At 40.5% G+C, this 57671-nt stretch carries 42 protein-coding genes (2 of these 42 only partly in view); 18 read left to right on the top strand and 24 right to left on the bottom strand.

What is annotated here, in order from left to right; all coding sequences use genetic code 11:
- The 9 genes from ACO05G_RS04815 to ACO05G_RS04775 form a co-directional block, all read right to left on the bottom strand.
- Positions 1-2195 carry the 5' portion of a hypothetical protein gene (locus ACO05G_RS04815; protein ID WP_421764937.1) on the bottom strand. 1249 nt of this gene lie to the left of the window's left edge, so the window shows 2195 of its 3444 coding nt (coding positions 1-2195); it begins with the start codon at positions 2193-2195; the stop codon falls past the left edge of the window.
- Between the two features lie 19 nt (positions 2196-2214).
- Complete coding sequence (locus ACO05G_RS04810) at positions 2215-3696, bottom strand: glycoside hydrolase family 30 protein (RefSeq protein ID WP_348283985.1); 1482 nt, start codon at positions 3694-3696, stop codon at positions 2215-2217.
- A gap of 2 nt (positions 3697-3698) precedes the next feature.
- Positions 3699-4994 carry a glycoside hydrolase family 2 TIM barrel-domain containing protein gene (locus ACO05G_RS04805; protein WP_421764936.1) on the bottom strand — a complete coding sequence of 432 codons (1296 nt, stop codon included), beginning with the start codon at positions 4992-4994 and terminating at the stop codon, positions 3699-3701.
- Between the two features lie 6 nt (positions 4995-5000).
- The gene (locus ACO05G_RS04800; protein ID WP_421764935.1) at positions 5001-6188 is read right to left on the bottom strand and encodes a glycosyl hydrolase family 17 protein; all 1188 of its coding nucleotides are present in this window, start codon (positions 6186-6188) and stop codon (positions 5001-5003) included.
- Positions 6189-6268: 80 nt separating this feature from the next.
- Positions 6269-7693 carry an MFS transporter gene (locus tag ACO05G_RS04795; protein WP_421764934.1) on the bottom strand — a complete coding sequence of 475 codons (1425 nt, stop codon included), beginning with the start codon at positions 7691-7693 and terminating at the stop codon, positions 6269-6271.
- A gap of 61 nt (positions 7694-7754) precedes the next feature.
- Positions 7755-9335 carry a RagB/SusD family nutrient uptake outer membrane protein gene (locus ACO05G_RS04790; protein WP_421764933.1) on the bottom strand — a complete coding sequence of 527 codons (1581 nt, stop codon included), beginning with the start codon at positions 9333-9335 and terminating at the stop codon, positions 7755-7757.
- 20 nt (positions 9336-9355) lie between these two features.
- On the bottom strand, positions 9356-12448 hold the full coding sequence (locus ACO05G_RS04785) for a SusC/RagA family TonB-linked outer membrane protein (RefSeq protein WP_421764932.1): 3093 nt from the start codon (positions 12446-12448) through the stop codon (positions 9356-9358).
- 57 nt (positions 12449-12505) lie between these two features.
- Positions 12506-13612: a glycoside hydrolase family 16 protein gene (locus tag ACO05G_RS04780; protein ID WP_421764931.1), complete on the bottom strand. Its 1107-nt coding sequence runs from the start codon at positions 13610-13612 to the stop codon at positions 12506-12508.
- 102 nt (positions 13613-13714) lie between these two features.
- Positions 13715-15178: a PKD domain-containing protein gene (locus tag ACO05G_RS04775; protein WP_421764930.1), complete on the bottom strand. Its 1464-nt coding sequence runs from the start codon at positions 15176-15178 to the stop codon at positions 13715-13717.
- A gap of 230 nt (positions 15179-15408) precedes the next feature.
- Between ACO05G_RS04775 and ACO05G_RS04770 the strand changes: the two genes are divergently transcribed.
- The 7 genes from ACO05G_RS04770 to ACO05G_RS04740 all read left to right on the top strand — a co-directional run bounded on the left by ACO05G_RS04770 (position 15409) and on the right by ACO05G_RS04740 (position 29892).
- Positions 15409-18249: a triple tyrosine motif-containing protein gene (locus tag ACO05G_RS04770; protein ID WP_421764929.1), complete on the top strand. Its 2841-nt coding sequence runs from the start codon at positions 15409-15411 to the stop codon at positions 18247-18249.
- 176 nt (positions 18250-18425) lie between these two features.
- Positions 18426-19862: an alpha-amylase gene (locus ACO05G_RS04765; protein WP_421764928.1), complete on the top strand. Its 1437-nt coding sequence runs from the start codon at positions 18426-18428 to the stop codon at positions 19860-19862.
- 140 nt (positions 19863-20002) lie between these two features.
- Positions 20003-23464, top strand: a complete 3462-nt coding sequence (locus tag ACO05G_RS04760) for an amidohydrolase family protein (RefSeq protein WP_421764927.1) — start codon at positions 20003-20005, stop codon at positions 23462-23464.
- A gap of 82 nt (positions 23465-23546) precedes the next feature.
- Positions 23547-24836 carry a M20/M25/M40 family metallo-hydrolase gene (locus ACO05G_RS04755; RefSeq protein ID WP_421764926.1) on the top strand — a complete coding sequence of 430 codons (1290 nt, stop codon included), beginning with the start codon at positions 23547-23549 and terminating at the stop codon, positions 24834-24836.
- A 261-nt stretch (positions 24837-25097) separates the two neighbouring features.
- Positions 25098-26435: a hypothetical protein gene (locus ACO05G_RS04750; protein WP_421764925.1), complete on the top strand. Its 1338-nt coding sequence runs from the start codon at positions 25098-25100 to the stop codon at positions 26433-26435.
- 134 nt (positions 26436-26569) lie between these two features.
- On the top strand, positions 26570-27667 hold the full coding sequence (locus ACO05G_RS04745) for a ligand-binding sensor domain-containing protein (protein WP_421764924.1): 1098 nt from the start codon (positions 26570-26572) through the stop codon (positions 27665-27667).
- Between the two features lie 215 nt (positions 27668-27882).
- The gene (locus ACO05G_RS04740) at positions 27883-29892 is read left to right on the top strand and encodes an SGNH/GDSL hydrolase family protein (protein WP_421764923.1); all 2010 of its coding nucleotides are present in this window, start codon (positions 27883-27885) and stop codon (positions 29890-29892) included.
- A gap of 8 nt (positions 29893-29900) precedes the next feature.
- On the opposite strand, the gene ACO05G_RS04735 is transcribed toward ACO05G_RS04740, so the two are convergent.
- The 7 genes from ACO05G_RS04735 to ACO05G_RS04705 all read right to left on the bottom strand — a co-directional run bounded on the left by ACO05G_RS04735 (position 29901) and on the right by ACO05G_RS04705 (position 39029).
- Positions 29901-30257: an SxtJ family membrane protein gene (locus ACO05G_RS04735; protein WP_421764922.1), complete on the bottom strand. Its 357-nt coding sequence runs from the start codon at positions 30255-30257 to the stop codon at positions 29901-29903.
- A gap of 2 nt (positions 30258-30259) precedes the next feature.
- Positions 30260-30409 carry a DUF5989 family protein gene (locus ACO05G_RS04730; protein WP_348283968.1) on the bottom strand — a complete coding sequence of 50 codons (150 nt, stop codon included), beginning with the start codon at positions 30407-30409 and terminating at the stop codon, positions 30260-30262.
- A 17-nt stretch (positions 30410-30426) separates the two neighbouring features.
- The gene (locus ACO05G_RS04725) at positions 30427-32286 is read right to left on the bottom strand and encodes a carbamoyltransferase (protein ID WP_421764921.1); all 1860 of its coding nucleotides are present in this window, start codon (positions 32284-32286) and stop codon (positions 30427-30429) included.
- Between the two features lie 121 nt (positions 32287-32407).
- Positions 32408-33280, bottom strand: coding sequence for a hypothetical protein (locus ACO05G_RS04720; protein WP_421764920.1), 873 nt, complete (start codon positions 33278-33280; stop codon positions 32408-32410).
- Positions 33281-33377: 97 nt separating this feature from the next.
- On the bottom strand, positions 33378-33830 hold the full coding sequence (locus tag ACO05G_RS04715; protein WP_421764919.1) for a methyltransferase family protein: 453 nt from the start codon (positions 33828-33830) through the stop codon (positions 33378-33380).
- Between the two features lie 10 nt (positions 33831-33840).
- Positions 33841-35082: an amidohydrolase family protein gene (locus ACO05G_RS04710; RefSeq protein ID WP_421764918.1), complete on the bottom strand. Its 1242-nt coding sequence runs from the start codon at positions 35080-35082 to the stop codon at positions 33841-33843.
- A 101-nt stretch (positions 35083-35183) separates the two neighbouring features.
- The gene (locus ACO05G_RS04705; protein WP_421764917.1) at positions 35184-39029 is read right to left on the bottom strand and encodes a S8 family serine peptidase; all 3846 of its coding nucleotides are present in this window, start codon (positions 39027-39029) and stop codon (positions 35184-35186) included.
- 301 nt (positions 39030-39330) lie between these two features.
- Between ACO05G_RS04705 and ACO05G_RS04700 the strand changes: the two genes are divergently transcribed.
- Positions 39331-39753, top strand: coding sequence for a hypothetical protein (locus ACO05G_RS04700; protein WP_421764916.1), 423 nt, complete (start codon positions 39331-39333; stop codon positions 39751-39753).
- Here ACO05G_RS04700 and ACO05G_RS04695 read toward each other — a convergent pair whose 3' ends face one another.
- Complete coding sequence (locus ACO05G_RS04695) at positions 39754-39993, bottom strand: CDGSH iron-sulfur domain-containing protein (protein WP_348283960.1); 240 nt, start codon at positions 39991-39993, stop codon at positions 39754-39756. It lies immediately after the preceding gene.
- A gap of 73 nt (positions 39994-40066) precedes the next feature.
- Complete coding sequence (locus ACO05G_RS04690) at positions 40067-40432, bottom strand: hypothetical protein (protein ID WP_421764915.1); 366 nt, start codon at positions 40430-40432, stop codon at positions 40067-40069.
- Positions 40433-40614: 182 nt separating this feature from the next.
- Here ACO05G_RS04690 and ACO05G_RS04685 point away from each other — a divergent pair, with 182 nt between their 5' ends.
- Positions 40615-40950: a single-stranded DNA-binding protein gene (locus ACO05G_RS04685; protein WP_348283958.1), complete on the top strand. Its 336-nt coding sequence runs from the start codon at positions 40615-40617 to the stop codon at positions 40948-40950.
- A 65-nt stretch (positions 40951-41015) separates the two neighbouring features.
- Here the strand turns inward: ACO05G_RS04685 and ACO05G_RS04680 are convergent, their stop codons facing one another.
- From ACO05G_RS04680 to ACO05G_RS04665, 4 genes are all read right to left on the bottom strand, one after another.
- Positions 41016-42143 carry a hypothetical protein gene (locus ACO05G_RS04680; RefSeq protein WP_421764914.1) on the bottom strand — a complete coding sequence of 376 codons (1128 nt, stop codon included), beginning with the start codon at positions 42141-42143 and terminating at the stop codon, positions 41016-41018.
- Positions 42144-42166: 23 nt separating this feature from the next.
- Positions 42167-42955 (bottom strand): anti-sigma factor family protein, encoded by a 789-nt coding sequence (locus ACO05G_RS04675; RefSeq protein ID WP_421764913.1) that lies wholly within the window; start codon positions 42953-42955, stop codon positions 42167-42169.
- A complete protein-coding gene (locus ACO05G_RS04670) occupies positions 42945-43574 on the bottom strand; it encodes an RNA polymerase sigma factor (RefSeq protein ID WP_348283955.1) in 630 nt (209 codons plus the stop codon). Before ACO05G_RS04670 ends, ACO05G_RS04675 begins: the two co-directional genes overlap by 11 nt.
- 142 nt (positions 43575-43716) lie before the next feature.
- Entirely contained in the window at positions 43717-46500 is a 2784-nt protein-coding gene (locus ACO05G_RS04665; RefSeq protein WP_421764912.1) for a S8 family peptidase, read from the bottom strand.
- Positions 46501-46749: 249 nt separating this feature from the next.
- Between ACO05G_RS04665 and ACO05G_RS04660 the strand changes: the two genes are divergently transcribed.
- Positions 46750-47586 (top strand): M57 family metalloprotease, encoded by an 837-nt coding sequence (locus tag ACO05G_RS04660; RefSeq protein ID WP_348283953.1) that lies wholly within the window; start codon positions 46750-46752, stop codon positions 47584-47586.
- 54 nt (positions 47587-47640) lie between these two features.
- Here the strand turns inward: ACO05G_RS04660 and ACO05G_RS04655 are convergent, their stop codons facing one another.
- A complete protein-coding gene (locus ACO05G_RS04655; RefSeq protein WP_421764911.1) occupies positions 47641-48090 on the bottom strand; it encodes a hypothetical protein in 450 nt (149 codons plus the stop codon).
- A 108-nt stretch (positions 48091-48198) separates the two neighbouring features.
- Here ACO05G_RS04655 and ACO05G_RS04650 point away from each other — a divergent pair, with 108 nt between their 5' ends.
- From ACO05G_RS04650 to ACO05G_RS04635, 4 genes are all read left to right on the top strand, one after another.
- Entirely contained in the window at positions 48199-48717 is a 519-nt protein-coding gene (locus tag ACO05G_RS04650) for an RNA polymerase sigma factor (protein WP_421764910.1), read from the top strand.
- Complete coding sequence (locus ACO05G_RS04645; RefSeq protein ID WP_421764909.1) at positions 48717-49598, top strand: FecR family protein; 882 nt, start codon at positions 48717-48719, stop codon at positions 49596-49598. The genes ACO05G_RS04650 and ACO05G_RS04645 overlap by 1 nt, the downstream gene beginning before the upstream one ends.
- A gap of 6 nt (positions 49599-49604) precedes the next feature.
- The gene (locus tag ACO05G_RS04640) at positions 49605-52253 is read left to right on the top strand and encodes a TonB-dependent receptor (RefSeq protein ID WP_421764908.1); all 2649 of its coding nucleotides are present in this window, start codon (positions 49605-49607) and stop codon (positions 52251-52253) included.
- An 85-nt stretch (positions 52254-52338) separates the two neighbouring features.
- Positions 52339-53349, top strand: coding sequence for a hypothetical protein (locus tag ACO05G_RS04635; protein ID WP_421764907.1), 1011 nt, complete (start codon positions 52339-52341; stop codon positions 53347-53349).
- Positions 53350-53413: 64 nt separating this feature from the next.
- On the opposite strand, the gene ACO05G_RS04630 is transcribed toward ACO05G_RS04635, so the two are convergent.
- On the bottom strand, positions 53414-53815 hold the full coding sequence (locus ACO05G_RS04630) for a hypothetical protein (RefSeq protein WP_421764906.1): 402 nt from the start codon (positions 53813-53815) through the stop codon (positions 53414-53416).
- Positions 53816-54077: 262 nt separating this feature from the next.
- Between ACO05G_RS04630 and ACO05G_RS04625 the strand changes: the two genes are divergently transcribed.
- From ACO05G_RS04625 to ACO05G_RS04610, 4 genes are all read left to right on the top strand, one after another.
- On the top strand, positions 54078-54236 hold the full coding sequence (locus tag ACO05G_RS04625) for a DUF1328 domain-containing protein (RefSeq protein WP_348283946.1): 159 nt from the start codon (positions 54078-54080) through the stop codon (positions 54234-54236).
- A gap of 161 nt (positions 54237-54397) precedes the next feature.
- Positions 54398-57013 (top strand): ABC transporter permease, encoded by a 2616-nt coding sequence (locus ACO05G_RS04620; protein WP_421764905.1) that lies wholly within the window; start codon positions 54398-54400, stop codon positions 57011-57013.
- A gap of 12 nt (positions 57014-57025) precedes the next feature.
- On the top strand, positions 57026-57355 hold the full coding sequence (locus tag ACO05G_RS04615) for a PadR family transcriptional regulator (RefSeq protein ID WP_421764904.1): 330 nt from the start codon (positions 57026-57028) through the stop codon (positions 57353-57355).
- Positions 57356-57671 carry the 5' portion of a hypothetical protein gene (locus tag ACO05G_RS04610; RefSeq protein WP_421764903.1) on the top strand. It continues 68 nt past the right edge of the window, so 316 of the gene's 384 nt are visible here — the first part of the coding sequence; its start codon is at positions 57356-57358; its stop codon lies off the right edge, out of view.

Below are 57671 nucleotides of genomic sequence, written 5' to 3'. Positions count from 1 at the left end.
AATTTGCCCAGGCTATCGATCACCTCTCTTCGTTCTTTATCATCAAAGGCTCCATTCAGTAAGCTAAGCTTTGATTCGAGCAAATTATGGATGCCGTTAAAAAGACTGGCTACTGAATGATTGATAGAAATCTCTTCATCAACCCCTTCGAACAGTTCGATCATTGAGGAAGCAAATCTTCGCATGTAGTAAAGCGTCACCATACTCACACCATTACCTACCAATGCGTTATTGGCATCATTCCATTCAGGTCGTTGGGTGTTCAACCAAATACCTCCTTCCGGAACATAGTTGGTCATTTTAGCCAAAAAGGATACCAGTAGTTTTTCTGTTAAGTTGGCTTTTAGCAGCTCGTCATTTTTGAACACCAACTTACCATCAGATCCTATCTCCTCTACTCGTTTCTCAATGATGCTTTCTGTCTCATGGTCATAGTCGATGGTGTTTTGAGGATCCTGAGCAATCTCATCATAGCCTTTGATTCGATAGGGTACATTGGCATATACGAACTGTGGATTTGTCAATAACTGCTTCAAATCCTCTGATTGATGTGAGGTGGCAATCTCAAGAAGTTTTTGGAGGTAAATAATCTGATGGTCTCCCCAATACCCAATATAAGACCATGGATTATCCGGCTCAATCGTTTCCCAGTCAATGCCTTCCCGTGTGATACGATACGGATTGTATCCATCAATCGTGGATGCATTTACGAATTTGGTAATCATGGAAAGGATGTAATTCGGAAATGAGATAGCTAAAGCTTCCCAGTTCTGAAAAATATCCCGCCAGTTACCCTCATACTCTCTAAGCTTATTTCCCTCCTCGTCTTTTGTTGCGATTGTGAATCTATTCCATGGACGACTCGGGTCACCATGCCTTCTGCTGAACGTAAGTGGCAAGTATTCATGACAGATTCGTATGAGGTCAGCTTCATTTACTTTTTTAGCCTTTGCAACTAATTCATTGTAGTTGAACGTATCATCCAAGTCATTAAAGAATTTGGCTTGTGATTCAAATACCGTACGATTGATGACTTGAGCATACTTCAGAAAATCGCGCTTTTCCACTTGGTAATCTTCATCAAAGATTCCTCCACGCATGATATTGAAAAGTACATTTGAATAATGCCTTCCTACGCTCAGTTTATCGTCGGTTAATTGCAAGCCATCTGCTTTGGCTACCAGGTGTAATAACTTACTTGTCGCCCGTGATTGATCCGCTTTTAACTCTTCCGCTAACTTTTGCTCATCAGAAAGCTTTTCAATAAGCTCCACCACATCTGCATGGTCTTGATTGACTTCTGCAACGATGACCCATGACTTGACTTCTTTGGATTTTAAAGCAACTTCTGTATTTATGAAATATGCACCCCGTTCGGCTCTGACATCCGCCTCTGTTTCAAGTACCTCTCCTTTCCGAAATCTATCCAGTTGAAGGCTTGACAATAGGACACGATCTTTTTTAAGTCCAGTACTCCAAACTGTGGTGGTCTTGAGTGCTTCACTTGGTTCAGCCTTATCAACGATGATGGCACTAAGCATGTATAGACCAAGACCGGTTTGTTCATGCAATTCGTTCTTTTTGTACGCATTTACGAGATTGCTTGCACTTGCTTGTAAAGCCGAGCCCACACCATGGGGAAGGATGTTTTGAATACCATCAAGCACTTCAACATTAGCTTCTGAAGCTCCTACATTCGTCAACTTTGATTCCCGTATAAATCCATATGCTTCCGAAAATGACCATGAGTACTGAAAGGATAATTGAAGGTCTTCATTTAACTCCTCGAAAATGATTTTATTTCCGACACGGTTTTTAAAGAAATTTCTCCGCGATTTATAACCTCCCTCATACCGTACAGAAAATGGCTCCCATATCAGCTCTCTATCTTCCTTCTTTACCCGAAAAATGGTCTTACTACCAGTAGATTCAAAGTTATCCCGTACCCGATCATCAGTGTAGTAAGGAAATAATGCTGATTCCGAATTTTTTCTACCTGTGGTCAAGCCACCTGTGGTAGAGATAAACATCCAATGATCGGAGTGGCTGACCAAACTCATAAAGAATGGTCGCATACGATCATAGTTGTCAATCTTATAGTATTCTTCTCCACCAATTTGGACAAATTCACCATGGGTTGTTGACGGTGAATCTGCGAGCAGAAGCTCCTTTAAATAGGTAGGTTTTTTATTCATTAGCTAGTTATATAGAGTATTAAGGTTCGATTATAATGGTCTGTAAAGCTCTTGCCTGTATTTGAATGTTAGTTCTACTACCTTCCATTTCCACAGAGAAGCCTTTGGAATCAAGGCCCATGTTTAAGACAACTAAGGCAATACTTCCATCCGGATTTTTAACTGCAGTTGCCATCAAGTATGGATCTGATACTTCGATACCCAGCTTTATTGCTCCCGGCCTGATGTATCTACTAAAGTGAAGCATGGTATAATAGAGTGGAGTGAAATAGACTTCATCCTGATCCGGGTCAACAATCACCGGAGCGACACACCAGTTCTTAAACCAATTAGGTCCACCTTGTCTATCCAACACCATGTTCCAGTCGACCCAGCCATCAACCCAATTATTAAGTGAGCCAATCATGTCGCGTGCATAGCGATATACCGGAACATATTTAGGATGGTCCTTTTTCTTTTCCTCAGGAGCCCAGTCCCATCCCCAATCGGTAGCCTCTTTGGACCAATACCATTCATCATCTTGCCACTTAGGTACCTCGGCATCCACACATCCTTCTGTTTGAATCAGGTACTTGTCAGGCGCCATGTTATGGACCTTGGTTAACGATTCACCATACCACTTGAAAGTACTGGCGTACCAATGCACTGCAGTTCCATCAAAATATTTGGAGGTAGCTTCAGTGGCATACATTGCTTCTGCCCAATGGATAAGTTCTTCGTCACGGTTTTGGTCATAGCCGAAAATTTTGACGTCATGACCATCGGTTTCTAACTGTGGTCCCAGGTGATTTTGAACAAAATCTACCATTTCATCTGCAGAGTAATGCATACTTTCCCAGTTGCTGCCGTTACCCAATGGCTCGTTTTCAAATGTTACTCCCCAAATGTCAATACCTTCCTTGTTATACGCATCAATGTATTTAGAGAAGTACTGAGCCCAGGTAGGATAATGCTCCTTTAATAGCTTACCTCCTACCCAACTGTTATTATCCTTCATCCAGGGAGGAGCTGTCCATGGTGATGAGATGATTTTGAACCCATCGCTGGATACTTGCATGGCATCTTTGATCATCGGAATAATATCATCCCGATCCTCATCAATGGAAAAGCTACTCAGCGAGGTGTCACCTTCGTCTACATAAGCGTAATTGGATAATGAGAAATCACATGAATTGATATGTGTTCTGGTCAATGAATACTTCGCTCCACTATCTCCGAAATAAGCATCAATTACTTTTTCCCTGTTTTCAGTACTCAGCTGATTTAAAAGATAAGCGGAGGATTCAGTGAACGAACCCCCAAATCCTGTAATAACCTGAAATGTTTGGTCAGGGTTGATGACAATTTGCGCAGATGGATTTTCTGAAGAAAACTGCGTTAATTTCTGGTGGTTATTTCCACTTGCAGAAGTTTCGAATACCTCAACTTTCATTTCATTTTCTCCCATACATCCAATAAATAGAGCCGTCAAAAAAACAATGTATTTCAATGTAGCCTTCATTTCTATTGGTTTACGTAAAAAGGGATATTGGCATGAGCCGCATGATTGTTCCCATCATACACATACACAAAAAGACGATAAGCCCCTTCCTCCTCGGGTGCTGTAATTACAATCGATGATTGGTCAGCGCTTTCAATAACACCGAGCTTTTCCGGCACCTCTTCCTTGTCACCGCCTTCTTTTGTTTCTGTGCTTTCTTTCATAATCACCCACTTGAAACTCAAGGGATCCTCATCGTAATCCTCTGTGGCAACAGAAGCGGAATATTCGTAACCAGCATTCAGATAAACGTTCTCATCTGCTTTTTTCCCATTCAAATACATTGCGCTTAGCCGAGGCGTACGGTTTTGAGGCCATTCGTCATTCCATATGTAATGGATTACATCTATAACTTCTGTTTCCTCACCCTCCTTCAAAAAAAGCCCGTACCAGGTAGGTGTTCGTTCTTGTTTTTGACCCCAAAGAAAAACGTAGTTACCAATACATTGATCACCAAATGGCCCTATAGACTTATTATATCCTTTTAGATAAGTGGCTGCCTTCTCTGTGCTATTTTGTTCAAGAGGTGCACCCCAAGCTGTAGATTTCATTTCCCAATGACCAATGGCTCCCCACTCGGTTACCATATAAGGCTTGGTCCAGTTTGATTTTTGCAGCAAATCCTGAAGAACAAAAAGATCACCGTATACCTGAACACTTAAGAAATCAAGACTTGGTGCTCTTTCTTTAATGTCTTTTACTACCTCTGGATTTACAGAGGAAATAGTTGTAGTTGTAGGATGGTTCGGATCTACTTCATGGATCCATTTCGAAATTCGATTGACCTCATCATACACGCTTGGGTCCGTGTAATTAAGGTTCAATTCATTGCCAATACACCAGGCAAGCAAGGCCGGGTGATCTTTATTCGCTAATACAAATTTTTTAACCCGCTCAAACTGTTTATTTACTTGTTCTTTGTCACCATAATCCATGTCATGCCGTTCCGGTTGGATATAAAAACACATAAAAACGGTAACACCATGTTCATGAGCTATATCTAGTATTTCACTATTTTCTGCCCATGTTCTAATGGAGTTTCCACCATGCTCAACAAACTTTTTAATATCCCCGCTAAGTCCTGCCCCATTGAACAAATAAGGCTGTCCTCCTCTGTATAGTTGGTAAGCCTTTCCTTCTTTTCTTATTTCAACTTTAATGGGTCCATCATTTATAATTTCCTGGCCATCACCATTTTGATTGCACGAGATGATTAAAAAAAATGCAATGATTATTAATGAATAGTTGCCAACTCGCATAATATTTTAGTTTTCAGATAGCTGTAAACTTCTTGGAGGCACAACGGTCTCCATCAAAGCATCTTTATTTCCATCAAATGTTTTGGTAATTGCATAACCATTTCTGGTTATCCCCTCGAATACTCCCTGATCTGCCAGGTCCCAAAGTGCGTACTTCGCCTCGCCCTTGAGAGTGATCAGTCCAAAGTGATTTTCAGACCCTAGTGGGTTAGAAGCATCTTTCCATTGTTCATTGAATATTTCAAAGTAGAAGCAGGTAAGACCGGCACCATTTGTCCATTCCCGAATATGATCGTAATACAACTTTTGTTTGTATTCGTCTGAAGCTCTGGAACCTTCATTACCGTAGAGTTCATTGGTTTTACTGGCCCATCCGGTTTCACCTATGTGAATCTCCTTTTCGATCCCTAGGCTTTTGATATAGTCTTTGGTACTTTGGTATTGGGAAATGGCATAATCCCTGGCTCTAAGCATCGCATTATCCACCTTCTCGATTTCTGAGAGTGTATCGGAATCTTCAACCTGCCAATAATGGGGATTATAATGTGTATCATGATACGGATAAGTATGCATTGAAACATAATCCACTGCTTTTATTAATGCTTCCAATTCGGGCTTATGATAGCTCGAATCTCCACCACCCCATGATGCGAAATTATCTGAGCTGGTTACCCATAAATCCTGAGCTAATTCTCCTGATTTTTTTAAGTCTTGAAGATGGTTTACCCATTTCAATATTATTGCAGGACTCACAAAATAAGCTTCCGCCCAATGCACCATTGCCTCATTTCCTACAGCGATGATTTTTACAATGTCAGGATATTTCTGAGCCAATCGAACCGCCTCATCAATCTCTGCTTGATTATTTTTAAGGTCTTCAGCTTCATGATTTCGATAATCCGTCCAGGCCCCTTCACAATCAATCCACGCGCCCAACATAACATACATCTCAAACCCATCATTTTCCTGCTTCATCTGATGTATAGCTTCAAGGAGATTAGCAGCATGTGCGTACTGTTGTGTATTGTACGTTCTTAGAAGTTTGATATCCATCGCCGACAGGATGCGTAAGCCTTCTTTCAGCTGATTAACGCTCGGAACACTATCCCTGCTTAATCCTCGATACCCTCCAAACGAAAATGCCTGATGGTCAGGATTCCCTAATATTTCTGAAGCTGATTTTGATTGGTTCATGCGTTTATTTTTAGAACAACTGGTTGTAATAATTGAAGAGGTTATTAAGAGCAAAAAAAGGAATATGCTTTTCATTCGCTTTACAATTCACCTCTACGTTTAATTAAAGTCTCTTTTATCTCTTCCACTTTCTCTTCAGTCAAATCGTAATCCCACATTACCCAAATGGCAAGAGCAGCCGTAAATGCGGGAATAACTATATCAGCAAGTCTAAGATTAGTCATTGCCTCCATAGACTGTGTGGCAGCTCCTGACTCAAAGCCAACTACCTTAAGTACAAGTCCAGCTAGGATCAAAGCAAGCGCCTGACCGATTTTAACCATCAGCCAATAGATAGCACCAAATGTGCCCTCTTTTCGTGGCATCCCATTTCGCAATTCATCCAGATCGCACACGTCGGCAGTCATACTCATCATCAGTGTAAACAAACCGCCTATTCCAAAAGACATCAATGGGATAGGCATGAAAATCAACCACGGATTTGCCGGGTTAAAACCCCACCACTTTAAGGTGTATCCTACAATTGAAATAAGTGTAGCAATAATGAATGCGTTTCGTTTTCCTAGCTTGTCCGACATATAGGATATGATTGGTATTACCAGAAAAGCAGTTGCCACTGCGCTCATCGTTGCAAACCATGCGGGCCATGAGCCTGTGAGGCCGTAATCACCATTAAACATATAAAAGACGATAATGAAGTAGGCAAAACCGGCTATTAATTGAAATCCGTTGAAAACGAGAAAAGTTGCTCCGCATAATCTTAAAAAAGGCCCATTGTTAGAGATCTCCTTCATATTCTTCCAAAGACTTGCCAGGTTTTTGAAAATGCTAGCAAAGTTCAATTGAGCCCGATTTTTCATCTCGCTGGCGTCCAGCCCGTTACAAAACAAACCTGGTAAAATACCAAGCACGATACAGACAGCTCCGACAATAATTGCCATTTTTCTTACTCCTTCATCTTGAGAAGCAAAAAGACTAGGATCCGCTACAAGGACCCAAAACCAGGGCACCACCATCCAGGCAATTTGTCCCATTGTTTGGGCAAAGGCCATTAATCTGGTACGCTCATTGTAATCGGTTGTCATCTCATAACCAAGACCCACAAATGGGGTAGCATACATGGTATTACCAAGTGTGAACAAAAGCGAAAAGATTAGGAAGTACCAAAAATTATAGTCCTGAGAGTTGGCAACATTAAGCTGCCAAAGCAGTGCGAAAATGACACCACTCAATATGGCTCCAATAACGATATAAGGTCTTCTTCTTCCCCATTTTGATTTTGTATTGTCTGTGATAAATCCCATGATAGGATCCGTGACCGCATCAAATAGGCGGGGAAGTCCTCCTAGCAGGCCTGCAAGGAAAGGATCCATGCCAAAGGCCGTTACAAGGAAGAACATGAAAATATTTAAGGAAGCAGGTAAAAGGTTTAAAACCAGATTACCTGTTCCATAGGCCATTTTCTGTCCTATTGGGACTAAGTCTTTACTTATGTTTTTGCTCACAATGGTTTTATTAAACCCGCGCTATCTGAGTTCTTGATTTATCAAGACCCTAGACAGCTAATTAATAGCCGTCATTTTGCGTGAGTACCCCGTTTGAAAGGTCAATTTCGGTTTGAGGTATCGGAATAAATCCGCGAGTAGCTGAATTGAAACTGGTTTCATAAACTTCATTTGGACCTGAATAATTTGGACCAATAACCCCTGAAATTGTCAATTCTTGAGCTGCTACCGTTTGTCCCCTTCTCAGAAGATCCCAGTATCTCAGTCCTTCACCCGATAGCTCCATTCTTCGCTCATTGAATAGTGCATCTTCTGTGTAAGCAGGCAGGTCAGCTAATCCAACTCGCTGGCGTACTCTGTTTATGTATGCAACATTATTACCTATCTCTGCTGCCATCAGCAATACATCCGCAAACCGTATCGCTCGATAGTTACTCATATTATGAAGCTCAGGAGTACCCACTGTACCTCGGTCTGCTAAACGTGTAGTGTATTTGGCGTTATAGTATCCTGTATATTGGTAGGATCCAGTATTTAAAGTAATACCCGGTTCTGCCTGAAGTTGAGCTTGCTGAAGAATTGTTGCATCCCTTCTTGGATCACCGTTCATGTCTAGGAAAAGCTTATGTGTTGGAATAGCAAACGCCCAACCTCTATAATAGGTGGATGAATTTGTAATCCTTGGACCCATCATTTGCGCTGCAAGATTTCCTTCCACATATTGCTCAGTACCCCAATCTCCACCTACTGGTAGTCCTGCATAGGAAATTTCAAATACACTTTCAATTCCAAACTCTGCAGATGAAAGAAAGATATCTGCGAAATTGGCTTCCAAATCGTGACCGCTGTTATTAATCACATCCTCCAATTGGGTTAGAACATAGGAATCTGTAATTGCTGTGCCATCTGCACTCATTCCTACGCCATAAACACCTTGTTCAAACAAATGAACCCTTCCCAGTAATGCCTTTGCAGCCCAGCGAGTGGCCCTTCCAGTTTCAGAAGAAGGATAAGAATCAGGTAAGTTTTCGATTGCATCGACCAGGTCAGATGCGATAAAGTTGTACACTTCTCCAGGACCAGATTGAGGTATTTTAACATCATCAGCACTGGTTGGAGTAAAATCCAACAATACGATATTCTCAAAAAATCGAACTAACTCAAAATTGAAATAGGCTCGAAGGAACTTAGCCTCTGCTATAAGTTGAGCTCTTACCTCATCAGTTACATTTTCTAATGCCTCTGCTTTTTCAATGGTAAAATTGGCTCTGTAAAGGCCTGTATAATTTCTTGTCCATATTGAATGAACAATTCCATTTGCAGTACCAAGCTGAAACCTGTTAAATTCATCTTCATCTGCACCATCTCCCGCATCTTGACCACCGGCGTAAGCATCATCTGATAGGACTTCAGAAATTACCAAATAGGGAGACCATGCAAGGTCTCTACCCTTTTGATGGCCTAAAACATCATAAGTTGAATACAAAGACTCTTCAACTCTGTCGGCTGTTACAAAATAGTTACTCGCAAAAACAGAACCTTGTGGTTCTACGTCAAGGATATCGCTGCTACAGGCAGTTATGATTACTGCAAGTATTAAAAAAGCTACTTTTTTAATCGATGTGATATTGAGATTATTCATAGTCTTTCTTTTAAAATTTCTTAAAATGATATACTGGTTCCTAGTCTGAATGTCCGTGGCTGTGGATAGATACCTCTATCAATCCCAGTATCGACGACACTTGGCCCTCCAACTTCAGGATCGGATCCTTCATACCCGGTGAATGTATAGATGTTCTCTACTGAGAAGTACACCCTCCAATTAGTAGCACCAATTTTTTCTACAGTACTTTTAGAAACGGTATAACCTAATTGAACATTACGGACTCTTACGAAGGCTCCATTACGGATATTCAACATATCAGTCACACGTGTATAATTTCGGTTTGGATCAATAACTGCCAGCCGCGGTACACTGTTAGATGGATTTTCCTGTGTCCATCTATCCAGGATATACGTCTGTCTGTTTGAGGTCGGGATATCAGGTCTCCCCATTCCATTAAATACCTCCAATCCGAAAGAACCGGATAAAAGTGCACTGAAATCAAAGTTTTTGTAAGAAGCAGATAGGTTAGTCCCTAAAATCCAGTCAGGTAGCGGACTTCCTAGAACGGTCCGATCATCATCGGTGATCTGACCATCTCCATTTACATCTACATATCGAATGTCACCTGGCTGAGCATTTGGCTGAATGGGGTTTCCATCACTCCCGATGTAAGAGAATACATCCGCTGGAGTTTGGAATATGCCATTGGTCTTATACCCAAAGAAACTAGTCACAGGCTGTCCCTCAATGATTCGGGTAACTTCACCTGCCAGCGCCCATGATGCGCCAGGGATGAACCCGGACTCATCGGCTATTTTGGTCATGGTATTTTTGTTGTAGGTCGCATTTAGTCCGATTGAATAGCTCAAACCTCCAGAGGTATTTCTCCAACCTAATTCAATCTCAAACCCTTCATTTTGCATCTCACCTACATTGTTGAAGGTTCCAGGAATACCCAAAGTACCAGGCAATCGCTCAAACTGTAAAAGTCCTTCTGTTACTCTTTTGTAGTAATCCAGAGTTGCCGTTAATCTATTATCAAACATTCCGGTTTCAATTGCAATATCTAACTGATTGGAAGACTCCCATCTAATGTCTTGATTCGCAAAAAATGCAGGGGTAGCTCCCTGGAATGGTGCTCCCTGGAAATTATAGGCGATGTTGAAATCTACCGGAGATTCAAAAGCAAATCCCGGAATACGGTCATTTCCGTTTTGTCCCCATGATGCTCTAAGTTTTAAGAAGCTTAGATTCTTCAGGTCTGGAAAAAATGGTTCTTCATTGATTACCCAACTGGCACCAAACGACCAGAAATTACCGAATTGATTATTTGTACCGAAGTTAGATGACCCGTCTCTCCTATAGGTAGCTGATAGAGAAATTCGATCTTTGTAGTCATAAAGTAATCGACCAAAGTAGGAAAGCAGGGAACTATTAAAAGCTCCACTTCCGGTAGCCATCGTTGAGTCTACGGCTAACCCCAAATATCTTAGGTTAGGGTTTTCTACTGGAGCACCCTGCGCGGTTCCAAATAAATCTTCAAATTTTCTTTCAACTGCAGTAGTTCCTACCAAGGCATTTAACCTATGATCACCTACTTCCTTTTGATACATCAAGGTGTTTTCCCATTGCAGCGTTACATTCCTTGCAAAGCTTTTAAATAAGCCAGTAAACTCACGGGCATTTGTTGCTGATAAAAAGTATGCCTCATTGAAATTATTATTTTCTAAGAAACTTAAATCTATTCCTGCGTCCGTTTTAAAGGTCAATCCTTCGATCGGGTATGCCTCTGCATAAAATCTTCCTAAAATCTGGTCTTTACTGAATGTCCCATTTTGTATTTGCAATTGCGCTAGCGGATTGACTACCTCTTGCCCAACATTATTAGAAATGCCAAACACATTGCCATTTTCATCAGTCACTACTGGATTATTTGCATAAAACCTTGTCGGGTCTGTAAGGACATCCGGGTCGGTCTCATACACGGCTGTTAAAGGATCTATGTTCAATGCACTTCCGAGTTCACTATTAAAGGATCCATTACTAGTTACTCCGCGCGCTTTTAAGTGTGTGTAATTAACACTTGCTCCTGTTTTTAAGTATTTGTTCAGGTTGACAGATCCTTTAACTCTACCGATATACCTCTCAAGCTTAGATTTATCACCACCGATGATCCCTTCCTGATTGAAATAAGAAATGCTTGATGCGAAACTTGATTTTTCATTTCCTCCTGACATGGAGATTTCATGAGATTCTATTGGTACATTTTTGCTGTAAAGTTGGTCTTGCCAGTTTGTATTATTCTGAGGAATTTCATTTGGATCAAAAGGATTACCGTTTAGGTCCGATGCTCCAGCGTCAGCCATAAGTTGTTGATATTGTTCTGCATTTAGTAGATCTACTTTTTTAGCCACATTCTGAACTCCGACATATCCTGAATAGGTAATGGAGAATCGTCCATCACCTCCAGATTTAGTTGTTATGAGAATGACCCCATTAGCGGCTCTTGCTCCATAAATAGAGGAAGATGCTGCGTCTTTTAGTACCTCTACAGATTGAACATCACCAGCATTTATATTATCTATACTGGCTACAGCAATTCCATCTACCAAAATCAATGGACTATTGTCACCATTAGTGCCAATACCTCTAATTCGAATCTGAGGAGCCTCACCAGGCTGACCGGATTGATTCAAGATTTGAACACCAGCTACCCTTCCCTGGATTGCCTGATCAATTCGGGCAACCGGCTGTTTATTTAATTCTTCTGAAGAAACGCTGCTAATTGCACCCGTTAAGACTTTCTTTTTTCTGGTTCCATAACCGATCACTACTACTTCCTCCAACTCACCCAGGTCCTCTTCCATAACTACATCGATTACCGTCCGTTCTCCCACAACAACTTCCTGAGCGGCAAATCCAATGTACGTAAAAGAAAGAACTGATTCTTTTGATCCAACACTTACGGTATATTTTCCATCAATATCCGTAATTGCGCCATTAGATGTACCTACCTCAAGAACCGTGACACCAGGCAAAGTCTCGCCGTTAGCATCAGTAATCGTTCCCGACACAGTTACCTGAGCCATCGAAAAAGCCGCTACATGAATCAATGTAGCAAACAATAATATTTTTATTTTTTGGGTCATGGTTAGTATGTTTTAATCCACTAAATATTGAATTATAGAAGCTGGTTAATTAACTAGCTAATTGTTCTCTTGAAATACTCGCACATAATCAACGATCATGCGTTGAGGAAATATGGTTGATGAATTTGGGCTTCCAGGCCAATTACCACCAACAGCCACATTGAATATGAAAAAGAATTCTTCTTGAAATTCAGAAAGATCTGCAGGTGTAATACTCATTGCATGGTATTGCCTATCATCAAATAACCATCTGATTTGTGTTTCATCCCAGATGATGGTAAATACATGGAATTCATCATTTAAAATTCCGCTTGACAGTCTGGTGCTTCCACCAAAATCAGCCTTGGTTCCACTAGCATCCCAATGTGCGGTTCCATGAACCACATCTTCATTGTTAGTGCCTCCAATCATTTCCATGATATCAATTTCACCACAGTAAGGCCATCCTACAGATCTGAAATTTGCTCCCAACATCCACAGCGCAGGCCAAAGCCCTTGCCCTTTTGGCATCTTAGCCCTTATGTCTACACGTCCATATTTGAAATCAAATTTTCCTTCTGTCGTCAATCGCGAAGAGGTATATTGACTTCCACTAAATGATTCTCTTCGGGCTTCAATTAACAAATACCCTTCTCTCATGGAGGTGTTGTCTTCTCGATAGTATTGCAGTTCATTATTGCCCCATCCTCCACTGCCTGTGCCTATTTCATAGTTCCAGTAAGTTTCGTTTAGCGCAGAACCTTCAAACTCATCGTTCCAGATGAGGCTCATTCCATTGTAGGAGAGTGGTGATGTATATCCTGTATCATCGATAGGTCCGGATAAATCAGGATCTTCGATTGATATGGTTTTAGTTTCTCGAATAAACTTTCCGGAAGACCCGAAAGCCTTTATCTCCAATGAATAATTGCCGCCTTCGGCGTAGGTGTATTCGAGCATACCGGTCGAATTGGTTACAGCGTCACTGCCGTCACCAAGATTAAATTGATATTCAACAACATTGTCTGCTGTTGCTGTAATCGATACATCTCGAGTGTCTTCAGATAACACTATATCAACCACTAAATTAGATGGCTCATTTGAGGAAATATCAGAGCCAGAGTCATCACATGAAAAAGCGATGAATGATAATAAAATAAATAGGATGCCAAACTTATTAGTCATCTATATTGGGTTTTTTTAATAATGCTTGGTGAGAGGGGTTATTAATAAGCCGCATTCCATGCATTACATGGAACGCGACTTCATTAACTTAAAATATTACTCTTACTCTACAAGTATGATATCATCAAAATAATGAGTTCTTTCAGTCGCCTTGTCAGACTGATCAGCATTTGGATCAAAATCGAAGAATATTGCTATGACATTATATTTCTCTGTGTCATTACTCGTGTATAGTACTTCGAATTCTTCCCAGGTATTAGCTGCGGTAATCGTAAAATCAGTTTCAGTGGCAACACTCGCATCAGCACTGTCTTCCAGCTTAAACTTGAACGTTGATCCTGCTATCGGAGACCAAACTTTTACTTTAATCGTCTTCTTAACAGAAAAATCAATATATCCGTCAAGAGTAGTTGATGCACCAGAATAAAATTTACTTGCTGCCGGTTCGAAAAGCTCACCTACAGTTGCACTTGTATTTATTCCTGAAGCATCGGGATTGGCAATAGCTGCAAATGTCATTCCTCCACCTGCATCGTCAGTTCCTCCAAAAGGACCAAATGTTGGCGAGTTTGTTTCAAAATCAATTTCCACCACGTCAATCAATGTTTTCTCTGATGTAGGGCATTCTTCAACAATAACAGCATCCGATGCATTTGCATAACTAACAAGTGTAAATGCCCAGTAGCCAAATACTACTCCATCATCGTCAGTAAGATCGGTCTCTAGTACAAGTGTATCTGCCGCACCTTCAACTTCAACCAATTTCGCAACATTGTAGGTAACAGATGGTTGCGGAGAAGTATAGGAATCTTTATCAGTTCCTGCCTTAGTTAAACCGATAAAGCCTCCATTAATGGTTAAAGATGTTGAAGTTGGATCGTAAGTGAACGGATGAGTTCCTGAGTTCCAGTCAGTTAAATCTTCACCACCAGGACCTACATAATTTGCATCGATAGCTTCAAAACAAGATTCAGAGCCATTTGCGAAAAGTCCACCTTCATACCAGTAGTCGCCGTTGTTTTCGTATGTAAAAGTTCCGTCTGTGTTAAATGTCCACGTATCATCGAATATACATTCGCGCGAACAAAGGTCTGCGATTGCAAACCAAACAGCTGATCTATCTGTTGGGCCAACTTGCAAAGGATTTACACCAGTAGAATTATCCGCTACTAGCTGCCATACTTTTCCATTTTCTCCGATCAGTGCACGTTGAGCTGCCAAAGGATCTGTGATTGTTACTTCATCTGTAAAAGTTGAAGTAGCTCCATTTGTATTTGAGGCTACAAGTGTTACAGTGAATGTCCCTGCTTCCATGTAAGTGTATGTAGGATCAGTTTCAGTACTGGTACCTCCATCACCAAACGTCCATGCGTATGAATCAGCATTCAATGAAAAGTTTGTAAATGATACTTCCAAAAAGTTATCAGTACTTACTTCAAATTGAAAACTTGCAACCGGATCCAGAAGATCTTGGATGTCATCTTCTGAAAAACATGATGTTAAAAACATCATTGTAGCAAAGGTCATCATAAGACCGATACTCTTGAATAATTGTGATTTTTTCATTTCAGTTAATATTTTAAATTAATACCTGTCGTTTAAGATTTTTCCCAATCGACTCAACAATACTATTATATAATCCTTGAAAATTCCCCTTAATACACTACATCAAAAACTCATCATATCTAAATTCTCATTACATCAATTACAATTAAAATCGTACATTTGAATGAATAGAGATAATTTTTACTTTCTCAATTATTTCTTACTTAAAAAACAAATACTCTACTATGCGGATGAAAAACATCTTGCTTTTTATGATTTTTTCAACAAACTGGGTTTTTTCTCAAACCACCCTGGTTAAGAAAAATGATCTTATATCGATTCCGCTTATCACCACATTTACTCCATCTGAATACAATGGCGGTATTCAAAACTGGGGCATTGCTCAAGATACTACTGGTTACATCTATGTAGCTAACAACTATGGCCTGCTGGAGTTTGATGGAGCTACCTGGAATAGTTATCCAATAGATGGAGCAACAAAAACAAGATCTGTTTTAGTAGATGAGACAAGCAACAGAATATATGTTGGAGGGCAAAGACAGCTAGGATACTTTGATCGAACCTCAAAAGGCCTATCCTACCAGAGCTTATTGGATAGAATTCCGTCCGGTATCGCCGTAGATGAAATCTGGGATTTGATCACCTTTCAGGGAAATATATATGCAAATATCAATGGAAGTATTGTCAGCATTAAAAACGACAGGATAACCTCTGTCAAAAACGTTGATGGTGTAGAATTTCTAATGCAAGCAAATAACGAGTTGATTGCCGGATCCACGAACGGGATTTACATTAAAAAAAATGGGGAGGGTTTTAAAAAAGTACACAAATCACAGAAAAGCTTTCGAGGCGCGATAAAGCAAGATGGAAACTATTTGATGTTTACCTATGATGGGGAAATCTATCACTACAATCAAGGCAACTTAAAGCGCTATTATGCTCAAATTGATAACTTCTTAGCGGACGCAAAGATCAATAAAGTGCTGAAGCTATCCAATGACCATGTAGTGATTGCTACACAAAACAATGGTCTCATTATCTTAGACAAGGACCTTAGCCCTATTCAACACTTAACCAAAAACAAAGGATTGAATCATAGAACGGTTCTTTCTTTGTATGAAGATGACTTTAAAAATTTATGGGTAGGACTAAACAATGGGATTAGTGTAATTGAACTTGGATCTCCGTTTTCCTTAATCAATGAAAATGTAGGGCTTGAAGGGACTGGTTACGTTGCATCTGTTCATAACAACACTATCTACTTAGGCACCAGTAGTGGGCTCTTTAAGCCATATGAAGACAGAGATTTTCGCTCAATCAGGGGATATTCCTTAATAAACGGAAGTGAGGGATTGGTAAATAACTTATCTATCATCGATGGAAAAATTATCCTTAGCCATCACGAAGGGGCCTTCAAATTAAATTCCTCAGGTACCGATCAATTTTTTGATGCGACTGGCACATGGCAGTTTAAAGCAATCGGAAATTCCAAGTGGTTAGGTGGAACATACGACGGCTTTTACCTGATTAATCAAATTGGTAACACGCAAAGCACAAAATACTTAAAAGGTTTGGCGGAATCGTCGCGGGTATTTGAATTTGAAAATGATACTACTTTGTGGATGACTCATGGCTATAAAGGTGCATTTAAAATAACCATTAAGGGAGATTCAATCCATGATGTTAAACGATATGGGGCAAATAGCGGATTCCCGTCCGACATACTTATCAGCGTATATCAAATAGGTAACGAATTGATTTTCACCGGTGAGTTAGGTGTTTATCTGTACAATGCCGAATCGGACTCTTTTGACCGACATCCATTTTTAAATGAATGGTTTGGCGATAGACATGTGAGCAAGATCAAAGAGGCCGCAAATGGCAACATTTATTTTATAGCAAATGGTGAAATGGGCGTGCTTAAGAGAAAAACAATAGGAGTCTATGAAATTCAGGAAAAGCAATTCAGAAAAATAAACGGCTTTATTAGCGATGATCTTGAAAATATCAATCTCTTGAACTCAGAATCAATCCTAATTGGTGCAAAGGAAGGTTTTGTTTTGTATAAACCTGATTGGGATCAACCTATTAAGGAAGTTTTTCACGCCCATTTAAAAAATGTTTCAGTCACAAATCACGATGATTCCACCTCTCATATTTCAGGCACGTTCTTTAAATCTAAGGCCCTTGAAAAAACGAAACGACTAAGATTTGAATATTCATCGCCCTATTTTGATGGATTAAATGATATTAAATATGCTTACCGCCTGATGCCTTATGAAAATGAATGGTCTGAATGGAGCGCAACAAACTGGGAAGAGTATACTAACCTTCCAGCAAAAGATTACACTTTTGAAGTGAAAGCCATGAATGTATATGGTAACGAGAGTGTCGTCAGCAGATACAATTTCACCATAAACCCTGAATGGTATGAAACCAACCTCGCATATGCAGCCTATGCATCACTAATCCTATTCATTTTTACATCCGTATTATTGGTTCGGGAGCGAAAACATAAAGTCGAAAAACGATTTATCAATCTTACTAAAGAAGAAGTAATACGATCCAAAGAACGCGAAATATCAGAGTTTTCAGAGAAAACCAACCAGGAGATTCAGAGCTTAAAAAATCAAAGCCTTAAAAAGGAAATTGAGCACAAAAACAGTCAGCTTGCCTCCGTCACGATGCACTTATTAAGTAAGAATGAATTTGTGATGTCCCTTAGAAAGAAAATCAACGACGCGCTCGAAAACAAAGACAATACAGAAACACTGAACAAAATCGTTAAATCCATCGATCGAAACATCGATGAGGATGAGGCCTGGGAAACTTTCGCCCACCACTTTGACCAGGTCCATGGTAACTTCCTTCATAAAATCAAGCAAGAAGTACACCTGACGCCACAAGAGACAAAACTGTGTGCATATTTAAAAATGAACATGAGCACAAAAGACATTGCCAACCTAATGAATATCACCATCCGTGGTGTAGAACTCGGTCGCTATCGTTTACGAAAAAAACTTGGAATTCAGCGTGAAACCAATCTGGTGGAATACCTGGATAATTTTTAACATACTACTTCTGTAAAATATACTTCCAATCACATTGCGAATCTCTTAACACGCAAACGTTTTCGTATTAGATGAAATGTAAAAATGACTGATTTTCAGCTATTTACATTCTCACTTTATCAATAATCTCATTCAGAACGGGTAATTTAAGTGTATTAAACAATCACAATTTTATTATGAGAAAACTCACTAAAATCCTATTGGGAACGGGATTTATGATGTTCCTATTTAGCTGCGAAGAAGATCATGCAGTTACTGAGCTTGACAAGGCTCAGGAAAGCACTTCAGTTATACACGTCACAGACCATGATGGTCAGCCTTTTGATACCGGTACCAACCGTGGGGACCAGAAGGGTAGATATACCGCCGGACCCGGAGGTGGAGTCATGATGCAGGGCTTCTATTGGGATGTGCCTGCAGGCGGTACCTGGTGGAATACGGTTAAAGGGAAATTGAGTGCCTGGTCTAGCGCCGGAATTGAATCTGTCTGGTTACCTCCGGTTTCAAAAGCTCAAAATGGGGCATTTTCCATGGGATATGATCCTACCGACTATTTTGATTTTGGAAACTACAATCAAAACGGGACGGTAGAAACCCGGTTTGGGTCCAAAACCGAGCTTCAGTCGCTGATCAACACTGCCCATGCCGAAAATATGCAGGTATACGCCGATATTGTACTTAATCACAATAGTGGTGGACAATTAGAAGCAAATCAATACACCGGCACGAACACCTGGACCGATTTCACAGGAGTTGCATCCGGAAAATTTCTACGATCACAACACGATTTCCATCCAAACTGGGTACATGGTGGAGATGCCGGCTTCTTTGGTGGCTTTCCGGATTTATGTCACGACGTGCCCTACGTACAGGATTGGCTATGGAATCGTTCTGATGGCGTAGCGAAGTACTACAAAAACACCATGGGATTTGATGGCTGGAGGTTTGACTATGTCAAAGGATTTGACCCATGGGTAGTAGCAGCATGGAATAATGCAGTTGGTGGGTTTTCAGTTGGAGAGCTATGGGACTCAGACGTCAACTGGCTGGAGTCATGGGCTAATTCAGCCAATAGTAGTGTGTTCGATTTTGCCTGCTATTATAAAATGAATGACGCTTTTGATGGTAACAACCTCAACTTGTTGAATGATGACATGATGTGGAAACGCAATCCATATAAAGCCGTAACATTTGTAACTAACCACGACACAGATGAAATATGGAATAAGATGTTGGCTTATGCATACATCCTGACACATGAAGGATACCCAACCATTTTTTACCAGGATTACGAAGCGTGGCTGGATAAAAACAAACTCAATAACCTCATCTGGATTCATAACAATAAAGCAACGGGTACTACCAGTATTCTGCATGTAGATAACGATGAGTATGTAGCGAGAAGAAATGGATACAATGGCAATCCGGGCTTAATCGTCTACATCAACAATTCCAGCTCATGGAAAACCCGATGGGTACCAACCAATTGGTATAATACCCAGATTAAGGATTTCACGGGCCACTCTGGATGGTATCCAACCACACAAAGTGGTGGCTGGGTCCAAATTCAATGCCCTCCAAATAGCTACAGTGTTTGGTCACCTAATATTTAAGAAATTGTATTTGGTTATATCTAAAAGGCCGGACTTTCAGTTCGGCTTTTTTTATGTACCCTCCACTCATGTAACTTCCCCTACAGCATCCGAAATTTTCAAATATCTTGTGTATTCAATTAACTAACGTACACTGAGAAATGAGAAATTACCTAATAGCGCTGCTCACCCTTATGAGCGTATGTGTATTTGCTCAGGATGATAAAAAGTCTGAGGCAGATACAACCAAAGAAAAGAAAGCAACCAAGGAATTGCCGCTGGAGCCGGAAAGAAAAATCCGACTTCAAACCAAAGAAGGAACCTGGATTTCACTTGATGTAAGTCCTGATGGCTCCACCATCGCCTTTGATATGATGGGCGACATCTATACCATCCCGATGGCCGGAGGAAAGGCAACACAAATTACCTCAGGAATGGCTTTTGATACCCATCCACGATACAGTCCGGATGGAAAGTCAATCGTCTTTACATCTGATAAAAGTGGCTCTGAAAACATTTGGACGCTTGACTTGACAGATGAAGAAGCCGAGCCAAAACAAATAACAAAAGACAAAGACAAATACTATCAGGCAGCAGAATGGACGCCCGATGGCAAATACATCATTGCATCGAAAGGTGGTCGCGTATTACAAATGCACATGTATCACAAAGACGGTGGTAGTGGAATTCAGCTGATCAAAAAACCTGACGGTTTGCAAACAATAGAACCTGCTTTTGGAGGAGATGACCGCTACATCTGGTATGCACGAAGGTTTGGTGCATGGCAATACAATGCCGCTATGCCACAATACCAGATCGCTACTTATGATCGCGAAACCGGGGAAATGGCTACTCAAACCAACCAATACGGTTCCGCTTTCTCTCCTACCCTTTCTGCAGATGGCAAGTGGTTGGTATATGGAACCCGATACAACACAGAAACAGGCTTGATGAAAAGAAATTTGCAGACCGGCGAAGAAAGCTGGTTGGCATTCCCGGTAAGAAGAGATGATCAGGAATCCAGAGCTCGACTTGGGGTGTATCCGGCCATGTCTTTTACCCCTGATAATCAATCAGTGATTGCCTCTTACGGTGGTAAAATCTGGAGAATACCTATCAACGGAGGGGACGCAACAGAAATTCCATTCGAAGTAGATGAGGAATTAGACTTTGGACCCATGGTACAATTTGATTACCCGATCCTGGATGAAAAGGAAATGGTGGCTAATCAAATCCGGGATGCCGTTCGATCGCCTGATGGAAGCAAGATCGCTTTCACAGCCCTGAACAGACTGTATGTGATGGATTATCCGGACGGTGAACCGAAAAGACTAACGAAGAATGATTTCACAGAAGCTATGCCTGAGTGGTCGCCCGATGGTCAGTCCATTGCATTCACTACCTGGGAAGGAACGGAAGGAAACATTTACAAGATAAAAGCCACCGGAGGCAGAGCAACCAAGCTTACCAATGAGGCTGGCACATACCTTGACCTGGCATGGGATGCAAAAACCAATCGGATTGTGTTCATCTATGGTCCTGCTCAAGCCTATGAAAATGCAGTAGATCCATTCAGCTTTGGCGCACAGATGCACATTGGTTGGATCAGTGCAAATGGTGGAAATAGCACCAAGATTAAAGCATCCGGTGGAAGAGGAAACCTCCATTTTGTTGAAGGCGATGATCGTATTTACATGTACCACGGGGGTAAGGGCCTCATGTCCATGCGATGGGACGGTACCGATGAAAAAGAACACCTGAAAATCACGGGGATCATGACCTATCCAGCATTGATTCATCATAATCATGCATTAGAAGAGACTTTCACTGAGCCTCAGCGAAGACCAAGTAACGCACAATACATCACAATGGCTCCAAAAGGAGATCGGGCATTGGCAAGAATCAACAATGACGTTTTTGTGGTGACCGTACCTCCGGTGGGTGCTGAAACAGTTTCTATTTCGGTATCAAACCCGGAGAGTGCCTCCTTTCCGTCCTGGAAGCTTACCACTTTCGGAGGAGAGTTCGCGCATTGGAATGCAGATGGAAACACGGTCAACTTCACCCTTGGTAATGCCTATTTCGCTTATGATATGGCAGAAGCTGAGCGAGTAAAAAAGGAGCTTGAAGAAAAGAAAAAGAAAGAAGCCGAAGAAAAAAAGAAGAAGGAAGAAGAGGAGAAGAAAAAGGAGGAAGAAGATGATGAAGACGAGGATGATGATGCCGAAGAAGAGGGAGAAGATGATGATGATGCAGAAAAGGAAGATGGGGAGAATGACAAGGATAAAGACGAAGAAGAAGATGAAGGTTACAAGCCCAACGAGATTCGGGTAAAAGTAAAAGTAGAAAAGGACATTCCTGATGGCACGATCCTGCTTACCGGGGCTCGCATTGTCACGATGAATGGAGATGAGGTAATTGAGAATGGGGATATTCTCATCGAAAATGCCAGAATCAAGGCAGTCGGCGCTTCCGGATCATTGGAAGTACCAAATGGAGTAAAAACCATGGACATGAGTGGCAAGACCATCACTCCGGGGTTCGTAGATACGCATGCGCACATGTGGCCTAACTGGGGACTTCAGAAAAACCAGGTCTGGATGTATGCCGCTAACCTGGCGTACGGAGTTACCACGACACGTGATCCACAAACAGCTACCACTGATGTGTTGACCTATTCAGATATGGTGGAAACGGGTGACCTACTCGGACCAAGAGTATATTCAACCGGGCCAGGTGTAGGTTTCTGGTATTATAACCTCAAGAGCCTGAAGCAGGCGCAAAATGTACTGAAGCAATACTCCGAGTACTTCAATACCAAGACCATTAAAATGTACATGACGGGAAATCGTCAGCACAGACAATGGATCATTCAGGCAGCTAAGGAACAAAAATTGATGCCAACGACCGAAGGTGCTTTGGACATGAAACTAAACCTGACTCAACTGATTGATGGTTATCCGGGGCACGAGCACTCCTTCCCTATCCACCCCATCTATGGTGATATCACTCAGATGGTAGCTAAAGCACAGATGGCTTACACGCCAACACTTCTGGTATCATACGGTGGGCCTTGGGCCGAAGAATATTTCTACTCCACGGAAAATGTGGTAGGAGATGCTAAACTCAACTTCTATACACCGAAGATTGAGATAGATCAGAAGGCACGTAGAAGAAGAGCCTGGTTTATCCCGGAGGAACACATCTTTTCACGTCATGGTGAGTTTGTAGGTGATCTCGTAAAAGCAGGTGGAATCGCCGGAGTAGGTTCTCACGGACAATTACAGGGACTTGGTTACCATTGGGAACTGTGGTCCATCCAAAGTGGTGGAATGCCTGAGCTAGACGCCTTGAAAGTGGCAACCATACTAGGGGCAAAAGCCATTGGTTTGAGTAAGGATATTGGTTCGATTGAGGAAGGCAAGCTGGCTGACCTGATCATCATGGATAAAAATCCTTTGGAGGACATCCGTAATACCAACACCATTTCCCACATCATGAAAAACGGACGTCTTTACGAGGGAAGCACACTCAATGAAGTGTATCCTCGTGAGAAGAAAGCTCCTGATTTTTACTGGGTGAAAGATGGGCCTGGCACCATGAATTTGCCCGGCGAAAAGTAATCATTAAACCAAACAGATTCTTAAAGTCGGACCAGCACTGGTTCGACTTTATTATTTTTAACTAAACCTAAATTCGAATCAGATGAAATTACGAACTGCACTTGCACTCTCCATGCTGGCTTTCTGCGTTACACTCCAGGCACAGCTATCGAAGACCGAAAAAAAGATCATAGCTGAAGTATCCAAAAACAATGCTGAAGCATTGAAGTTTCTGGAAGCCAATGTCAACATCAACAGCGGGACCATGAATTTTGAAGGAGTCAGAGCCGCTGCAGTTCCCTTTGAAAAAGCCTTTGCCGACCTGGGGTTGAGTGTTACGTGGTACGACATGCCTGAAGAAGTAAACAGAGCAGGTCATTTATTTGCAGAAAATAAAGGCACAAAAGGCAAACGTTTGCTGCTCATTGGGCATTTGGATACGGTCTTCCCGAAAGACAGTCCATTTCAAAAATGGCAGAAGCAGGACAGTATAGCCTGGGGGCCGGGAGCCAACGATATGAAAGGTGGGAATGTGGTCATCCTTTACGCACTCAAAGCACTGCATGCCGTTGACGCCCTTGAAGACACACAGATCATTGTGGCGCTACATGGTGATGAGGAAGCTTCTGGAAAACCCATTAGCGAAAGTAGAAAGCACATTCGCGAGGCTGCACAACGCAGTGATATCGCCTTGGGTTTTGAAACCTCCACCGGATTTAACAATGCCACCATTGCACGGAGAGGTTCCAGCGGATGGGAGCTGAAAGTAACCGGCAAGCGTGCCCACTCTTCAGGTATTTTCAATGAACGTGTAGGTGCCGGGGCGATCTTCGAGACCTCACGGATTCTTCATCAGTTTTACACAGATGTAAAAGGAGAACAATACCTCACCTTCAATCCGGGAGTCATTCTGGGAGGAACGAAAGTAGATTTCGACAACCTACTGGAACGAGGAACAGCCTTTGGAAAGTCCAATGTGGTGGCCCAGGAAGTGATTGTAACCGGAGGTTTGCGATTCATCACCGAGGAACAAAAAGAAAATGCACGGGCTAAAATGCGTGAGATTGTAAAAAACAACCTGCCTCAGACGAGCGCAGAGATCTCCTTTATTGACAGCTATCCTGCCATGCCGCCAACCGATGGAAACCAGAAAATACTGGCTGCTTTAAGTGAGGTAAGTGAGGACATGGGTCAGGGGCCCGTAGAAGCATGGGATCCCGGCCGGAGAGGAGCTGCTGATATCTCATTTGTAGCCGAGTTTGTAGATGGAATCGACGGCTTGGGCACCATGGGCAGAGGCGCTCACACCCCTCAGGAATACCTGGACCTGCGGACCGTAGAAGTGCTTACGCAAAGAGCCGCTGTACTCATCTACCGATTGACACGAGACTGAGCTGAATGAAATTTTTGACTAATTTTCCTTTTTGAACGTCAAATTTGCCAGCAATTACGATTTGCACGGGTTTGTGGCGTTTATACAATTGTTAGATGTCACACCTCTTTTTATGGTTTTATCAAAGCGTCTAAAACGGAGGTATAAATGATCGTTTTTTTGAAACAAGAGTTAGGTATTATCTTTAGCCACCATATAAGCTAGATATAGTGTATAAATGTGCACTAATCCGGATGTTATGCATCACTATAATTGACTCAAATGAATTGGTTAAAAAGAATATTCAGCAAGAAAGAAAATTCATTACCTACGTTTAAGACAAATGAGGTGTTCAAAGTTAGCGGTGTACCGAAACACACTTTTGTAGAACGGAGAACTTTTAATGCCAAAATCGAAGATTATTTTATTGGAAGAGATAGCGTCCTATTATTTCTAGGATATTCAAAAAGTGGAAAAACAGTATACCGTAAAAAACATCTTGAAAAAAAGGACTTCAGCCTAGTCACATTCAGGTGCAATAATGAATCAACAATAGACCAACTTTACAATCAAATTGCCTCGGAAGTGGGTCTGGGGCAAATTATAACTACTCAAGATCAGCAGGGAGGAAAGGACACATCTTCAATTTCTTCCACTCTTGGATCGAAAGATGTAGCGAGTGCTTCAGCATCTTTAGCTTCTGAAATAAATTATAGTTACATCTATACTGAAGAAAAAACTAAGGTCAAAATCGATGTAAATTTTCTCTGTAATAAATTAAGGGATGAACAAATTCTCATAATTCTTGAAGATTACCATCTGATCAATTCAAGATTTAACAAAACTCTTTCAGAGGATCTAAAACATTTTTTGGACGATGAAATCTTATTTGTTTTAATCGGAATTCCGAGTAGTCCCAACAGAGCGTTGAGGAACAATCCTGATTTATCTGGACGACTTGAACACTTGATCTTTGATTACCTAACCAAAGATGAAATTAGAGAATTAATTAACTCCGGAATAAAAAAGCTGAATGTTTGGCTATCAGAAGATGTAATTGATGAAATAATTAAAGCATCTATGAAGAATGCCTTTTTAGTTCAATATATCTGCAAGGTACTCCTCACTAACAATGGTGTAGAAGAAACACAGTCTAAACAGAAAAGGATTGATAATAAAAATGAGGTATTCAAATCTTGTAAGGAAATTGCTAACAAGTTGGATAATGACTACCACGATATTTACGGAATTATAAATGCCGGAATAAGAAAACAACAGGAAAACAAAGCTTTCAATCAATATGAAGAAATATTAAAGGTTCTTAAAGACAAGGAAATTGAAGAATTGGAAAAAGGAGTTCATTATACAGACATTTTTAAATGGGCATGGGACCATATGGATCCACAGAAGGTTCAAGAATTTATTGATAATGGAACTTACAGTGATGAAACATCTTTTAAGAATTCATTCAGAACACAGATTAAGCAAGCAGTCGAAAAGGTCAATCAAAACTTAGAAAAAAATACAACACGCCCTGTGTTATATGTTGACGAAGGAAAAACATATCTAACTGATTTAATTTTCAAATTCTATATCACCTGGAATGAAGAAGATGCATAACAAACACTAAAATGAATATGCGAAATGAGCCTTTTGATATTTTAATACGAACTAGAAACTTCAATGCTTTTAGCAACTGGGGCGCATACTCATTTTAGTTGGACGTTGCACGTCATCAAGAAAATTTCCACCAAATGATTAACCGACTTAACCAAATAGTTGTCTTTCAAATTATTCTGGTATCCTATGCTATTTCATGTGGAAAAGTGAAATCAGAAAATACACATGACACCCAATCTCTTTTTGCGCATAAATTGGATAGTACAAAATGGATAAAGCCTTCTCATGGAATTCGGGAAATCCTGGAAGACCGCAATGGAAACCTTTGGTTTTCTAATCGTGAATTCGTTTGCAGATTTGATGGTTCGGAATTCACCTATTTTGACAGCAATAATGGATTTAATGGAATTGGGACAAATATGCATGAAGATGCAATCGGTAATATTTGGATAGAAACCAATATTGGAGATAGTTTATATGGAGTTTCAATATATGATGGGTCAAAATTTATTTTTCAAGCGTATCCTTCAAATAAACAAAGCAAAGCAGTTGATGTATCTGAAAAGGATATTTGGTTTAGCAAGCCTATTAAATCTACAAGTAAATGGTCTGATCCTCCGGGAAGTTTTCGATACCAAAATGGCGAGTTTGACTTACTTGAATTTCCAGTTCCCATAGCGGATGATTATGAAAATAAATATTGGGCAACCTCAAAAACCATCAGAGGAAAAGATGGGACACTTTGGTTTGGTACTATTGAAGCAGTTATCGGTTATAAGGAGGGAAATTTTACCATAATCGATCGAAACAAAATGGGTCGAATTGACGACCCTGTCCCAGTAGGCATAAGAGGAATTTTTGTAGATGAGGAAGGAAAACTTTGGATGGCGGATAATGGAAGTGGAATATATGTATTTGATGGCGATAGTGTTACAAATTTTACTCGGCAACATCGTTTAGGGAAAAATAAAAAGAAAGGAAATACACTACACAGAGCCTTTTCGATTGCTGAGGATAACAATGGAAATATGTGGTTTGGTACTGTTTATTCAGGGATTTGGAGATATCATACAGCATCCAATGAATTCACAAATTATGGAATAGAGGATGGTGTTTTAAGCGATTGTATTTGGAAAATACATAAAACTAAAAATGGAAATTTGCTTTTTTTAGGTGAGAGTCCCGGAGCTGTCTATCAGTTTAATGGAAAGTCATTTGATAGAGTTTTTTAAGAAACACAACAAAGCATAAATATTCATTGTGAGCAAAAGCTCTTATTGCCAGTTATACGAGTCTTAAGTGGAAGTTAAGGTTTGCTAAAAGTGCTAAATTTTGGTATAATGAAGTGTTTTACTTCATCTGCTCGTAGTAGTGATCAGCCTAAGGTACATGTTGGACATCATACAGTATAACAATCCTTCTTAAATTACGATCTGATTACTATCGAATGAATCAGAAGAAAACACCCCGGATATTTTATGTCATTTTGATCCTCATTCCGGTGCTGTTTTTTGTGCTCATCGAGATCGGATTAAGGTTGGCTGGCTATGGGCGGAACTATGAGCTTTTCACAGAGATCGAGGGGGCACCTCCGGGCATGATTTACCTAAACCCTGAGATCAGCTATAAATATTTTGGGGATCTGGAAAATTCTGTATTCAGCCAGGCAATCGGTATGCGGAAGAAGAAACCCGAGAATGGGTTTAGAATATTTGTTTTCGGAGGCAGTTCAGCACAAGGTTTTCCGTACGCCCGAAATGCTAGTTTTCCCTCCCACTTGGAACGTAAGCTACAGTATACATTTCCAGATAAGATTATTGAGGTTGTCAACCTGGGCACCAGCGCCATCAATAGCCATACCCTTTTAGATATTTTACCTGATGTACTTGATCACTCACCCGACCTTATTCTCATGTATGCGGGTCACAATGAATACTATGGCGCATTGGGACCTGCATCCACCAGACTAGGTAATCCTAATTTTGTACGAATCTTATTGAAGCTGAGAGAATATCGACTGGTTCAGCTCCTACAAAACATGTTAAGCTCCTCACAAAAGTCATCCGATACGAACAAGAACCTCATGCAGAACATGATCGGCCAAAGTTCAATCGAGTGGGGTGGAGATATTTATACGAAGGGAATTAAACAATTTGATAATAACCTGTCGGACTTCATAGAAACAGTGCAAAAGGACAATATTCCCTTCATCATCGGTACGCTTTCGAGTAACATCAAAGATCACCCTCCTTTCAATTCAGATCAAAAGGACGAGAAAGGGTATACCAGCAAAATGTACTTTGAACTGGGTAACCAAAGCTATCAATCCGGCGATTATAAAGAAGCAAAGGTTCAGTTTGTAAGGGCCAAGGAAATGGATGGCTTGCGATTCAGAGCACCTGAACAAATGAATGAGCTCATTAAAAACAAAGCTCGAAATTATCAATTACCATTAGTAGATATCGATTCTATATTCAGTGCAAATTCTCCAGGGGGAATCACAGGAGACAGCCTCATGTGTGATCATTTGCATCCTTCCAGAGAAGGGTATTTCCTCATGGCCAATGCTTATTTCAATAAGCTTGCTGAAACCAACTATCTCCCGGGAAATCCAACAGCTGCATGGCCTTCAGATAGTCTTTTGCTTGCAAAATTCCCTTACTCCTCCTTAGACTCACTTTTTGATCGCCGTATGCTCTTATCAGGCTTGGGACAATACCCGTTTGTGCCTTTAGGCAGCCCCAATCCGTATGAAGAGGAGATTAGAAATGACGGGATCGACTATGAGATATCATCCAGAAGCCAGGTTGATTCCATTCGCTCAATTGTCGCAGTGGAGAAGCTAATGGAAGGTGACATCATTGCTTTCGAAAAGGAAATGGAGGTGATGTTGAGCTATATGCCTTTAAGTGAAACAGCCTATCTGCGTACCATCAATGCCTTGACGGAAGCAGGTTTGCTAGCGCAGGCATATCCCCTTCTTTATTCGAAAATCAGGCAATTAGATCCCGGCCGTTCCAAACATAAAATGTTGGGGTTATATTTTATGAATGTCCTGCAACATGATTCTGCGATTTATCATTTTGAAAAGGCCCTGGAAATTGCAGAAGCTAAAGACTATCTCCAACTCAATTTGGGCAAAGCCTATGGGATGCAACAAAAATTTAATCGAGCCATCGAGCAGTTCACGCGTGTCATTGAATTAGATCCAACCAATAAAGAAGCCTATAATTTACGAGGTGGCGCAAATTTTGAGTTGAAAAAATTTGAAGAAACCGTAAAAGATATGTCTGAAGTTATCAGGCTAAGCAACCAATCAGATGCTATTGCTTTTATGATTCGAGGTTATGCGAAAATCAGCTTAAACGATACCAAGGGTGCCTGTGAAGACTGGCTGACAGCCAGCAAGTTGGGCTCTCCACAAGCTGTTGCACTTGCACAACAGTACTGCCAATAAGTAGCTGATTACCAGGGATTATCCATATCTGACTTTTTGAAAGTGTGGTCTCGCGTCTCATAATACGTACTACGCTCATCATTCCATTTGATGTGCAAAGGGTCTTTTTTGAATAACCTGGAGATCATCGCTAAAGGCACCAGAATGAACGCGTAAACAATTGTCAGAAGTATCCTTGAATTGATCCAACCAAGTATCTGGGCCAATTTCATCCATGCCCGATTAATCTGTCGGGCAAGAACGGGTATCATAGAAAGAATAGCTAGCCCAATGGTGATATACAGAAGTACAGAAATGTCAAAGGCCCAGGAAATAACCAACAAGCCGATTAACATCACCAGAATATTCGTATAAACCTGCTTCATGGCTAGAATATTGAATAGATAAAAGGCGCAATTGCAGAGCTTCCTCCTATCACGACAAGTACACCGATCAAAAGCAAGATGAGGATAATGGGTGCAAGCCACCATTTTTTACGCTCCCGCAGGAATTGAAATAAGTCCTTTAAAAATTCCATCTATAACTATTTCGCATTCAATCTAAAACAAAATCTTCCTTCCAAACATCCCGATGGTCCCACTTGGGTTGTTCTTTTTTATCAAAGATAAAATCTCCTATCACAAGATAATCCATTTCTGTTCGCATAAAACACCGATATGCGTCCTCCGGTGTGCAAACAATAGGCTCTCCTCGCACATTGAAGCTGGTGTTAATTAAAAGTCCAACACCTGTTTTCTTTTCAAACGCATTTAACAACTCCCAATACCTTTGGTTGGTCTCCTTACTCACCGTTTGGATCCGGGCAGAATAGTCCACGTGTGTTACCGCAGGTATGGAAGACCTTGGAACATTTAGCTTTTCCAACATACTCAACTGCTCGTAACCTTCAGGCATGTCCGTATGCAACGCTTCCTGAATGGGCAAGGCTAACAGCATGTAGGGTGAGACTCCATCTAATTCAAAATAATCACTGGCTTTTTCAACCAGTACGGATGGAGCAAACGGGCGAAATGATTCCCTGTATTTAATCTTAAGATTCATAATCTTTTGCATCTCCGAACTCCTCGGGTCACCAAGAATACTCCGATTTCCCAACGCACGCGGACCAAATTCCATACGTCCCTGCATCCAACCTACTACTTTACCTTCCTGAAGAAATCCGGCTATTTTATCTGACAGTTTTTCATTGCCCTCAACTAGTGTAACCGCGTTGAATTTCTCGATCATCTGAGTTATTTCAACATCTGAAAACTCAGGGCCAAGGTATGCTCCCTGCATGGCATCTTCACTGCCAGTTATTACCCGATCCTTCTGGAAATAGATATGGTGGGCTGCCAGTGCAGCACCCAATGAACCACCAGCGTCTCCAGAAGCCGGCTGTATGAAAATGTCTTTAAATATCCCTTTCTTAAGAAGCTTTCCATTGGCTACACAATTCAATGCCACACCCCCTGACAGGCATAGGTATTCTGACTGGGTCAACCTCCTGGTCTCCTTAGCCATTTTTAATACTACCTCCTCAGTAACCTGTTGAATCGCTAACGCTAAGTCGCAATGCTCTTGCAGGATTTCATCATTGGATGATCGTCTTGATACGCCCAGTAATTTTTCCCAATGACTATCCCGGGTCATTCTTAATCCAGTGGCATACGAAAAATATGTTTGATTTAAATGAATAGATCCGTCTGGCTTTATGTCCACCAGATGTTCCTCAATGAGGGCTTTATACTTTAGCATTTGATCTGACTCGGGATTTCCATAAGGTGCCAGTCCCATAAGCTTATACTCGCCTGAGTTTACTCGAAATCCCAGATAATAGGTGAATGCAGAGTATAGCAGTCCGATAGAATGAGGGAATCTAAGTTCCTTGTATGTACGAATGTCTTTTCCTTCCCCGTGACTGATTGTAGCTGTGGCCCATTCCCCTACACCGTCAATGGTAAGAATGGCTGCTTCTTTAAAAGGAGAAGCGTAATACGCGCTGGCGGCATGAGACAAATGATGCTCTGGAAAAAGAATTTTCACCTTTCCCTTATCAAAAGAGCCAATCTTTTTTAGATGTTGATAAATTTCACGTTTTAGGAACATTTTTTCCCGTAACCAAACAGGCATGGCTGCTATGAATGAGCGTAATCCTCTGGGAGCAAAAGCATAATACGTCTCTAATAGTCTTTCAAATTTTAGTAGGGGCTTGTCATAAAAAGCAATAGCGTCAAGTTCGTCAATGGAAACATCTGCTTTTTTTAGACAGAAACGAACGGCCTCTATTGGAAAAGAAGCATCATGTTTTTTTCGACTAAATCGTTCCTCCTGAGCAGCAGCGATGATCTTACCATCTTGAATAATGGTAGCAGCGGAATCATGATAAAATGCTGATATTCCAAGAATATTCATCTATGTATAAATAGAATTTTATGCCCTACTAGCGAAAATAGTCCAACCAGTCCTTAGTAGAATCATAAAGAACGCTCCTTGATCATACTTGCCCTCCTGACATATTGCCTTCTAGTACTGTTCAGTCTTCCTGCTCAATCTCTTTATTCATGGCCCGAATGGCGTTATCTAAATCCATGGATGAATTCACCATGATTTCAATCAATCTTTCCCTTTGATCTCTATCGAGTTTCATTGCATTTGAAGCACCAATGATTTTTGAAAGTGAAGACCTCACTTCATGAGAATTCATGTATGCAATCCGCTCCAGTCGATCATTTTTTTCATTAATGTCTTTAGTTCGAGCGGTTACTCTTTCTTCAAGTGTTTCGTTGAGGTCTTTCAAATCATTGTTTAATCGCTCGATCTCTTCATTCTTATCCTTCATGGTAGCATACGCATTGCCTAGTAAATAATAAAGCAAATAGAATCCGGCATAAATGCAGACAAGAAAAAGCAAGCCGGCACTCGTAAATTTGATAAAGTCAGGAGCAATTGAATACGCATCTCCGACGACCACATGCCCATAATATCCATTTACCAGCATGGTAATAGCGATTACAATCATCCACCACTTTGAATTTTTTATTCCTTGTGTAATCAAAGCGTGCATCGGTATAAATGGCATCCAGTAAACCAGAATATGGAAGACGGACGGATTCACAAAAAAGTGAACCTCCACAATTACGTAAAGTACAATGATGTGAGCTACCTCCAGGTTTTTTACTGATTTTCCATAAAATGATATTAGGAGTAATATGAGATTTAAAAGAAAGCTTGGAATTAAGAGCTGAAGAGTTGTAGCAGATAGGTCAAAAAACCATTCAATAATCAAAACAATCACCATCATCAAATTAGCCGCGACCAATACCCGATGACCTATCAAACTGGATTGAGGGATTTGATAATCTCTATTGATGATCCTACTAAGATTCTTAGACGAAATGTTAGACATGTTAGGCGATTAGGACAAGCTCTGGAAATCAATATAATAAGAAACGAACAACGTCACGAAGAAAAAACCAAATGAGCGTACATTTTTTCATATTAATTCAAATCCACCTTCTCACTTTCGCACAATATGATTGGTATTCCTCTTTGAAAATCTCCAGGAGTGCCTCCTCCTCGGGTTTTACTTGGAACTGGGTGAGGTACCAAACAAAAAACAGAAGACCCGAGATACCCACAACATTTCCGACCCGAATGATTCCTCCCAGAAGTACGAGCGCCATCCCTAAATACATAGGATTTCGTGTATATCGGTAGATCCCTGTACTCACCAAAGCTGTAGCCTTGTCTGGGTGAAGTGGATCTACTGTTGTTCCTTTCATTCTGAACTTAATTATTCCTGAAAATGCCACAAGAACCCCTGAAGCTAGAAAAATTCTTGAAATGAATGTTTGATTGGGGAATTGATAAGACCACACGGCAAAAAAGTAATGGCCGCCAAAAACCATTGCTAATGCCAGAAAGAATACAATTACCGGAGGTATTTTTAATTTCATCTATTCTCAATTATTGCTTGTAAATCGTACCGTCTTTCATCACCAGCTTAACCTGGTAGAGGTCAGCTATATTTTTAGAAGGGTCACCTGCTACCACAATGATGTCAGCCAGGAAACCTTCTTGCAGCCTACCCAGCGACTGCAGTCCAAATACCTCAGCATTAACTGAGGTAACGGACTTCAGTACATCCATTCTTTTCATTCCATACTCCACCATCAACTCCAGCTCACGTACATTTTCTCCATGTTCAAATACCCCAACATCGCCACCTGCTACAATGGTAACACTGCTACTTAATGCTCTTTGAAACATGCTTCGCTTACTCTTGATCCGCTCAGGTTCCGGATCTTTTCCATCCCATCCATAGAAGTATTGGTTGACTGCATGAGTGGCTGCAAGTGTGGGGCATAACGCAACACCACGTTCCTTCATAAGCTGCAATACTTCATCTGTTGCTTCTGATCCATGCTCGATGGTTTTTACTCCTGCCAGGGTGGCCCGACGCATGCCTTCCGCTGTAGCAGCATGAGCAACTACTACCCTTCCGCTACTGGCTGCAGTTTCTACAATTAATTTCAGCTCATCTACTGAAAATGTAGGCATTGCTATTTTATTAGGTCCCCATCGATAGTCCGCATATACTTTTATGAAATCTGCTCCTTTTCCTATTTGGTCCCTGGTTACTGTTCTTAAATTTTCACCATCTGCTGGCTCGGCACCCAATGGCACTTCAAAATCAGGGTGAAACCCTTTAGGTCCATAGCTGCCGGTTGCGACAATCGCTCTACCGGCCACCAGCATTCTGGGACCTTCAATGATTCCTTGCTCAATACTTTGCTTTATCGCGACATCTGCATATCCAGCCCCCTCTGAGCCCAAATCACGGATGGTTGTAAATCCAGCATATAAATTTTTGGTTGCCATTTTTGCACCTCTTATGGCTCGCAAACTACGAGACTCCTTAAGTACCTGATCATTCCACTCCATCTGATTGTATGGATAGAGTAGTACATGAGAATGGCCCTCGATCATGCCGGGCATCAGCGTGCCTCCTTCATAGTTGAGTTCAACGTCGGCATTTCCTAACTGGGATATCGGACCAACTTCCACTATCCTGTTCTCCTCTACTACTACTCCCCAATTGGTCTTCATTACCTCGCCATCAAATAAACGATCTGCTGTCAGCTTTGTCCGCTGAGCAAACCCAACTGAGAACCACAGGCAAAGAAGAAGTGTAATGATTTGGCGCATAGTTTGTGAATTTAATTCTAAGATACCTTGAATCTACATGGTTAAAAACAAAAAGCCCCATCTGCAATGCAGACAGGGCCCTCGCTTAGGTTAGGTCTAAGTTATTCTTTCACAAACTTCTTAACGATGGTTTTACCACCAGCATCTGTCAAGTTGATCATGTACATTCCAGATGTAAGATCACTCACATCCACTCGTCCTCCTGCGATTTGACCGCTTTCAACCACTTGACCATTTAGGTTTGTGATTGTAAATGAAGTCTCATCTCGTGTTGAAGCGATATTAAGCTTATCATTCACACGATAGTTAGGATACATGCTCACACTAACAGCTGTACCTTCTGAAATTGAAGATAGAGTCGTATAGGATGTGGTCGCTCCACCTACACAGAAGTTGGTAGTTTCGCTGGATCCAAAGGCTCCACCAGAAGCAAGCGTTGTGCTTCCATCTGTTAAGCTGTATGATCCACTTCCGTAAGAGCAGCAAATGCCATCTCCATATGAGTCATTGATCACAAAGTCATAACATCCTGCATCCAGATCAACATCTACATTGATTGTAGATCCGTCAGGTTGTGATGGATAAGTACCACCAGAAGCAAGCACTGTTGTTCCATCAAGGATCTGCCAGCTAGTCTCTTCAGGGTAGTTATCAAACGTTAAGGTGAGTGTTACAGTCGTTGTGATTGGTCCTCCTCCAGCTGTTACTGAAAGATCATCGATAGCGATATCACTAGACCATCCGTTTCCGGTAGTTCCAACCATTCGAAGCTTCACGTTTCCACCAAGGTAAGCAGCTAGGTCAACATTTACCGTTTGCCATGAATTACCCTGATTTCCGGAAAGTGTCCAAATGTTTGTCCAGCTTGTGCCATCAGTAGAAGCCTGAGCTGTTAATGAACCTACATTGCTTCCGTACATGTGATACTGGAAGGAGAAATTAGCAGCTGTTTCACCAGAAAGGTCAAAGCAATCGCTTTCCAGAATTGCAGTTGCATTGCTTCCAATTTGTCCGGTGCTTCCATTTGTAGATGCCTCAAGGAACATATAATAAGTGCCTTGTGCAGCTGAGCTTGGTCCTGTATTTGATGAAGGGGTTCCGTTTGCATCTCTCACCCAGTTACCATCATCACCGGTAACCTGTGTCCATCCATCATTCGATTCAAATCCTTCTGAATAAGGAAGTGTTTCTGTAGTAGAGCAACTGATGCCACCACTTTGAGTTGTAACATTTACCGCATTACTAGCAGCAGATACATTACCCGCAGCATCTTTAGCTCGTACAGTGAATGTATAGCTCGTTCCAGCAGCAAGACCAGTTACATTAGCTGAAGTGCTTGTTACCGTTCCAATATTTGTAGCTCCTTGGTATACATCGTATCCGGTTACTCCGACGTTATCTGTAGAAGCATTCCAATTCAGTGTTAAACTAGTTTGAGTCACATTGGAAGCTGCTAATCCAGTTGGAGCAGTTGGAGCTTGAGTATCAGCACCACCACTGGTAGTTACTGAAAGATCATCTACAGCTATATCACTAGACCATCCGTTTCCGGTAGTTCCAACAATTCGAATTTTTACATCTCCACCTACATAAGCGCTCAATGAAACATCAATGGCATTCCACTGGTTGCCCTGACTTCCGGAAAGTGAATATAGATTGGTCCAAACAGCACCATCGTTAGACGCCTGAATTGTGATTGAACCAACGTTGTTTCCATACATGTGATGCTGGAATGAGAAAGTAGCATCTGTTGCACCTGATAAATCGAAACAATCACTTTCAAGTATCGCAGTTGCATTATTTCCAATTTGACCAGTGCTTCCGTTAGTTGAAGCTTCTAAGAACATGTAGAAAGATCCTTCAACAGCTGAGCTCGGTCCGGTTCCGGATGAAGGTGTGCCATTGGCATCTCTTACCCAGTTTCCATCGTCTCCACCAATCTGGTTCCACCCATCATTAGACTCAAATCCTTCTGAATAAGGGAAAGAGCTAATGGTAGTAGTACATGTAAGGCTTACGGTACCTGTTGTGAATGTTGTGGAAGAACTGTAAGCTGAAGTAGAACTATCCGGACACTTACTTCTTACTTGTGCCTCATATTGTGTACCACTTGCAAGTCCAGTAAGGTTGGTGCTTGTTCCGGCAACAGCACTTGTTGTCCAGGTACCACCAACAGGTCGGTATCTCACATCATAGCTTGCATTTGCAACAGCATTCCAGCTTAGTGTAGCTGTAGATGTTCCCACGCTTGATGATCCTAATCCGGTTGGAGTAGTTGCATTACAAACAGGAGGAGTACCAGTAACACCAGTAACTACTAGTGAGAAGTTTTGACTTCCACTAGAAAGTGAACCTTTATGAGTTACCGTGATTGTGTATGATCCGGTAGCTCCAGAGATATCTACTCTTTCATATGGATCAACATCATTATCTCCGGTTCCATTAGAGTTGATTCCAGTTAGTCTGTAAGGATTATAAGTTGTTCCACCTTTAGTGACTCGGATATCCAAATCATTTACCAATACCGGAGTTGTTTGGTTAGCAGTACCCGTATTAGCAGTACCAGCCGGATCTGTCCATGAAATAGATGCCATCAAAGGATTACTACCATCAGCATCCACATTTATGGTATAAGAACCACCATTTGATAATGAAAGCTCATCGATGATTGATCCGTTACCATTATCAGAGATTGCCTCTGCAGCAGCTTTTGCATTTAGAAGTCCCCATCCGTATACTACATCAGGGCCGGAAATTCCTGCATCATCAGCTGTATGCATTGCCAAACCTTTCAAGGTAGCAGCTCTCATGAAGCTTCCGTTTACATTATTGTAGTGCTCCTGAAGAAGCAAGAGGGTACCAGTAACATTCGGTGAAGCCATGGACGTACCACTAATAGAGTTGTACGCATTATCGGCGTTATCATAAGTTGAATAAACACCTGTTCCATTTCCGGTAATATCTGGCTTGATTCTGTAATCATCTGTAGGTCCCTCACTACTACTGCTATTGATTACAACAGAGTTGAATGAACCATCATTGTTGACATTTGCATCTTGTCCATTTGCTACCACCATGTTGTTTTTGGAGGTTGAATGTCCAGTCAACTTATCGAATGAAGATTGCCCGGCAAGCGGATTTCCGTTAGATGAATTGTCATTGCCATCGTTTCCGGCAGCAACAACCATTAGGTAATAAGGAGAATTGTACATCAACGCATCCCAATCTCTTGATTCATCCAGGTAAGCTCCGAAATACCAATCAGGAACTAAACTTGCTCTGTAACCATACGAATGGTTAGAAAGTAGCATACCCGCTGCAGCTTCAGTTGTAGCTTCAGACAAGTCATTATTCCAATCATGGGTAAGTGCATTAGCACGAGGTGCCATTCCTTTGGCAGCAGCTTGTACTCCGGATGCAACGATGGTACCCGTTACGTGCTGTGCATGGAAGCTATTACCATTCAATGAAGTAACACCATCATTAATAGTCACACGGTTAGTTCCGCCTGGACCATCAAATTCCTGATGAGTCACTCTTGTAGCGCCCCCATCCCAAACGTGAGCAGTCAAATTGTCACCGTCTAGGCTCAATCCCAATGAACCACCAATGTTCAAATGATTAGCTCGCGTAGATCGTGCAGCATCCTCATTATAAATAGTGTAATAAATTGGATGTCCGTCATCCGAAACAGCAACTAATTCATCAACGGAACCGTCAGAATTAGCTTTTAAAATTTCCCAACCACGCAATGAAGCCAAGTTGATAGCACGCGCTTTTCGCTGCTCCTCCTTGGCTTTAAAATCTTGCTTGAGTTGTGTGAGTTTTGCTTTGTCGTAGTTGTTGCTTATCTCTTGCCTCTGCTGTGGAGTCTGGGCAAAAGTTGTAGTAGTGGACAGTAATAAGGCTAGCAACAATGCCTTAACCTGTCGCTTGTTTCTTCTCATAATAAAACAATTAGGTTTACAATTAATCCGACGAATATAAGGCTATTTTCAAGCTACTTCCAACAAGCTTCGTTTCGAAAATGTAAAATCAAAATAATAAACCTTTATTTTTATAAATACAGAATTTTATTCTTTATAAATAAAAAAAACATAATTGCTTACATTTTTTTTGTACTTAGCAGAGATGGAAATGGATTATCATATGATAATAAATGTTTCATTGTGTCGATGAATCATATAAATCAATAGATGAAATTGAATAAATTGAAGTGTTTTGAGGATAATATATACCTAATTAGTTATGTGTAATTATATTTCAGTAGCCCTTATTTTTTTGATCACTATTTCTACTTCGTGTGTTGGACAAAAGTCTGATAATGAATCTGGTATCCTCAAAGGTGTTATTGGTATTTATGAGGGAAACTGCATGCCTGGCCCGGGAATTCAACCATGTGAACCGCGACCGATTTCTACTACTGTTTTAATAACAGAGTTGAGTGAATCATTTCTGGAAGAGAAACTTATTAGTAAGATAAAATCCAATGATGATGGAGCATATAAGCTGAGTCTACCTCCTGGTAACTACAGTTTGTTTCTGATGGACGAGGAAAAGGTAGTTTGCACGCTCATTCAATGTCCGGACAAATGCTTGTGTCAGCCATTCACGATTGTAGCTGATTCAACGACAATTGTAGATGCCAATCTTGACCATGCTCAATGGTAATTAAAGGTGCTTATGTGATCCGTCGCAAAATCCTGGATTGCCTGTCTGCTTGCACATGCAGAGATAGACAGTCTTAGTCTTTTCAGCTTTGAAAACTTTTGGAGAAAAATTTGTTCCCCCGTGAGAACCATCACAAAAGGGCTGATTTGAAGAATCACCACAAGCACACCATGCATATGTTTTTCCTTCTTCTACTTCAACTGCTTTAGGCTGCTTGTCCGCTATCGTGGCTTTTGACATATCTCATCTATTTAAGTTTACACTTAATGTAAACATTTTTAGATGAAAAAAATATTTTCAAGAAACGGATTCCTTAAGCGCTTGCATCCTTTGTGTTTTCAACCAACAACACAAAACCTTCATCCAACAATAGGTAACCCTGTTCATAGCAAAAGCGATAGGTATCCCCTGCCTTGGTAGTGTAGCTGTTAGTATAATAATCAAAGTCAAATCCTTTTTTCAATAACTTATCCTTATGGGTTTTCTTTTTTCCCGTCGGATTCATCTCAATCAATATTCTTCTGTTTTTCGCCAATGTATTATTGACATTCCGCATGTGGTTTGTGGTGGCAGAGTTGGCCTTGTTATTAAAGGCGTTGCGGCACGCATCTGAACAAAATTTCTTGTCTATCCGACCATGAACGGGTCGGCCACACTCGGGACATTCTTTATTTTCCATAATTCTAAAGTATTGATTATCAATTACAAATCCAATTACAAACGACTACAAACGGATAATAAATGACTACAAATATTTAAAAACCGAATCGGGTTTGTCTCATCCCTAAGCTTTGCAATCGTCAATCGACAAATTCATCTACCAAACAAGGTGAATCATTTAACAATTAAAATTTTACAATCATGACAAGTTTAAAAAACAGCGTACAACTAATTGGTAGATTAGGTAACGATCCGGAAGTAAGAACCTTTGATAGCGGAAAAAAGATGGCAACATTTTCTCTCGCTACGAATGAAACCTACTACAATAACAAAGGTGAAAAAGTAACTGACACGCAGTGGCACAACATCGTAGTGTGGGGTAAAAAATCTGATATAGTAGAAAGCTACCTAAACAAAGGAAGTGAGATAGCCATGGAGGGGAAATTGATTAATCGCTCTTATGAAAAAGATGGAGATAAAAAGTACGTGACGGAAATTAATCTAAATGAGCTTTACATGCTCGGCAGAAAAGATTAAGAAACACTTATATAAAAGAAGCCCTCACATAGTATATGCGAGGGCTTTCTTTGCTTATGAAATAGTTATTTCTTTTTCACACTCACTTGCTTCAAAGCGTTTTCTTTAGATAGGGATCCCTTATCATAACTTTGAAGTGTTTTTCCTGATACACTCACCTCAATTTCCTGAGGCATATCACAACCACGACATTCTGTTAGCTTGACCTTAAAAATCAACATCTCCTCTGGTTTTAAGCTCTTGATTGTCCGGCCATAATCCAGCAGGTTTTCCTTGAATGACTTTTCAAACTTAGGATACATCTCCACTATTCTCTGGTTTCGCTCCTCTTGGGTCAAACCACTCTCGCCTGTAGTTTTTATCGTGTGGAATCCTCCGTCGCTACTTGAAGAGTAAACCTTCATGCTGAAAGTAATTCCGAATCCTTCAAGCTTAGTATATCCGATACTACGAGAAGCTATGTAGTAGGTGTCTGATAAGTCAGGTTCGTAGAGTCTGGAAAAGATGGTAGCGAAAAGCTCTAAATCTTTAGATGCTTCACCTTCATCTTTTAATGTGAAGGTGATTTTTTTGATCACATCATCCCGATCCATCTTTCCTTGCTTGTAAGAAATCAAATCGCTTTTCAAAATCTGAGCTGACATCCCATCCTGACTTTTCAAGGCTTTCTTGCCGCTGTAAAAAATTCGATCGTTTCTTCCTCTTAATTGTACAACAATTCGATCGGATGGTTTGAGCTGACCAATCAGGTCTGCATAATCAACCAAAAAAGTGGTCATTTGCTCTCTGGTTTTCTCTTCCGATTCTTTTGCTATCTGGTCCGCTTTTAATTCTTTCCCTTTTACATCAACGGTTGCTATTTCCTCCTCGCCATCAGCGTTTGGGCTTGAGGCAATAACATAAGTAGAACCACTCCCTCCGGAGGAATAGACTGCCTGACCCGAAACAGTTGTGGCAAATACAAATGAAGATTGAGGAAGACTAAACACCACTCCATACCCCGGGATGTAATTACTTTCCACATTATCATACAACCTCAATCGACTATCACCATTTGATAGCGTGCTGAGAATATTTTCCGCAATCTTCAAATCACGCTCCATACGCTCCTCATCAATTGATTGTCCGTAGGTGAAAGAAACACTTAACAGCAAGAGAAATGCGTACTTTATTATTTTTCTAGTCGTTTTCATTTTTGTTCAATTTTTGTCCTTAATCAATATTGGTTAGGGTCTTCAACAGTTGAAATTAGGTTTGCTAAAATCTGGTTTGTTTGAAATTGATTCAGCTCTGCATTGTCCTGCAGGTTATTGAATCTCGTCTGGATAACTTCCAGGTCATTTTGTCTTTGAATATCAAGAAAAATGGCAAAGTCTGTCATTACCTCATCGGTATACTTCTTTTGCTCCAATTCGGATGATTCGATCATCTCTTTCAACATACTTAAATATTGTCTTCGCTGATTCTCAAAATCCGTCTGATTGACCTGACTCACCAAACTGTTTTTCAGTGACTGAGTATTCTCAGAAACAAATTCCTGAATGCCTGTTTCAGTCGATGCTATTCGTTCATTTATCTCTTCATTATTTTTATCAATTGCCGCTGCAATCATCCGCTCTACCTCAGTTTGACTGTAATTGTTCTTTTGCTCTCCAAAAGCCATTTGAAGACCATTTTCATCGTACGAAACATGAAATTTCGTTAAGTACCCGAATAATAGCACCAGTATAATGCTGGCAGCAATTGACAGTGATCTCATCCAGATACTTCGACCTGAATCCGAGTTAACAACAATATTTTTTGAATCACTAAATGAAAAAATTGGTACCTCAACTTCTCGATCCTTCAGCTTATTTAATATTGACTGAGTGGATTTCAGCTCTTCAAAATCCTTGCGTGCATCGTCATTTCCAGACAAGTACTCTTCCACTTTCTTGCGCTCTACCTCTGATAGCTCTCCATAGAGGTAAGCAATCATTGTCGATTCTTCTGGTTTATAACTCATAGCTTAATGTGTCTTTCGTTATTCTTTTTTCTTCCAACTGACTTTTTAAAAGTTTCAACCCTCTATAAAGCCAGGTTTTAACTGTATTCTCCGATGTGTCAAGTATTTCGGCTATTTCCCTAAACTTCATCCCCTCATACTCCTTCATGATAATTACACTCCGCTGATCCTTAGAAAGCTCTTGCAGGCACGAAAAGAGAATTTGCTCCAATTCATGCTGGCGATAAGTGAGCTCTGGGTTGTAAAAGGCCCCTTCAGCTTCACCTTCTTCATTAATCGTACTTTCCCCATCGTCATTCTTCGAGAAAGTGAACGAAACCGTCTTTGACCGGGATTTCTTTCTGCCTTCCTCATGGCAATAGTTTGTAGCAATGCGATAAATCCACGGTTTAAAACTTCCTGCTTCCTTTAGCTTTTTCAGGTTTTTAAACACCGAAATAAACGTGCGCTGAGTAATGTCTGAAGCAATCTCATCATAAGAGCACTGCTTCAACACGTAATTATAAATGCGCTTATACCACAGGTTTACAAGTTGATTGAACGATTGTTCATCGCCAGTCATAGCTTGTTTGATTAGCACCTCAGTTGGCATCTCCTGTCTTATTTCGCTGACTTGCATAATCTTTTACTACTGTTCCGGACCTTCATCATACTACTCGGTTTATTCTATGATGACACAGCGCCCAAAAAAGTTTTACAAAATTGAAAATAGCTTAAATAAAACCTTAACTAGCTGAATTTCAATACTTAATTTATGATAATTATCGGATAAGAATACGCCCGGAGTAGGTTTGATTGTCTGTTATTAAGCGATAATAGTAAATGCCCGGCTGCAATCCTCCTGTTGGAATATCATCCTGCGAACCTTCAACAGTCTGTTTATGAACCAAATCACCTTTGGCACTCATTAATTCAAGCAACGGGGTTCTGTCTTCAAATTCCTTTGTGATAATAATCAATGGCTCTCCATATGATGCGGGATTGGGGAAAATTTTCAGTGGTATATCCGTTAGGTAATAGCTAGATCCTGCTGATAAAACCAGTTCTTGACCGTTGATGAAAGTAATGATCGCACGATGTTCATTATAGCCCTGATTCGGACTTGAATCTAGAAAGTCAACCTGATCGCTAACGATATTAGTGATGGAAGCTACTTGCACAAATCCATCAAATTCACTTCGCTGAAAGACGATCTCCTCAATGCCATAGGAAGTACCAAGCGAAAGGTTTAAATAAATGCCAGTATCCAAAGCGACTGTCTGAAAAAATGAAGCTACATAGCATTCAATTCCCTGTCTTGTATAATCAAATGTCTGGGTGGGTAATAATTGAGACCCACTGGAAAGTTCTGGTTGAATCGATAGTTGCTGACCTGAAAGAAGTGATTTGTTTGCAACAATTAAGAAAGTATCTGATATGGTAGCATACTCCTCTAACTCTTCCTCCCCTAAAACATAAATGACATAATTTGTGGCATTAGTTGATTCATTCCATTTAATCATTAACGAATCAGCGCAGTTAAATCCCACTGATGGGCTAAGTGGTTCCGAAACCGTAAAAAAATCTGTTTCATACGGAACTCCGTCAATAGTCATGCGAGCTTTTACCTGATTATTAAGCATGGGTGGATTGTGCCACCTCCAGTAGCCATCAGATAAATTAACATTGGCATCTAATACTGTCCAGTCTACTTCATCCAGCGTGTACGCCAATTCACCATTTGACTCAAAAGTTGTTGACCACCTAAAGTAAGAACCGGTTTCTCCATTATAAGGCATGTTATCACTACCAGTAGGATAATCCCATTCAAATGAATCTTCTACCTCATAGTGCCAAACGATGTAGTACTCCTGATCAGAAATGAGGTTCGTTCCTTCCACTTGGATTGTGTAAGAAATTTCCGGATCATCCACGGTGATCTGTTCAACATTGTTAAGATTATCGATACCTCTTATAGCTTCTTTGGAAAGCGCCTGAACACTCGGACTTGAATCTAATACCCATGGCAGGAGTGTGTTTGTGCTTCCGACTAATCGTAAGTCAAGATTGTTGACTAGCGCGGTAAAATCTCCAACATTCGCAGGTGGATCTGTCCAGCATATTGTGATTTTTAGATTTCGAGCATTTGGTGGAAGGTTCAATGCATGCGTTTTAGTCTCTCCACTTGAAATAGTGTCCACCAGAAAGTTTCCATCCAAAAGGATATCTAAACTCTTCCAGGCATTTATATTTCCATAGCCTGTTAAAAAATCCAACCCTTTAGGACCTACATCTTCTGCTCCATTAATCAGTAAGGCCTTCGCTAAGGCAGAAGGCATGTCAGCCCCTGCATAACTAATCCTGTATTGCTGATGCAGTAATGAAGACACTCCTGTTACGAGTGCTGCGGAGTTGGAGCTACCTACAACACTGTATGCAACTAGCTCGGGTTTAACTCGTCCATCGTATGCCGGCCCTCTGGAGATAAAAGCTGGAATATTGCCAACCGTATCGACCGATCCGACCACAAGGGTGTTTTTTGACATCTTAATATTTCCGGTCAGGTTAGCAAAACCTTCAATCTCTGCATACCTACCGTCTGTTGAAACGGCTAAGCCATCGTTTCCACTTGAAAATACATGAAGGAGGTTTTTGTTTGAGAAGGCACTTTGATCGAATGCTCGTGCCTGTATACCATATTCACTTGTTTTAACAATTCCATAGGAATGATTTTGCACATTTATATTCAGATCAAGGTAAGGTTGGTCATCATCAGGCATTGCGTCAAAAAAATCTGACGAACTGATTGATGCATTAGGAGCAACTCCTTTTCCTGTAATAAAAGAATTTCCCTTACCAGCTATTATGGTAGCCATCTCGGTCGCATGATTATCCACGATTGAGCTTTCCAAACCAGTAAGAACACTTCTATTGAGTAAGTCTATGTCATCAACATCAAATCGGTTTTCCTGAATAGAAATGATTTCGGCTTCTCCCGTTAATGATGGAAAATAATGCTGTACTTTATTCACACGATTAGGATTCAGGTTCATATCAATAACCCTGGCTTCTACTGAAGGCATAAAAACGTCATTGCTGATGCTAATGATTTCTCTCCTTGGAAGTAACTCAGTCTTTATGTCTTTTAAGCTACCCTGAATCAGAAATGTATTTGATGACGGATAGCTCCTGATTATTTTAAAAGGATTCAATAAAGATTTATCAGCATGAGTCGTGAAGACATAAAATTGATCTTTGGATCCATTTTGCTTAATGAATAGCTTCCAATCGTTGTTAACAGACCTTAAGCCATCAATTTCTTTGGCAGGATCACCATAAGTCCTCACAATATGGTGGGTATCATCTATTGATCTTAGAATTTTAATAGTAGGATACGCTTCTAAAACATCAAAACGACTTCCCTCTAGCATGTAATCACCTGTCACTTTGAAGTGTCCTTGCTCACCTTCATTTCCTCTTAAAAATTGCTTCCAATTATCGGTTTCCTGTGACCATGCAGTACTCCACCAAATAATCAATAAGACCCCAAAAAGTATTCCTCTCATATGTTTGCCAAATTAGATAAAACACAAGATATCTTCGATGAAAAAATATTATTCGTCGATTAATGGATTTTATCCATATTCTATTCTAGTTCAATTACATTTTAAAGACTTTTTATTGGATAATTTTAATATATAGCCAAATTATATTCTGCTTATCATCTGATAATGTTGATAAAAAAATATAATATTATTTTTATTTCTTAATTCAGAATTTTTATATTGGCGGTAAATGTTTAACCTAATATTATTATGAGAAGATTAAATTATGCGCTATGGAGCGTGCTAGTAATGTTTCTAGCTGTTGGTTTCACCTCTTGTACTTCAGAGGATGAAGCACCCATGACTGAAGAAATCTCCGATGAGATTCTTGCTCAATTCACTGACATTGGTTTTGATGTTAGTGATATTAAAATTATTAATCAGAAAAATCATTTGAACGGTGTAGTTACCAGAGGATATCTTTTGGAGCAAGATATGTTCGTTCCTACTGAGCAACTGAAGGAAATGATTAATAGTGATTTCTTTGGTCAATTGGAACAGTACAGAACAAGTAATTTGGTTTCATCCGGCAATTATAATATTGACATTATCGGTTATACCGGTGGGTCTTATGCGCTGGATAATACCATGAGAACTGCTCTTCAATGGGCTGTGAACAACTACAACAGACTAAACATTGGTCTGAACTTCAACCTTTCTTATGGAACTAACTATGGAAACAAAGACATAGTAGTTTACAAAGTGAATGGTGGAGGAGGTGGTTCTGCAGGATTCCCTTCTGGAGGTAAGCCATACAAGTGGGTTCAGATTCAGTCTGGAACCAGTAGCTATGGAACGAATGTAGTCGAGCACGTTATTACTCACGAAATTGGTCACTCTGTTGGATTCCGACATACTGACTACTTTAACAGATCTATCTCTTGTGGATCTGGTGGAAATGAAGGAACTGCTGGCGTTGGAGCCATCCACGTTCCTGGTACTCCAACTGGAGCAGACATGAATTCGATCATGCTTGCATGTTTCAGTTCAAGTGAAGATGGAGAGTTTGGTAGTTATGATATAACTGCTTTGGAGTACTTATACTAATCTATAAGTAATCGCCCTTACCAAAGAAAAGCCGATCCATTTAGGATCGGCTTTTTATTTTATACTTTTAATCAAATAGGGTTGTTTGTTGAAGGTATGCGATTCTTTAACCCGCATACCCATCATTGCTTTGGCAATTGGGGCTCCTTCCGAGATCACAAAAACGGGTTTTTCATCAATTTTGATATTGCCAAGTGGCACACTGATATAGAAAACACCCTTGTCTGTTTCCACTAGACTACCTCTCCCTACTTCCTCACTTGATTTTGTTGGATCTAAATTTCGTAGAGCAGCCAACTGTTTTACATAAACATCATACTGCCCTCCCAGCCTATTCCGCTCCTGCATCATCACCTCCCTTCCTGTCTCATATTTATCGCCCATGCTGCTTTTTGTATCAGAGATGGCTGATTCCTGCACAGCATCTATTTCCGATTTGAGGTTTGCGATTTTAGCTTCCAAAATCTTAATACATTCCGCGTAGACTGTTTCTTTTAATTCCATATAATTAATCAAACATAATTCTAATTTCTAGTAGGGTAAAATTCAATTCAACTGTAACACTTAAGGAATGATGCGGAGACACCTTTATATTTGAGTAGTATATCTCAAATGAAAGTCACCCAATCATTTTCCAAGAATGACCTGAAAAGGCTCTACGATGAATATTTCGAGAGTATTCGAGGGTTTATTTATTATAAATGTGGAGATATAGACTTAGCAGATGATTTGGTTCAGGAGACTTTCATAAAAGTGTGGAATAAAAGAGATGATATTCAAAGAGATACGGTTAAGAGTTTTCTTTATACGATTGCCAATAATCTATTAATGAATCATTTCAACCATCAAAAAGTGGTAAGAGAACACCAAAAAATGGGTGATACCTCAATGCTTACATCCAGTTCTGCCTCTCCGCAATTCATTATGGAGGAAGCTGAATTTGAAAAAAAATTAAATGCGGTTATCGCTAGCTTACCACCTGATTGTAGGGAGGTGTTCTTAATGAACCGAATCGAAAAACTTAAGTATGCAGAGATAGCAGAGAGATTAAATTTAAGTGTCAAGGCGATAGAAAAACGCATGAGTAAAACACTCGCCTTATTAAAGGAATCTCTGGGGATGAAATTATAATGAGCGATTTAGATAAATATCGAAAAATCCTTGATCATGAGTCTTCTGACTTAAATGATGAATTAGCTGAATTCCTTAAAAATTCTGCGAATGCGAATGCGCCTAAAGGAAAAAGCAAGGAGGACATTTGGAATAACATTGAATCCGAAATTAATGAACCCAAAGCTTCAATCCCGATTTGGACCTATCTGAGCATAGCTGCATCAATCGCCCTGATCGTCACTTTTGTCTTTATCTTTAGTAGCAACGATCCCATTGTGCCAAAGCAATTGAGTTTCAGTACAACCCCGGCTGAATCTAAAACCATAGATCTGCCGGATGGCTCTCAAGTAATTCTTAACGCAAGTTCAACCATAAGCTACATGGACCAGTGGGACCGTGAGGTAACTCTTGATGGTGAAGCATTTTTTGAAGTAGTAAAAGGTGGAAAGTTTAGTGTGATCACCAATATTGGGTCGGTAGAGGTCTTAGGCACATCTTTTAATGTCTATTCAAGAGATTCAACGTTCGAGGTAGCATGCAAAACCGGCAAGGTCAAAGTACAAATCCCTTCCAAATCATTAGAAGAACCCTTAACTCCGGGTCAAACCATACGGCTAGAAACGGATACAGTAAAACGCTCATCACTAGATACTGAGCTAGTAGGCAAATGGCAAGCAGGTGAGTTTTACTTTAGTGAACAGCGTTTATCCAACGTTTTGAAGGAAGTTGAAAGGCAATTCAATGTCTCAATTAGTCTTCCGGATACAACTGATACCATTTTTGACGGATATTTCACGAATAAGGACATTGATAGTGCCCTCGAAATGGTATGTCTGCCATTGGGTCTGACCTATGAAAAAACCGGTCAAACTACCTATGCGATCAAAGAACCAGAATAAATCAATATGCGAATCTTTATCGCCTCATTTGCATTATTGTTCACCATAGCATCCTATTCCCAGGAAGTTTTTGATCTGAATGTAGAAAATGAATCACTGGTTTCCGTGATTAAATCCCTCTCGAGAAAGTACGACCTGAAATTCTCATACAGTCCCAGGGTTCTTTCCAAACACAAAATATCGAAGAACCTTTCTGCCAGATCTCAAGCCGAACTAATCAGTAAAGTATTTGAAGATCTGCCATTTGAGTTAAAACTTAGAGATGGCATTTACCTTGTCATTCCTAAAAAAGTTGAACCGAAGAGTGATCCAATCATCGGACAAGTATATGACAATGATAGCGGCGAACCGCTTGCATTTGCCCACGTGAAAACCAAAGAAAAGGGCACTTTGAGCTCACAAAACGGCCGTTTCAGCCTGCCACCCTCTCAGGATACCGTTACCTTAACAGTTAGCTATATTGGATATAAAGACCTTGAGCTTAAAGTAGCTCCAAACCAGGAAAATCTAACGCTGCGATTAAACCAAGATCCCCAGGAATTGCCAGAGGTAGTGTTAACCTCAGAAGCGGATAATTTCAATCCAGATCCTTCATTTTTCAGCCTGAATCCACAGCAATTCAGCTCCCTCCCGATGCTGGGAGAAACAGATGTTTTTAAGTCTCTCCAGCTTCTGCCGGGTGTAAGAGCGACAGATGAAACCTCCTCTGGCTTAGTCGTTCGAGGGAGTTTGCCGTCACAAAACCTGGTCCTCATGGACGGGTTTACTTTATACAACTTGGATCATTTCTTCGGAATTTTCAGCACGTTAAATCCCAATGCCATCAACAACGTCAGTATTTATAAAGGTGGATTCGGACCTCAATACGGTGGTCGAATTTCCTCGGTTATTGATGTGGCAGGTAAGAACGGAGGAGTCGAAAAATTCAACGGATATGCAGGGTTGAATATGCTTTCATTTAATACCACCCTGAATATTCCTTTAGGTAGAAAAACATCTGCTTTGATTGCATTTAGGCAATCGACCACTGGTGTGGTTAATTCAGATCTATACCAGGACTTTCTTACTTCCAGTAGGCAAAATTACCTGGAATCCATAAGTCCTGAATTAAATACGATCAATTTATCTCCATCGCTCACGTTTAGCGACATCAATGCTAAAATTCAGCATCGGTTCAGTAATAGATCCGTATTTGATGTGAATTTATACGCTAGCGAAGACATCTATAATGCAAATTATGCAGAAGGTGATGACTTTGCCGAGTACACCGTCTTGGATGAATCCAACTGGGCAAACGTTGGCATAAGCATGAATCTCAGAAGTCATATTAAACCCAATTGGTTTAATACCACTACCCTGAGTGCATCAGAATATCGCGAAGATGAATCACTTTCAATCACACAGACATTCTTTGAGGATATCGCTTTCAACGGAGACACCATTGAAGCAAACTCCTCTTTCGAATATTTCAACTATACCATAGGTAGTTCCGTTGGTGATGTGACCATAAAATCACATAACGAAGTTGATTTGGAGAACGGAAATGTTTTCTCCGGTGGAGTTGAAATCAATTCAATAAGCACCAACTATGAAACTGAGCAAAGTTTTTTGGTGGATTTAACAAGCACAGCCGGATATACCGATACATTAACTATTGAGGCAGGTATTTTTAGTTTGTATGGAAATTATGAGTTTAGGAAAGATGACATTACTGCAAACATCGGGCTGAGAGCGTCACACTACGAACCCACCGAAAAGTGGTACATGGAACCTCGCTTCGACATGGGTATTAAAATAAATGATCAATTCTCTGTAAAAGGTGCCGCCACTTTTCACCACCAGTTCATCACACAAACTTCGCTCTCTATTCTTCAAAATTCTGATCAATTCTACTGGATTATGGCTGACGATAAAATCATCCCTGTGCAGCGGAGTACGCATTTCATTTTTGGAGGTAATTACAATTTTAACAGATGGTCCATTGATCTGGAGTATTACAGCAAACGGACAGAAGGAATCATTGAAAGTCAATTCTTGGTTTTACCACCTGAGATTATAGAGGTTCTTCTGCAGCAAAAGCTCAACCTGTCGGGCGAAAACTATTCCGAAGGGATGGATCTGTTTATCAAATACCGAAATAAAACTTTTACTTCCATGCTCAGCTATTCGTTAGGACGATCTGAGAATTCATTTTGGTATCGAAACCAGAACAACCCCTACCCTTCTGCTCAAGATCAGCGGCACGAGCTGAATTTTACCAATATCATTAAGCTTGGAAAGTGGGAACTTTCAAGTGTGTTTTTACTAGGCACGGGTCAGCGCTACACGCCTTCAAACCCAGAATACGGCATTGATAATGACACGGTATCTTTCTATGATCTGACACGCATTAATCAATCTCGACTGCCTGCCTATAAACGATTAGACCTTTCTGCGAAATACAATTTCAATATTGGGAGTCTTTCATGCGAATCCGGAGTAACCTTTTTTAATGTATTGAACAATAAAAACATCAAGTCACGCAAGTTTACCGCCAGGTACATTTTTGACGAACAATCCGATATTGCTGGGGCCACTGATGAGCTTATTCTTGTACCTCTTGACACTCAACTACTAGGATTCACCCCTAATTTTTTCTTCAATATTCGCTTCTAAGGGCTTATTTTCTAAAATTTTGAATATTTCGGTAGGGTAATTTTTTCATCACCTGTATCAATACCGAAACACAAATTCAAAACTTATGAAAACTAGAAAATCTATTATCGCCTCACTTTGGGTAGCTCTTGCCATCCTTGTTTGGTCATGTAACGACAGTGGAGAATCTCCAGTAGATCCTCAACAGGAAAATATAGTAGCAGATAACCTTTTGGTCAACTCGAACTCCGCTTTGAATAAACTAAGAGGTAATGGAATAGGTGGGCCAATGGGAGCACTATTCGGAAATTTTCAAAATGGACGTAAAGGTAGATCTGCATCTTCCCCATCTGACATGTTTAGAAAAGCAGGACGCACTGCACAGGATTCTACAGGCTCACAACCAGCATGTCTTGTAGAAACCTGGGAAGATGACGGAAAAGGAAACTACACCTACTCGCTAGACTTTGGAGATGGATGTGATTACTACGGACAGTGGTTGAAAGGTAAGCTGGTAGAGAAAGGATCCTACAATGAATCAAGTTTCAGCTCAGCCGCAACATATACAAACTTCGGGGGACATGACTGGACCATTGATGGTACGCACAGCTATAGCGGAACTTGGGAAGAAATCAATGAAACATCTGAACCCGCAGATTCATCATATTACTATTACAACGCTACTTATGAGTTCACTGCAGACTTAAAAACCAGCTACATGGAGTATGGATACGACTCAACTTCAGATGTATCTACTGGAGAACGTCTGGTTGAAGTAGATTATGTTGCTGAAGGAGCGGAGGAAGTAGATCAGGATGGATACACTGTCAAGTCAAGGACAGAGTCAATAGAGGTAAGTACTGGTGAAGCATTTCAAGCACAGGTAGACATACCACTTTTCTATGACTTTACCTGTGAATCAGACGGAGTATGGATATATGTAAGTGGACAGGAATCAGGAAGCTATACAGTTGGAGATCAATCAGGCACTTACAGTATCAATTATGGAAATGGAGCATGTGACAACATTGTAACGGTTACTGAAAATGGAATTTCCCAGGAAGTAGACCTTGGAGAAGAATGGGATGAATGGGAAGATGACTGTGGAAATGATTAAATAAGAGATATACTCAGGTTAGTTAAAAGTGCCCGCGGAGTTAGCTCCCGGGCACTTTACTTTTTTAGTCAGTGATCTGATTGAGCGCTTCTTCAATATCCTTTTTCACTTTATTCAGTCCTTGCTCAATATCATCAAGTGCTTTATTCGCCTCTGCCTTGACATTCCCCCAATTCTCCTTTGTCGCGCCTTTTGCCGATTCCAAAGCGTCCTCAACATCCTCTTTCTTACTTTCTAAATCAGCTTTAGCTTCTTCAAGGGAACGCTCCACAGGACCTTCGTTGATGTTTAATTTATCTTCCACATCATCAATTGCATCATTAATACTTGTTTTCATTTTTTCTAATTCTGCAATCACATTTTCTTTTTGCTCGCTAAAGTCGTCTTCCAATTCTTCTTTGGACGAATTATTCGTGCACGCCATCATCGTAGCTAAAGCAATTACAAAAAGTGATTTAACAGTCATTTTTAAATAATTATTCACGGTTTTCATAGTTGTATAATTCTTTTAAAATTTCAAGAGCATATGAACGAAAAGTATACCATATCGCTAAAGATGTCATAAAGCTTATTTTTTGGTACTTCACCCTTATTTACAATTCTCAATTCGAGAATTCGTATTTCATTTTTAGACATTTTCATCTAAAAATGTACGCTAAGAGGCCGTTCAGCTGTTAGGCATGGTATTCCCACATTAAAGGATATTTTTAATTTAAAACGATAATAATATGCTAACGTGGACCGTAATATTTCTTGTAGTGGCACTTGTTGCCGGACTTTTTGGATTTACTAAACTGGCGAGAGGAGCTGCAGGCATTGCCCGCTTTCTATTCTTCATTTTCGTCATCTTACTTGTCTTGTCACTGGTCACAGACCTATTTGCATAAATATATTCAGGCCCAATCTCATTCAATTGGGTCTTTCTTTTATACTCAATTTCTACATAAACGAAACATATATATTTACTCTACGTTAATTTCACCTTAACCAATTTCTACATATACGAAAGATTTAGTAACCTTACTTAATAAAGTAGGTTAATCTCCTGATGAGCGATAACAAAATCAGACCACCGAAATGGATTCAACGTTTAGTTGAACGTTACTGTGAACCTTACCTTTTTGAGGGTATTTCAGGGGATTTAGAAGAACTCTTTTTCGAGAATGTAGATCAAAAAGGCACTGTAAAAGCCCGACTCATTTACCTCCTTCAGGCATTGGGCTTTTTTCGGTTACGATTTATTAAACGATCAAAAAGAGTATCAAATATGAAAGCTATCTGGTCCAACTACCTGTTAACATCACTCCGATCCCTCAAACGACACAAGGCATTTTTTGCCATTAACTTAATCGGGTTGATCACTGCGATAACCTGCTCATTATACGCATTGATTTACATCCATGATGAGCTGCAATTTGATAAACAGCATAGCGATCTTGATCGAACATACCGACTGTATAAACATTATATAAATCCTGCTGAGAACATTGACCATTTCACATATGAAACTTCGGGCATGATGGGCCCAACGATGACGGAAGAATATGCGGATGTACAGGAATTCGTACGTGTATGTCCCTGGTTTTCCAAAGCCATCATCTCATATGAACAAAATAATTTTGCAACTAACAATCTCTATTTTGCTGATTCCAGTTTCTTTCAATTTTTTGACTTCAATCTAATGGCAGGAAATGCCTCTACCGCACTTGCAGCTCCCTCCTCCATCGTCATCAGTCAATCCCTTGCCAAATCAATTTTTGGGGATGAAAACCCAGTTGGAGAATCCGTAATCGGATTGCATGATTTAACCTATACGGTCACAGGTGTATTTGAAGATATACCCAGACGTTCTTCCATGCAGTTTGATGCACTCATTTCCTGGAGTACCACGGTACCTAATGTAGGACCACTTTCATATACCTGGATGAATAATTGGCTGGCTCAGGGGATTTTCACTTTCGTTAAACTATCTGAAGGCACCAGACCGGAGGCAGTTGTAGAAGAATTGCCTGATATGATGAATCGTCATTTTGAGGAACGTGCTGAGAACTACTTTCTTCAACTGATGCCACTGAAAGACATGCACCTTTACGGGGAAGATATTAGAAATGAAAGGAGCATAAAGACCGGTAGTATCACGTTTGTGTACACATTGGGTTTTTCTGCTTTATTAGTATTTCTTATCGCTAGTGTCAACTATGTAAACATTACGCTTTCACGAGCGACAGAAACCAAAACAGAGGTAGGCATCCGAAAAGTCATGGGCTCCACTAAGCATCAGCTAATGGGTCGATTTGTCAGCGAGACATTCATCAGCACCTTGATAGCCACTATCATTAGTTATGGGTTGTTGTTTTTCCTCATTCCACAAATGAATCCCCTGGTCGGTAAGGAGCTATCAATAATGGCCCTTTTTCAGCCAATTGTTTTGATTGCAGGCCTAACTTTCATTCTAGCAATTAGCTTATTTGTTGGCTTTTACCCGGCAGTGGTGCTGTCAGCACCTCCGATCTCATCCATACTTAAAGGATCATCCGCAATTGGATCTACAGGCTGGTTTAGAAAAGTCCTTTTAACCTTACAGTATGCGATTTCCATTTTCCTGATCGTATGTACCATTATTGTGATACGGCAGACCAATTACCTGAAAAACAAACCACTCGGATTTGACAAAGAGCAGGTAATGGTTATCGACGTAAATAATGAAATGGATCAGAAAATTGAGGTTTTTGAGACTGAATTACTCAAAAATCCAAATATTGCCTCCATCTCCACTTCACGATCAGCAGTAGGTTCCGGTACTTTTTCTACTACGCTATTTCCAGAGGGATATTCCGACGAATTGACTACTAGAATTTTTGGAGTGGATCAGGAATTTTTCGATACCTACGGGATAAGACTCAATTACGGCAGGACATTCTTTAAAGGCTCACAGGCAGATTCAAATAACCTGGTTATTAATCAGTCAATGGTAGACTTTCTGGAATGGGACGATCCAATAGGCAAACACATCCGCTTTAGTGAGGATGGTGACCCGGCTCCCATTATAGGGGTCATTGACGATTTTCATTATGGCTCGCTTGCCACTGCTACCATTGAGCCCATGGTGCTTTACCTCAATACCTCGACGGTCTGGAATAGCTCAGTTAAAATTGTTGGAAATCCCAGAGAGACTGTGGATTACATCATTGACGTGTGGGATGGACTAGCAAGCAGAACACCCATCGACTTCTACTTTGTGGATGAATGGTTTGATCAGCAATATGAGAAAGAGACACAATTGCTCGGAATGACAACCATCTACGCGATCATCAGCATCATTTTGTGTGGGCTTGGTCTATATGGACTCACCGCGCTTATGCTCCAACAAAGACAAAAAGAAATCAGCATCCGAAAGGTACTGGGTGCCTCTGTATCATCCATTGTTTCAATGGTAAATAAGCAATTTGCCATCGTGGTGTTCATCAGCTTTATGATAGCAGCTCCATTGGCTTACTACCTTATTGCTCAGTGGCTCAATGAATTTGTTTATAAAATATCGATGGATGCACTGGCTTTTGTGGTTGCCGGGGTATTAACGCTGTTTATCAGTGGTCTTATCATCAGTGCCTTATCCATAAAAACCGCCAACACAAATCCATCTGAAACCTTAAGTAATGAATAAAAAATCATCGGTATGAAGGGAACAAACGTAGGAGAACTAGAAGAACTCATCATGCTTACCGTCGCGCTTCTTTACGACGAAGCATACGGAGTTGCCATTATGAAAGAAATAAAAAAGAGGTGCAATCGAACCATTACAATCAGTACGGTTCACGCTGCTCTTGCAAGACTTCAGTCAAAAGGCTATGTAGACTCCAGGTATGACGGTGCTACTTCAGAACGAGGTGGCAGAAGAAAGCACCTATTTCGAGTAACAAAAAGTGGCCAAAAAGTGTTGGAACAGGTAAAAGAACAACGCAATGCCATATGGAGCGAAATTCCATCGGTTGCCTTCAATACCTAGATGATTTTTGACACCTCCTATTCGGATAAAAAGACTACCAGAAAAATAAATACGGCTGTAGGCCCACCCTTTTCGTGGAAAGACCGCTGGAAGATGAAAGGAATTGGCTCTCGGCGAATGACCGTTAGTAAGATCAGTGAAGAATATAAGGACTACATGAATGCTGATCACTACATCTCCACTGCTAACATCGAACTACGACCAAAAGGACTAATTATCCACTTTAGAGTTAAGCTTCAGGCTTACTCTTGGATCATGCCTCGTGATTCAATGAAAATAATCTATGATGGTGCATTGAAGCTTGAAAAAGACGGAC

It is taken from the genome of Ekhidna sp. (assembly GCF_965227465.1).
Taxonomy (GTDB): Bacteria; Bacteroidota; Bacteroidia; order Cytophagales; family Cyclobacteriaceae; genus Ekhidna.
This window is presented reverse-complemented; position numbering and strand designations above follow the sequence as displayed.

Excerpts from the sequence above, each read along its gene's own strand:
- ACO05G_RS04810 (WP_348283985.1), bottom strand. The coding sequence starts at position 3,696 with ATGAAGGCTACATTGAAATACATTGTTTTTTTGACGGCTCTATTTATT.
- ACO05G_RS04805 (WP_421764936.1), bottom strand. The coding sequence starts at position 4,994 with ATGCGAGTTGGCAACTATTCATTAATAATCATTGCATTTTTTTTAATC.
- ACO05G_RS04800 (WP_421764935.1), bottom strand. The coding sequence starts at position 6,188 with ATGAACCAATCAAAATCAGCTTCAGAAATATTAGGGAATCCTGACCAT.
- ACO05G_RS04790 (WP_421764933.1), bottom strand. The coding sequence starts at position 9,335 with ATGAATAATCTCAATATCACATCGATTAAAAAAGTAGCTTTTTTAATA.
- ACO05G_RS04785 (WP_421764932.1), bottom strand. The coding sequence starts at position 12,448 with ATGACCCAAAAAATAAAAATATTATTGTTTGCTACATTGATTCATGTA.
- ACO05G_RS04780 (WP_421764931.1), bottom strand. The coding sequence starts at position 13,612 with ATGACTAATAAGTTTGGCATCCTATTTATTTTATTATCATTCATCGCT.
- ACO05G_RS04775 (WP_421764930.1), bottom strand. The coding sequence starts at position 15,178 with ATGAAAAAATCACAATTATTCAAGAGTATCGGTCTTATGATGACCTTT.
- ACO05G_RS04770 (WP_421764929.1), top strand. The coding sequence starts at position 15,409 with ATGAAAAACATCTTGCTTTTTATGATTTTTTCAACAAACTGGGTTTTT.
- ACO05G_RS04765 (WP_421764928.1), top strand. The coding sequence starts at position 18,426 with ATGAGAAAACTCACTAAAATCCTATTGGGAACGGGATTTATGATGTTC.
- ACO05G_RS04760 (WP_421764927.1), top strand. The coding sequence starts at position 20,003 with ATGAGAAATTACCTAATAGCGCTGCTCACCCTTATGAGCGTATGTGTA.
- ACO05G_RS04755 (WP_421764926.1), top strand. The coding sequence starts at position 23,547 with ATGAAATTACGAACTGCACTTGCACTCTCCATGCTGGCTTTCTGCGTT.
- ACO05G_RS04750 (WP_421764925.1), top strand. The coding sequence starts at position 25,098 with ATGAATTGGTTAAAAAGAATATTCAGCAAGAAAGAAAATTCATTACCT.
- ACO05G_RS04745 (WP_421764924.1), top strand. The coding sequence starts at position 26,570 with ATGATTAACCGACTTAACCAAATAGTTGTCTTTCAAATTATTCTGGTA.
- ACO05G_RS04740 (WP_421764923.1), top strand. The coding sequence starts at position 27,883 with ATGAATCAGAAGAAAACACCCCGGATATTTTATGTCATTTTGATCCTC.
- ACO05G_RS04735 (WP_421764922.1), bottom strand. The coding sequence starts at position 30,257 with ATGAAGCAGGTTTATACGAATATTCTGGTGATGTTAATCGGCTTGTTG.
- ACO05G_RS04730 (WP_348283968.1), bottom strand. The coding sequence starts at position 30,409 with ATGGAATTTTTAAAGGACTTATTTCAATTCCTGCGGGAGCGTAAAAAA.
- ACO05G_RS04725 (WP_421764921.1), bottom strand. The coding sequence starts at position 32,286 with ATGAATATTCTTGGAATATCAGCATTTTATCATGATTCCGCTGCTACC.
- ACO05G_RS04720 (WP_421764920.1), bottom strand. The coding sequence starts at position 33,280 with ATGTCTAACATTTCGTCTAAGAATCTTAGTAGGATCATCAATAGAGAT.
- ACO05G_RS04715 (WP_421764919.1), bottom strand. The coding sequence starts at position 33,830 with ATGAAATTAAAAATACCTCCGGTAATTGTATTCTTTCTGGCATTAGCA.
- ACO05G_RS04710 (WP_421764918.1), bottom strand. The coding sequence starts at position 35,082 with ATGCGCCAAATCATTACACTTCTTCTTTGCCTGTGGTTCTCAGTTGGG.
- ACO05G_RS04705 (WP_421764917.1), bottom strand. The coding sequence starts at position 39,029 with ATGAGAAGAAACAAGCGACAGGTTAAGGCATTGTTGCTAGCCTTATTA.
- ACO05G_RS04700 (WP_421764916.1), top strand. The coding sequence starts at position 39,331 with ATGTGTAATTATATTTCAGTAGCCCTTATTTTTTTGATCACTATTTCT.
- ACO05G_RS04695 (WP_348283960.1), bottom strand. The coding sequence starts at position 39,993 with ATGTCAAAAGCCACGATAGCGGACAAGCAGCCTAAAGCAGTTGAAGTA.
- ACO05G_RS04690 (WP_421764915.1), bottom strand. The coding sequence starts at position 40,432 with ATGGAAAATAAAGAATGTCCCGAGTGTGGCCGACCCGTTCATGGTCGG.
- ACO05G_RS04685 (WP_348283958.1), top strand. The coding sequence starts at position 40,615 with ATGACAAGTTTAAAAAACAGCGTACAACTAATTGGTAGATTAGGTAAC.
- ACO05G_RS04680 (WP_421764914.1), bottom strand. The coding sequence starts at position 42,143 with ATGAAAACGACTAGAAAAATAATAAAGTACGCATTTCTCTTGCTGTTA.
- ACO05G_RS04675 (WP_421764913.1), bottom strand. The coding sequence starts at position 42,955 with ATGAGTTATAAACCAGAAGAATCGACAATGATTGCTTACCTCTATGGA.
- ACO05G_RS04670 (WP_348283955.1), bottom strand. The coding sequence starts at position 43,574 with ATGCAAGTCAGCGAAATAAGACAGGAGATGCCAACTGAGGTGCTAATC.
- ACO05G_RS04665 (WP_421764912.1), bottom strand. The coding sequence starts at position 46,500 with ATGAGAGGAATACTTTTTGGGGTCTTATTGATTATTTGGTGGAGTACT.
- ACO05G_RS04660 (WP_348283953.1), top strand. The coding sequence starts at position 46,750 with ATGAGAAGATTAAATTATGCGCTATGGAGCGTGCTAGTAATGTTTCTA.
- ACO05G_RS04655 (WP_421764911.1), bottom strand. The coding sequence starts at position 48,090 with ATGGAATTAAAAGAAACAGTCTACGCGGAATGTATTAAGATTTTGGAA.
- ACO05G_RS04650 (WP_421764910.1), top strand. The coding sequence starts at position 48,199 with ATGAAAGTCACCCAATCATTTTCCAAGAATGACCTGAAAAGGCTCTAC.
- ACO05G_RS04645 (WP_421764909.1), top strand. The coding sequence starts at position 48,717 with ATGAGCGATTTAGATAAATATCGAAAAATCCTTGATCATGAGTCTTCT.
- ACO05G_RS04640 (WP_421764908.1), top strand. The coding sequence starts at position 49,605 with ATGCGAATCTTTATCGCCTCATTTGCATTATTGTTCACCATAGCATCC.
- ACO05G_RS04635 (WP_421764907.1), top strand. The coding sequence starts at position 52,339 with ATGAAAACTAGAAAATCTATTATCGCCTCACTTTGGGTAGCTCTTGCC.
- ACO05G_RS04630 (WP_421764906.1), bottom strand. The coding sequence starts at position 53,815 with ATGACTGTTAAATCACTTTTTGTAATTGCTTTAGCTACGATGATGGCG.
- ACO05G_RS04625 (WP_348283946.1), top strand. The coding sequence starts at position 54,078 with ATGCTAACGTGGACCGTAATATTTCTTGTAGTGGCACTTGTTGCCGGA.
- ACO05G_RS04620 (WP_421764905.1), top strand. The coding sequence starts at position 54,398 with ATGAGCGATAACAAAATCAGACCACCGAAATGGATTCAACGTTTAGTT.
- ACO05G_RS04615 (WP_421764904.1), top strand. The coding sequence starts at position 57,026 with ATGAAGGGAACAAACGTAGGAGAACTAGAAGAACTCATCATGCTTACC.